Source organism: Arthrobacter ruber, assembly GCF_002954225.1.
Lineage (GTDB): Bacteria > Actinomycetota > Actinomycetes > Actinomycetales > Micrococcaceae > Arthrobacter_D > Arthrobacter_D ruber.
The window spans coordinates 456,509-514,179 of the sequence record NZ_PPTH01000017.1 but is presented as its reverse complement, the minus strand read 5'-3'; the positions used below and the strand labels follow the sequence as shown (position 1 = coordinate 514,179).

Annotated in this window: 44 protein-coding genes and 3 tRNA genes (2 of these 47 running past the window's edge); 20 read left to right on the top strand and 27 right to left on the bottom strand. The window is 70.2% G+C overall.

What is annotated here, in order from left to right; translation table 11 throughout:
- Positions 1-653, top strand: partial view of an ExeM/NucH family extracellular endonuclease gene (locus tag CI785_RS13465; RefSeq protein ID WP_105032570.1) — the final stretch only. 3,916 nt of this gene lie to the left of the window's left edge; 653 of the gene's 4,569 nt are visible here — the last part of the coding sequence; its start codon lies beyond the left edge, outside the window; its stop codon occupies positions 651-653.
- 221 nt (positions 654-874) lie between these two features.
- Here the strand turns inward: CI785_RS13465 and CI785_RS13460 are convergent, their stop codons facing one another.
- On the bottom strand, positions 875-2,827 hold the full coding sequence (locus CI785_RS13460) for an FAD/NAD(P)-binding protein (RefSeq protein WP_105032569.1): 1,953 nt from the start codon (positions 2,825-2,827) through the stop codon (positions 875-877).
- Between the two features lie 92 nt (positions 2,828-2,919).
- Between CI785_RS13460 and CI785_RS13455 the strand changes: the two genes are divergently transcribed.
- Together CI785_RS13455 and CI785_RS13450 are read left to right on the top strand one after the other, a co-directional pair.
- Positions 2,920-5,007, top strand: coding sequence for a prolyl oligopeptidase family serine peptidase (locus tag CI785_RS13455; RefSeq protein WP_105032568.1), 2,088 nt, complete (start codon positions 2,920-2,922; stop codon positions 5,005-5,007).
- Between the two features lie 107 nt (positions 5,008-5,114).
- A tRNA-Ser gene (locus CI785_RS13450) sits at positions 5,115-5,202 on the top strand.
- A gap of 126 nt (positions 5,203-5,328) precedes the next feature.
- Here CI785_RS13450 and CI785_RS13445 read toward each other — a convergent pair.
- On the bottom strand, positions 5,329-7,443 hold the full coding sequence (locus CI785_RS13445) for a RecQ family ATP-dependent DNA helicase (protein ID WP_105032567.1): 2,115 nt from the start codon (positions 7,441-7,443) through the stop codon (positions 5,329-5,331).
- Between the two features lie 93 nt (positions 7,444-7,536).
- Here CI785_RS13445 and CI785_RS13440 point away from each other — a divergent pair, with 93 nt between their 5' ends.
- Entirely contained in the window at positions 7,537-8,943 is a 1,407-nt protein-coding gene (locus tag CI785_RS13440; protein WP_105032700.1) for a phosphomannomutase/phosphoglucomutase, read from the top strand.
- Positions 8,944-9,007: 64 nt separating this feature from the next.
- Here the strand turns inward: CI785_RS13440 and CI785_RS13435 are convergent, their stop codons facing one another.
- Positions 9,008-10,888 carry a phosphoenolpyruvate carboxykinase (GTP) gene (locus CI785_RS13435; RefSeq protein WP_105032566.1) on the bottom strand — a complete coding sequence of 627 codons (1,881 nt, stop codon included), beginning with the start codon at positions 10,886-10,888 and terminating at the stop codon, positions 9,008-9,010.
- A gap of 290 nt (positions 10,889-11,178) precedes the next feature.
- Here CI785_RS13435 and CI785_RS13430 point away from each other — a divergent pair.
- From CI785_RS13430 to CI785_RS13420, 3 genes are all read left to right on the top strand, one after another.
- A tRNA-Arg gene (locus CI785_RS13430) sits at positions 11,179-11,254 on the top strand.
- Positions 11,255-11,345: 91 nt separating this feature from the next.
- Positions 11,346-12,764 (top strand): dihydrolipoyl dehydrogenase family protein, encoded by a 1,419-nt coding sequence (locus tag CI785_RS13425; RefSeq protein ID WP_105032565.1) that lies wholly within the window; start codon positions 11,346-11,348, stop codon positions 12,762-12,764.
- 48 nt (positions 12,765-12,812) lie between these two features.
- Positions 12,813-13,643, top strand: coding sequence for an MBL fold metallo-hydrolase (locus tag CI785_RS13420; RefSeq protein WP_105032564.1), 831 nt, complete (start codon positions 12,813-12,815; stop codon positions 13,641-13,643).
- Positions 13,644-13,682: 39 nt separating this feature from the next.
- Here the strand turns inward: CI785_RS13420 and CI785_RS13415 are convergent, their stop codons facing one another.
- The 4 genes from CI785_RS13415 to upp all read right to left on the bottom strand — a co-directional run bounded on the left by CI785_RS13415 (position 13,683) and on the right by upp (position 17,440).
- A complete protein-coding gene (locus CI785_RS13415; RefSeq protein ID WP_105032563.1) occupies positions 13,683-14,219 on the bottom strand; it encodes a SixA phosphatase family protein in 537 nt (178 codons plus the stop codon).
- Between the two features lie 38 nt (positions 14,220-14,257).
- A complete protein-coding gene (locus tag CI785_RS13410; RefSeq protein WP_105032699.1) occupies positions 14,258-15,067 on the bottom strand; it encodes a winged helix-turn-helix domain-containing protein in 810 nt (269 codons plus the stop codon).
- Positions 15,068-15,380: 313 nt separating this feature from the next.
- A complete protein-coding gene (locus CI785_RS13405) occupies positions 15,381-16,718 on the bottom strand; it encodes an APC family permease (RefSeq protein WP_105032562.1) in 1,338 nt (445 codons plus the stop codon).
- Positions 16,719-16,804: 86 nt separating this feature from the next.
- Complete coding sequence (upp, locus tag CI785_RS13400; RefSeq protein WP_104048935.1) at positions 16,805-17,440, bottom strand: uracil phosphoribosyltransferase; 636 nt, start codon at positions 17,438-17,440, stop codon at positions 16,805-16,807.
- A 23-nt stretch (positions 17,441-17,463) separates the two neighbouring features.
- Between upp and tadA the strand changes: the two genes are divergently transcribed.
- From tadA to CI785_RS13375, 5 genes are all read left to right on the top strand, one after another.
- Positions 17,464-17,958, top strand: coding sequence for a tRNA adenosine(34) deaminase TadA (gene tadA, locus CI785_RS13395; RefSeq protein WP_105032561.1), 495 nt, complete (start codon positions 17,464-17,466; stop codon positions 17,956-17,958).
- A 49-nt stretch (positions 17,959-18,007) separates the two neighbouring features.
- Positions 18,008-18,496, top strand: coding sequence for a pyridoxamine 5'-phosphate oxidase family protein (locus tag CI785_RS13390; RefSeq protein WP_105032560.1), 489 nt, complete (start codon positions 18,008-18,010; stop codon positions 18,494-18,496).
- A gap of 57 nt (positions 18,497-18,553) precedes the next feature.
- Positions 18,554-18,643, top strand: a tRNA-Ser gene (locus CI785_RS13385).
- 618 nt (positions 18,644-19,261) lie between these two features.
- Complete coding sequence (locus CI785_RS13380; protein WP_105032559.1) at positions 19,262-19,783, top strand: small multidrug efflux protein; 522 nt, start codon at positions 19,262-19,264, stop codon at positions 19,781-19,783.
- 124 nt (positions 19,784-19,907) lie between these two features.
- On the top strand, positions 19,908-20,663 hold the full coding sequence (locus tag CI785_RS13375) for a MerR family transcriptional regulator (protein ID WP_105032558.1): 756 nt from the start codon (positions 19,908-19,910) through the stop codon (positions 20,661-20,663).
- A gap of 140 nt (positions 20,664-20,803) precedes the next feature.
- On the opposite strand, the gene CI785_RS13370 is transcribed toward CI785_RS13375, so the two are convergent.
- The 10 genes from CI785_RS13370 to CI785_RS13325 form a co-directional block, all read right to left on the bottom strand.
- Positions 20,804-21,571: a type 1 glutamine amidotransferase domain-containing protein gene (locus CI785_RS13370; RefSeq protein WP_105032557.1), complete on the bottom strand. Its 768-nt coding sequence runs from the start codon at positions 21,569-21,571 to the stop codon at positions 20,804-20,806.
- A 74-nt stretch (positions 21,572-21,645) separates the two neighbouring features.
- A complete protein-coding gene (locus CI785_RS13365; protein ID WP_105032556.1) occupies positions 21,646-21,882 on the bottom strand; it encodes a hypothetical protein in 237 nt (78 codons plus the stop codon).
- Positions 21,883-22,531: 649 nt separating this feature from the next.
- Entirely contained in the window at positions 22,532-23,329 is a 798-nt protein-coding gene (locus CI785_RS13360; RefSeq protein WP_157940272.1) for a hypothetical protein, read from the bottom strand.
- 15 nt (positions 23,330-23,344) lie between these two features.
- Positions 23,345-25,105 carry an RHS repeat domain-containing protein gene (locus tag CI785_RS13355; RefSeq protein ID WP_105032554.1) on the bottom strand — a complete coding sequence of 587 codons (1,761 nt, stop codon included), beginning with the start codon at positions 25,103-25,105 and terminating at the stop codon, positions 23,345-23,347.
- Positions 25,106-25,264: 159 nt separating this feature from the next.
- On the bottom strand, positions 25,265-26,176 hold the full coding sequence (locus tag CI785_RS13350; protein WP_105032553.1) for a phosphodiesterase: 912 nt from the start codon (positions 26,174-26,176) through the stop codon (positions 25,265-25,267).
- 5 nt (positions 26,177-26,181) lie between these two features.
- The gene (locus tag CI785_RS13345) at positions 26,182-27,318 is read right to left on the bottom strand and encodes a glycosyltransferase (RefSeq protein WP_105032552.1); all 1,137 of its coding nucleotides are present in this window, start codon (positions 27,316-27,318) and stop codon (positions 26,182-26,184) included.
- Positions 27,308-28,645, bottom strand: a complete 1,338-nt coding sequence (locus CI785_RS13340) for a family 1 glycosylhydrolase (RefSeq protein WP_105032551.1) — start codon at positions 28,643-28,645, stop codon at positions 27,308-27,310. Before CI785_RS13340 ends, CI785_RS13345 begins: the two co-directional genes overlap by 11 nt.
- A complete protein-coding gene (locus CI785_RS13335) occupies positions 28,642-28,923 on the bottom strand; it encodes a DUF6752 domain-containing protein (protein ID WP_105032550.1) in 282 nt (93 codons plus the stop codon). The genes CI785_RS13340 and CI785_RS13335 overlap by 4 nt, the downstream gene beginning before the upstream one ends.
- Positions 28,920-30,413, bottom strand: coding sequence for a class I SAM-dependent methyltransferase (locus tag CI785_RS17575; protein WP_240615195.1), 1,494 nt, complete (start codon positions 30,411-30,413; stop codon positions 28,920-28,922). Before CI785_RS17575 ends, CI785_RS13335 begins: the two co-directional genes overlap by 4 nt.
- A 35-nt stretch (positions 30,414-30,448) precedes the next feature.
- Complete coding sequence (locus CI785_RS13325) at positions 30,449-31,912, bottom strand: bifunctional cytidylyltransferase/SDR family oxidoreductase (RefSeq protein ID WP_240615194.1); 1,464 nt, start codon at positions 31,910-31,912, stop codon at positions 30,449-30,451.
- Positions 31,913-32,144: 232 nt separating this feature from the next.
- On the opposite strand from CI785_RS13325, the gene CI785_RS13320 reads away from it, so the two are divergent.
- Together CI785_RS13320 and CI785_RS13315 are read left to right on the top strand one after the other, a co-directional pair.
- Positions 32,145-32,600, top strand: a complete 456-nt coding sequence (locus CI785_RS13320; protein ID WP_205753630.1) for a 23S rRNA (pseudouridine(1915)-N(3))-methyltransferase RlmH — start codon at positions 32,145-32,147, stop codon at positions 32,598-32,600.
- Positions 32,601-32,763: 163 nt separating this feature from the next.
- Positions 32,764-33,507, top strand: a complete 744-nt coding sequence (locus tag CI785_RS13315) for a DUF4232 domain-containing protein (protein WP_157940271.1) — start codon at positions 32,764-32,766, stop codon at positions 33,505-33,507.
- Between the two features lie 91 nt (positions 33,508-33,598).
- Here the strand turns inward: CI785_RS13315 and CI785_RS13310 are convergent, their stop codons facing one another.
- The 3 genes from CI785_RS13310 to CI785_RS13300 form a co-directional block, all read right to left on the bottom strand.
- The gene (locus CI785_RS13310) at positions 33,599-34,528 is read right to left on the bottom strand and encodes an SDR family oxidoreductase (RefSeq protein ID WP_105032548.1); all 930 of its coding nucleotides are present in this window, start codon (positions 34,526-34,528) and stop codon (positions 33,599-33,601) included.
- A gap of 123 nt (positions 34,529-34,651) precedes the next feature.
- Positions 34,652-35,491: a helix-turn-helix transcriptional regulator gene (locus tag CI785_RS13305; RefSeq protein WP_105032547.1), complete on the bottom strand. Its 840-nt coding sequence runs from the start codon at positions 35,489-35,491 to the stop codon at positions 34,652-34,654.
- Complete coding sequence (locus CI785_RS13300) at positions 35,488-36,123, bottom strand: hypothetical protein (RefSeq protein ID WP_157940270.1); 636 nt, start codon at positions 36,121-36,123, stop codon at positions 35,488-35,490. The genes CI785_RS13305 and CI785_RS13300 overlap by 4 nt, the downstream gene beginning before the upstream one ends.
- Here CI785_RS13300 and CI785_RS13295 point away from each other — a divergent pair.
- The 5 genes from CI785_RS13295 to CI785_RS13275 all read left to right on the top strand — a co-directional run bounded on the left by CI785_RS13295 (position 36,122) and on the right by CI785_RS13275 (position 44,930).
- Positions 36,122-41,242, top strand: coding sequence for an Lhr family helicase (locus tag CI785_RS13295; protein WP_105032545.1), 5,121 nt, complete (start codon positions 36,122-36,124; stop codon positions 41,240-41,242). The genes CI785_RS13300 and CI785_RS13295 overlap by 2 nt on opposite strands.
- Complete coding sequence (locus tag CI785_RS13290) at positions 41,235-42,053, top strand: DNA-formamidopyrimidine glycosylase family protein (protein WP_105032544.1); 819 nt, start codon at positions 41,235-41,237, stop codon at positions 42,051-42,053. Before CI785_RS13295 ends, CI785_RS13290 begins: the two co-directional genes overlap by 8 nt.
- Positions 42,054-42,092: 39 nt before the next feature.
- A complete protein-coding gene (locus CI785_RS13285) occupies positions 42,093-43,001 on the top strand; it encodes an RluA family pseudouridine synthase (RefSeq protein WP_105032695.1) in 909 nt (302 codons plus the stop codon).
- 62 nt (positions 43,002-43,063) lie between these two features.
- The gene (locus CI785_RS13280) at positions 43,064-43,699 is read left to right on the top strand and encodes a DedA family protein (RefSeq protein ID WP_240615192.1); all 636 of its coding nucleotides are present in this window, start codon (positions 43,064-43,066) and stop codon (positions 43,697-43,699) included.
- Positions 43,662-44,930, top strand: coding sequence for a TspO/MBR family protein (locus tag CI785_RS13275; RefSeq protein WP_105032543.1), 1,269 nt, complete (start codon positions 43,662-43,664; stop codon positions 44,928-44,930). The genes CI785_RS13280 and CI785_RS13275 overlap by 38 nt, the downstream gene beginning before the upstream one ends.
- A gap of 147 nt (positions 44,931-45,077) precedes the next feature.
- On the opposite strand, the gene CI785_RS13270 is transcribed toward CI785_RS13275, so the two are convergent.
- The 4 genes from CI785_RS13270 to CI785_RS13255 all read right to left on the bottom strand — a co-directional run bounded on the left by CI785_RS13270 (position 45,078) and on the right by CI785_RS13255 (position 51,138).
- Positions 45,078-46,010 (bottom strand): NADP-dependent oxidoreductase, encoded by a 933-nt coding sequence (locus tag CI785_RS13270; RefSeq protein ID WP_105032542.1) that lies wholly within the window; start codon positions 46,008-46,010, stop codon positions 45,078-45,080.
- Positions 46,011-46,152: 142 nt separating this feature from the next.
- The gene (gene ppc / locus CI785_RS13265) at positions 46,153-48,975 is read right to left on the bottom strand and encodes a phosphoenolpyruvate carboxylase (protein ID WP_240615191.1); all 2,823 of its coding nucleotides are present in this window, start codon (positions 48,973-48,975) and stop codon (positions 46,153-46,155) included.
- Between the two features lie 158 nt (positions 48,976-49,133).
- Positions 49,134-50,297: an acyl-CoA dehydrogenase family protein gene (locus tag CI785_RS13260; RefSeq protein WP_105032541.1), complete on the bottom strand. Its 1,164-nt coding sequence runs from the start codon at positions 50,295-50,297 to the stop codon at positions 49,134-49,136.
- Positions 50,298-50,352: 55 nt separating this feature from the next.
- A complete protein-coding gene (locus CI785_RS13255) occupies positions 50,353-51,138 on the bottom strand; it encodes an SDR family NAD(P)-dependent oxidoreductase (RefSeq protein ID WP_105032540.1) in 786 nt (261 codons plus the stop codon).
- A gap of 144 nt (positions 51,139-51,282) precedes the next feature.
- Between CI785_RS13255 and CI785_RS13250 the strand changes: the two genes are divergently transcribed.
- Positions 51,283-52,374 carry a glycoside hydrolase family 76 protein gene (locus CI785_RS13250; RefSeq protein WP_105032539.1) on the top strand — a complete coding sequence of 364 codons (1,092 nt, stop codon included), beginning with the start codon at positions 51,283-51,285 and terminating at the stop codon, positions 52,372-52,374.
- A 59-nt stretch (positions 52,375-52,433) separates the two neighbouring features.
- Here the strand turns inward: CI785_RS13250 and CI785_RS13245 are convergent, their stop codons facing one another.
- The 3 genes from CI785_RS13245 to CI785_RS13235 all read right to left on the bottom strand — a co-directional run.
- On the bottom strand, positions 52,434-53,336 hold the full coding sequence (locus tag CI785_RS13245; protein WP_105032538.1) for a class C sortase: 903 nt from the start codon (positions 53,334-53,336) through the stop codon (positions 52,434-52,436).
- A gap of 147 nt (positions 53,337-53,483) precedes the next feature.
- The gene (locus CI785_RS13240) at positions 53,484-54,977 is read right to left on the bottom strand and encodes a SpaH/EbpB family LPXTG-anchored major pilin (RefSeq protein WP_105032537.1); all 1,494 of its coding nucleotides are present in this window, start codon (positions 54,975-54,977) and stop codon (positions 53,484-53,486) included.
- 92 nt (positions 54,978-55,069) lie between these two features.
- Positions 55,070-57,671: the 3' portion of a DUF7933 domain-containing protein gene (locus CI785_RS13235; protein ID WP_105032536.1), read on the bottom strand. 1,232 nt of this gene lie beyond the right edge of the window; 2,602 of the gene's 3,834 nt are visible here — the last part of the coding sequence; its start codon lies beyond the right edge, outside the window — the gene reads right to left on this strand; it ends in the stop codon at positions 55,070-55,072.

Genomic DNA, 57,671 nt, shown 5'->3' with positions numbered 1-57,671 from the left:
ACTACCGGATCGGCACGTTCAGCTTCCTGGCCCAGGGTGGCGACAACTTCACGGCGTTCCGTGAGGGCTCCGACACCCGCGAGTCGGGTCTCGTGGACCGCGACGCGTGGATCGACTACATCCGGGCCAACAGCCCGCTGTCGCCGTCGTTCGACCGCCGCAGCGTCCAGGTGCAGGGTGCTCCGACCGCGGTGAAGGCCGGCGCAGCCGTCTCCTTCACGGTGTCGAAGCTGGACCTCACCTCGCTCGGCAGCCCGGCGAACACCTCGCTGGCCGTGAGCTTCGTGGCCGCGGACGGCACCGCCACGCAGCTCGGGTCCGTCCCGGTCTCGGGCGGCAGCGCGACGGTGGACCTCACCGTCCCGGCAACCGCGAGCGGACAGGGGCGGATCGTCCTGACGGCCGCTCCGAGCGGCACGACGGTGACCCTGCCGGTCACCGTGGAAGCGGCACCGGTACCGGAGACGCCCGTCGAGCCGGAGAAGCCCGTGAAGCCCGTGAAGCCCGAGAAGCCGGTCAAGCCCGTCAAGCCCGTCAAGCCGGGTAAGCCGGGCTGCACCGAGCCGACTCCTCCGGCCGAGGGCGCGAACAACGGCAGCTGGGTGAGCTACCGTGCTCACCTCGCGAACTACGAGCGCTGCATCAGCCGCTAGGTAGCCCGGTCCCGGGAGCGCCCGGGCGCGCCCGGAACCAACGACAGGAGGGACCTCCACCGAGCGGTGGGGGTCCCTCCTGTCGTTGGCGCACCCGGCCTCCGACGCCATCGCACGCGCTTCATCCCTGCTGCGGCCGTGCGTCCCGGTGCGTCCCGGTGCGTCCTGGTAGGTCCTGGTGCGTCCGGCCCTGTCCTGCCGGCCGACGCCGGCCCGTCGGGTCAGGAGCCGGACGGGCGCGCCGCGTGCTCGAGGATCGCGCCGGCGATGGCATCGGCGTCGAGCAGTGTCCTGCTGCCGGCATCCAGGGGCGCGCCGGCCTCGGCGGCGATGGCCGTCCCCCACTGCACCGACGCGAGCTGGAGGCCGATCACGAACAGGGCGTCGTGTGCCTTGCCCGTCCGGTCGACGGCGCGGTAGGGCGGCGCCGTGACATCCAGCCCTGCGGACGTCACGGGCACGCCGTCCTCGCCCATGAGGGTCCGGGGCCTGACGGTGCCGTCCTCCAGGAGGGTGCGCATCAGCGGGGACAGGTTCGTGGTCACCCGGTTCGCGGGAGTCATGGCCTCCACGAGGTAGCGCGCGGTGAAGGTCTCGCCCTGCACCCACGGCGAGGTGGCCCGGAAGATCTCCTCGTCCGGGTCGAAGCCGAAGCTCGGATTCGGTCCCACGAACCGGACGATCCCCGCCCGCACGAGCGCCGCGAGCTGGGCGATCCGCACCGGCGGCGGACCGCTGGCGAGGCCTTCGACGAGCGGCTCGAACCAGCCGCGGAGCTCGGTGTTCCAGGACGAGTCGGAGATCCCGCCGTCGGCCACGGCCTGCTTGATGACGGACCTCCCGGCGTTCATGGCGCCGATCGCCATCTTCAGCGGGTCGTCCTCACCCTCCGCGGAACCAGCGGCGTCGGCATCGAGATAGGCGAGGACGGCCGCTGCGAATTCCCCACCGTCGGCGAAACGTCGCCGGGCGAAAGGCTGGCCGAGGGCTTCGACGTCCAGCCGGAGGTCGGCGGGGATCGCACGTGCGACGGCGTCCCCCGCCGCGGCTTCCCAGGCGGGCCCCTCCGTCCCCAGCGCGGCGTCCAGTTCGGCGAGGAAGTCCGCAGGCGACGCAGCGAGGGCGTGGCCCGTAGTGCGGCAAAGGGTCGCGTAGTAGGCCCAGAGCACGTCACGGTGCAGCAGCGGCCAGAGGTCGTGGTCGAAGCCGGGCTGGACACCGGTCTGCCGGAAGGCAAGGACCCGGGCCGACGTGCAGAAGCGCAGGGTGACGCCGCGTGGGATGTACGCGTCGAGGGACGCCTTAGCGCGGTAGGGCACACCCCGCCGGGAGGCCGCGACGAGCCGGGGCTCCCGGCCGGAGGGCTCATACGCGAGCCGCCCGTCCTCGGCCGGGAGGAACCGCCCGCCGCGGCCCTCGGTCAGCTGGATCATGGCGTCGAAGAAGTTGAGGCCGAGTCCGCGGACCAGGACGGTCTTGCGCGCAGGGAGGCGGTCCCAGGCGACGTCGGCGGGGACGGAGGGCGGCCAGTACTGCAGTCCGTGGCGTGCCGCAGCGTCCTGCAGCCTCCCCTGCTCGGGGGTGAGGGTCGCCGCGAGATGTCCCAGTGCCAGGACGACGTCGTCGGCCGGGAGCTCCGTGCCGTCGTCGAGGAGGATGCTCCACCGGCGGTCGGGGTCGTCGACCCGTTCGAGCCCTACCGCCTCCTTGCGGTGGTGGACGACGGCGACGCCGGGCGGCGCCTGCCGCACGACCTCCGCGAAGGTCCAGGCGAGGTACCGGCCGTAGAGCGCCCTGCTCGGGAAGTCCCGTGAGGTGAGCCGCGCGCATTCGGTGACGTCGTCGTGGCCCAGCCCGCTGATCCGCCCGTCGTTCACGCGCGTCCGCCAGGCGTCGAAGGAGAGGCCCGCGGGCGAGGCTGCGACGCCCGCGGCGGTCTCCCCGACGGGGACGACCGTGGGGTAGAGGCAGGGCGTGTTCATGAGGAAGAGCCGCGACTGGCCCGTCTGCCAGACGTGGCCCGGGCCCGGTTCGAAGAGCTCGATCACGTGGATGGACAGGCCCGGCGCCCCGGCACCGAGGGTCCGGTAGCGGGCGATCAGCCGCTCGACCACGGAGGTGCCGCGGGGTCCGCCTCCGATGACGGCCACGCGCCTCGCCTCCTGGTTCTCCACGCGTCAAGCCTATCCAACCAGGCTCCGGGTCCCTGCCGCCCTCGGGCATCCCGTGATGGCTGTGCCTTCGGCGCCCTGCATAGGATGGGCGGATGACGCACCCCACGGAGACCACCGCGACCGCGGACGACCCCTTCCTCTGGCTCGAGGACATCTACGCGGAGAAGGGCCTCGAGTGGGTCCGCGCCGAGAACGCGCTGACCGAGGACGCCCTCCTGACGCCGGGTTTCGAAGCACGGGAGCGCGGCATCCTCGAGGTGCTCGACTCCACGGACCGCATCCCCATGGTGGGCAAGCACGGCGACTTCTACTACAACTTCTGGCGTGACGCCGAGCACCGTCAGGGCATCTGGCGCCGCACGACCTGGGACAGCTACGCCTCCGACGCCCCGGCCTGGGAACTGCTGCTCGACGTCGACGCGCTGAGCGCCGCCGAAGGCACGGAGTGGGTCTGGGGCGGGGCCCTCTTCCTCCGCCCGGCCGAGGGCGCACCGCACGAGCGGGTCCTCGTGGTCCTCTCCCCGGACGGCGGCGACGCGGCGCGCTACCGCGAGTTCAGCCTTGCCACCCTCGACTTCGTGGACGGCGGCTTCGACATACCTACGGCGAAGAGCCGCATCGGCTGGGCCGGCCCCGATGCCCTCCACGTCGGCACCGACTTCGGTCCCGGCTCGATGACGTCGAGCTCCTACCCACGCACCGTGCGGACCCTGCGGCGCGGGGGCGATCTCGCGTCCGCCGAGCAGTACTTCGAGGTGGACGTGGACCACATGATGGCGCTCGTGGCGCACGACTCCACGCCGGGGTTCGAGCGCGACATCGCCGTCGACACCATCGACTTCTACACGCGTCGCACCTACCTCCGACAGGACGGCGGGTGGCACCTGATCGAGGTGCCCGAGGACGCCAGTATCTCGCTGCACCGGGAGTGGCTGATCGTCCGGCCGCGCACGGACTGGACCACGGAGGGGACCACGTACCGGGCGGGATCCCTGCTGGTCATCGGCCTCGAATCCTTCCTCGCCGGCGGGCGCTCCTTCACCACCGTCTTCTCCCCCGATCCGTCGACGTCCCTCCAGTCCTGGAGCTGGACCCGCGACTACCTGCTGCTGAACCTGCTGCGCGACGTGTCCTCCGAGATCCGCATCCTCGATCCGGGCAAGGACTGGAGTGCGGAACTGCTCGACGCCTGCCCGCCGCTCCACTCCGTGGACGCCTACGCGGTCGACGACGAGGACGACGCCGCCGGCAACGACTACTGGCTCATCGCCACCGGTTTCCTGACGCCGTCGACGCTCCACCGCGGCACGATCGGTGGCGAGCACACGTCCGTCAAGTCCTCGCCGTCCTACTTCGACGAGGACCGTTTCACCGTGGAGCAGCACTTCGCGGTCTCGGACGACGGCACGCGCGTGCCCTACTTCCAGCTCGCACCGAAGGACCTGGTGCTCGACGGCGGCAACCCCACCCTGCTCTCCGGGTACGGCGGGTTCGAGCACTCCATGACGCCCGCCTACAGCGGCGTGATCGGGCGCGGATGGCTCGAGCGGACCACGGAGGACGGCCGGCAGGGGGTCTACGTGCTGGCCAACATCCGAGGCGGCGGCGAGTACGGGCCTCAGTGGCACCACGCGGCCCTCCACGCCAACCGCCACCGCGCCTACGAGGACTTCGCGGCCATCGCCGAGGACCTGATGCAGCGCGGCGTCACATCGCCGGCGCTCCTGGGCTGCACAGGCCGGAGCAACGGCGGCCTGCTCGTGGGCAACATGCTGACCACGTACCCGCACCTGTTCGGCGCCATCTCGTGCGGGGTGCCCCTGCTCGACATGCGCAGGTACACGAAGCTCTCGGCCGGGTACTCGTGGATCGCCGAGTACGGCGACCCGGACAAACCCGAGGAATGGGAGTACGTGCAGACCTTCTCGCCGTACCACCTGCTCCGTGACGACGTCGCCTACCCGAAGACGCTTCTCTGGACGGCGACCAGCGATGACCGGGTGGGCCCGGTGCAGGCCCGCAAGATGGCCGCGAAGATGAAGGACCTCGGCATCGGTGACGTCTGGTTCCACGAGGCGCTCGAGGGCGGGCATGCCGGTGCGGCGGACAACCGGCAGGCCGCCAGGATGCACGCGATGAGCTTCGAGTTCCTCTGGCGGGCGCTCACCGGGTCGCTCTGACCCCACGGCCTGCGAGCGGCCGCACGGCAACGCGGGGAGGCGGGCCGGTGCGGTTTTGCTCTTGCCGTCCCCTTCTGGGTAACCTTGGGAGGCTAGAGATAGCCGATGGAGACGTGCCAGAGCGGCCGAATGGGCTTCACTGCTAATGAAGTGTGGGCCTAAAGCCTACCGGGGGTTCAAATCCCCCCGTCTCCGCGCGAAGGCCCCCGTGAAAACGGGGGCCTTTCTGTTGGCCTTTCCAAGCGCCGGCGGAACCTTCCCATCCGCCCGGCAGCCGCTCAGGGGCCACGCTGTCCAGGCCGGCCGAAGAACCGGCCGCCGCTACGCCTTCAGCGCCAGCGCGAACGGCAGGACGCCCGAGGCGCCGGCCAGACGGAGCGCCCGTCCTGCCTCCGTGATGGTCCAGCGGCTGTCCGCGAAGTCGTCGACGAGCAGCACCGGCCCGGGGTTCGCCGCGAACCAGGCGGCCCCTCCCTCGGGAACGGCGAAGTGGTCCCACACGGATGCCAGCCGGAACGCACTGTTGCCTCCCGGCTGGCCCTGCGGGAAGCCGTGCGGGGTGGCCAGCTGCCCGAGATACGGGATGCGCCCCACCTGGGCGAGCGCCTGGGCGAGGGACCCGATGAGCTCCGGGCGCCGCCGGGAGGGAACGCTCACCACGGCGACCGGGCGCTCGTCCCAGCCCCACTGCGCCAGCACGCGGACCACGGCCTCGACGACGGCCGGATCCAGCGGGGCGTCCGGCGTCGAGTCCGCCATGAGCTCGCGCAGCCTGTTGCCCCACCCGAGGTCGGTGAGGCGTGCGAGCGCCCGGCCCGGCAGGCTGACCTCGCCCGGCTTCAGCTTCCCCTTCAAAGGCACGCCCAGCTTGTCCATGCCGGAGGGCCACTGGCCCCGCGGCTCGAGCTCCACCCCGACCCGGCTCAGGGCCTGGCTGGCGGAATCGGACGCCTCGTGCGCCACCTCGTCCGAGTACCAGGGGCCGGCGCAGTTGTCGCAGCGTCCGCAGGGAGTGGCCGCAGGGTCATCGAGGGACTTCGAGAGGAACTCCATGCGGCAGCCGGCAGTGTTCTCGTAGTCGAGCATGGCCTTCTGCTCCACCACGCGGGCCTCACTGATGCGCCGGTACCGCTCGGCGTCGTAGGTCCACGGCGTCCCCGTGCTCTCCCAGCCACCGGTCACCTTGCGGACGGCGCCGTCCACGTCGAGCACCTTCAGGAGCAGTTCCAGGGGTGAGCGCTTCAGATTGACCCGTGTCTCGAGGGCCGGCGTGGACAGGACGACGCCGGGCTCCAGGGCGTCCAGCACACGGAGGGCGGCGTCCTGCGAGGGCATGGACGCCGTGGCGAAGTACTCCCAGATGTCGCGGTCCTCGGCACCGGGCAGCAGCAGGACGTCGGCGTTCGGCGTCCCGCGACCGGCGCGCCCCACCTGCTGGTAGTACGCGACAGGCGAGGACGGAGCCCCGAGGTGCACCACGAAGCCGAGGTCGGGCTTGTCGAAGCCCATCCCGAGAGCACTCGTGGCGACGAGCGCCTTGACCTCGTTGTTCTTCAGGGCGGCCTCCGCGGCCTCACGGTCGGCCGGATCGGTGCGGCCCGTGTAGGCGCGGACGGCGTGCCCGTTCTCCCGCAGGAGGCGGGCGGTGTCCTCCGCCGCGGACACGGTCAGGGCGTAGATGATGCCGCTGCCCGGGAGGTCGGACAGGTGCGTGAGGAGCCAGGCGAGGCGCGAGCGGGGGCTCGGCAGGCGCAGTACCCCGAGCCGCAGGGACTTCCGCGCCAGCTCGCCGCGCAGGGTGAAGACGTCGGTGCCTCCTGCGCCGAGCTGCTCCTCGACGTCCTTCACCACGCGGGAGTTCGCCGTGGCCGTGGTGGCCAGCACGGGTACGCCCTGCGGGAGGCCCAGGATCAGTTCGCGCAGGCGCCGGTAGTCGGGCCGGAAGTCGTGGCCCCAGTCGGAGATGCAGTGGGCCTCGTCGATCACGAGCAGACCGGTCCTCCGCATAAGCTCCGGCAGGTACAGCTGCCGGAAGGACGGGTTGTTCAGGCGTTCAGGCGAGACGAGGAGGACGTCCACCTCGTTGGCCTTCAGCTTCGCCTCGATGTCCTGCCACTCGGTCTGGTTCGCCGAGTTGATGGCCTCGGCCCGCACGCCGGCGCGGGCGGCAGCGGCCACCTGGTCCCGCATGAGCGCGAGCAGGGGCGAGACGATCAGCGTGGGCCCGGCCCCGCGGGCGCGCAGGAGCAGGCTCGCCACGAAGTAGACGGCGGACTTCCCCCACCCGGTCCTCTGGACCACGAGCGCGCGCCGGCCGCCCTCGACGAGGGCCTCGATGGCCTCGAACTGCCCCTCGTGGAACTGCGCATCCTGTGACCCGACGAGGGTGTGCAGGATCTCGGTTGCTTGGTCGTTCAGCGTGGCGGTCGGCGACATCTCCCCAGTATCCCAGCCGCCTCCCCCAGTCGGAGCGGGAGGATCCGCCATGTGCGCAACCGGCACCAGGGTCCCACCGATACACTTCCAAGCGTGAATAGAACCTTCGATCTCTCAGCATCCTTCAAGGCCTACGACGTCCGCGGCATCGTCGGCGAGACGATCACGGTGGACTCGGTCCGCGCGGTAGGGGCGGCCTTCGTGGACTCCCTGGACCTCGCGGGCGAGACCATCCTCGTCGGCGGTGACATGCGTCCGTCGTCCCCCGAGTTCTCGAAGGCGTTCTCCGAGGGTGCCACGCTGCGTGGTGCGAACGTGACGTTCCTCGACCTCATCTCCACCGACGAGCTGTACTACGCGAGCGGCACCCTGGACGCGGCCGGCGTGACCTTCACCGCCAGCCACAACCCCGCCCAGTACAACGGCATGAAGATGACCCGTCCGGGAGCCGTCCCCGTGTCCTCCGAGACCGGCCTCAAGGACGTCCAGGAGCGGGCCGAGCGCTACCTCGCGGACGGCACCATCCCCGCCGCCGACGTCCAGGGCACCACCGGTGTCCGCGACATCCTCGACGAGTACTCGCGGTTCCTCCGCTCGCAGGTGGACCTCTCGTCGTCGCGCCCGCTGAAGATCGTCGTCGATGCCGGCAACGGCATGGCAGGCCTGACCACCCCCGCCGTCCTCGGCGACCGGATCCTCCCCGCCCTGCCGTTCGACATCGTGCCCCTCTACTTCGAGCTCGACGGCTCGTTCCCCAATCACCCGGCCAACCCGCTGGAGCCGGAGAACCTGCTCGACCTGCAGGCCGCCGTCGTCCAGCACGGCGCGGACATCGGGATAGCGTTCGACGGCGACGCCGACCGCTGCTTCATCATCGACGAGAAGGGCGAGCCCGTCTCGCCCAGCGCCATCACCGCGATGGTCGCCCGCCGCGAGATCGCCCGCGCCCAGGCCGCCGGTGAGGCCGAGCCGGTCATCATCCACAACCTCATCACCTCCCGCGCGGTACCCGAACTGATCCGTCACGACGGCGGCCGCCCGGTCCGCACCCGCGTGGGCCACTCCTTCATCAAGGCCGTCATGGCCGAGGAGGGTGCGGTGTTCGGTGGCGAGCACTCGGCGCACTACTACTTCCGCGACTTCTGGAACGCCGATACCGGCATGCTCGCGGCCATGCACGTCCTCGCCGCACTCGGTGAGCAGGACGGTCCGCTGTCGGATCTCGGGCGCGAGTACGAGCCCTACTTCTCCTCGGGCGAGGTCAACTCGAAGGTGGCGGACGTCCATGCGTCGATCGCCCGGGCACGCACCGAGTTCGAGCAGGAGGGTGTCGTGGTCGACGACCTGGACGGCCTCACGTTCACCCCGGAGCACGGCAACTGGTGGTTCAACCTCCGCCCCTCGAACACCGAGCCGTACCTGCGGCTCAACGCGGAGGCCGTGGACCCGCAGACGCTCGAGGACCTCGTGCAGCGCGTCCTCGCCGTCATCCGTGACTGACGCGGAGCACTGCGAGCACGACAGAGGCCCCTTCCCTGCCGGAAGGGGCCTCTGTCGTGTCCGGTCAGGCGAGGCTGAAGCGCTGCTTCAGTTCGTCGAGCTGTCCCTTCAGTTCCTCGGGCAGCGACTCCCCGAAGCGGCCGTACCACTGCTCGATCCCCTCGAGCTCCTCCGCCCACTCCACGGCGTCCACGTGCACCGCTGCCTCGACCTCCGCGGGTGTCATGTCCAGTCCGGTCAGGTCCAAGGCGTCGCCGGTGGGCACGAAACCGATGGGCGTCTCGACGGCATCGGCCGTGCCCTCGAGCCGCTCGACGACCCACTTGAGCACGCGCGAGTTGTCACCGAAGCCCGGCCAGGCGAACCCACCGGAAGCGGTACGGCGGAACCAGTTCACGAGAAAGATCTTCGGCAACCGTGACTGGTCCGCCCCGGCGCTGAGGGTGAGCCAGTGGCGGAGGTAGTCGCCGGCGTCGTACCCGATGAACGGCAGCATCGCCATCGGGTCGCGGCGCACCCGGCCCACCTGGCCGGCGGCGGCCGCCGTCGTCTCGGAGGAGAGCGTGGAGCCCATGAAGATGCCGTTGGCCCAGTTGCGGGATTGCGTGACCAAGGGCACGGTCGTCTTGCGGCGCCCCCCGAAGAGGATCGCGGAGAGTTCCACGCCGTCGGGCCGGTTGAACTCCTCGGCCAGCATGTCGATCTGGTCGATGGGCGTGCAGAACCGGGCATTGGGGTGCGCGGCCGGGTGGTCCATGTCCGGCGTCCAGTCCCGGCCCTGCCAATCGGTCAGGTGCGCCGGCGCCTCGTCGGTCATGCCCTCCCACCACACGCCGCCGTCGTCGGTGAGTGCCACATTGGTGAAGACCGAGTTGCCCTTGGCGATCGCGCGCATGGCGTTCGGGTTGGTCCCCCACCCGGTGCCCGGAGCGACCCCGAACAGGCCCGCTTCGGGATTGACGGCGCGGAGCTCGCCTTTTGTGCCGAAGCGCATCCACGTGATGTCATCGCCCAGGGTCTCCACCTTCCAGCCCTCGATCGTGGGATCGAGCAGGGCGAGGTTCGTCTTCCCGCACGCCGACGGGAACGCCGCGGACAGGTAGTAGGTCTTGTCCTGGGGGGAGGTGAGCTTCAGGATCAGCATGTGCTCGGCCAGCCAGCCCTCGTCGCGGGCCATGACCGAGGCGATCCTCAGGGCGTAGCACTTCTTGCCGAGCAGGGCGTTGCCGCCGTACCCGGAGCCGTAGGACCAGATGGAGCGCTCCTCGGGGAAGTGCACGATCCACTTGTCGTCGTTGCACGGCCACGGCACGTCGGCCTCACCGGGTTCCAGCGGGGCGCCGAGGGAGTGGAGCGCGGGCACGAACGGGGCGCCGAGCTCGGTCATCCGGTCCAACACGGCCGAGCCGATGGTCGCCATGATGCGCATAGACGTCACCACATAGGCGCTGTCCGTGATCTCGACGCCGAACTTGGGGTCTTCGGCGTCGAGATGGCCCATGACGAACGGGATGACGTACATGGTGCGCCCGCGCATGGCGCCGGCGAACAGACCCGTGAGCTTCGCCTTCATCTCCTCCGGGTCCATCCAGTTGTTGGTGAAACCGGCCTCGCGCTCGTCCTTCGAGCAGATGAAGGTCTGCTCCTCCACCCGGGCCACGTCCTTGGGGTCCGAGAACGCCGCGAAGGAGTTGGGGAAGGTGTCGGGGTTCAGTCGGACGAAGGTCCCGCTGTCCACGAGCATCTCGGTGAGGCGCGTGTTCTCCGCCTCCGAGCCGTCGATCCAGACGACGTCGGCCGGCTGCGTGAGCTCCTGCACGCTCCTGACCCAGTCCAGAAGCGCCGGGTGGGTGGTCGGCGCAGCGCCGGAGGCATCCGGCAGCGTACTGCCGGGATCTGTGGGGGTGGTGCCGGCCTCGTCCAGCTGATGCGCAGTATCGCCCATTACTCTTCCCTTCGGTTGGGTGCTCGGTGTATCGATGCTAGGGGCGGGATATTTCGCGCAAGGGTCCCGACCGCGGGACACGTCCAGGTGTCCTCCGGTGATCCGCGTCATAACAGCGATGTCATGCGCTTGCATAGCGCCGGACTGTGACAAAGGTCACGTAGACCGGTCTAGTCGCAGAGAGAGGGGGCACCTGATTAGGCGCCCCGCTGATTTCACGCTAAAGTTGTCTACGGCCAAACGGCCCGCTTGTAGGACGGATTCGCACTGCGGATCGACGGACTACGGATGCGTGCGTAGCTCAACGGATAGAGCATCTGACTACGGATCAGAAGGTTGGGGGTTCGAATCCCTTCGCGCGCACCACGGTTCTCTGGAACCATTGAAAGGCCCTGGCTTCGGCCGGGGCCTTTTGCGTGGGGTTGCCCCCGTGCAGCGTCGGTGGAAGGCTCAGCCCATGAGTGAACCCCGGAGCATCGACGTCATCGTGATCGGAGCCGGCGCAGTCGGCGAGAATGTCGCAGGGCGGGTGGTCCAAAAGGGCCTCTCGGCCGTCCTCGTCGAATCCGATCTCGTGGGCGGTGAATGCTCCTACTGGGCGTGCATGCCCTCCAAGGCTCTCCTCCGTCCCGGAACCGTCCTCAACGCGGCACGGGGCGTGGCCGGTGTCCGCGAAGCGGTCACCGGGTCGCTCGACACCCGGCAGGTGCTGGAGCGCCGCACGTCCTTCACCTCCGACTGGGACGACTCCTCGCAGGAGGAATGGGTGGCCTCGGCGGGGATCACCCTCGAACGCGGGTGGGCGACGCTGACCGGTGAGCGGGAGGTGTCCATCAGCCACGATGACGGATCCGAGTCGCACTACCGGGCCAGCCACGCCGTCGTCCTCGCCACGGGCTCGACGCCGACCGTGCCGCCCATCGACGGCCTCCAGGACCTCGACTACTGGACCACCCGCGAAGCCACCTCGGCCAGGGAGGTCCCGGCGAGCCTCGCGGTCCTCGGTGGCGGGGTGGCCGGCGTCGAACTGGCGCAGGCCTATGCGCGGCTCGGCGCGGAGGTCACCGTCGTCGCGCGCAGCGGTATCCTCGGCAACTACCCGAAGGAGGCGTCCGACCTCGTGCTCGAGGCGCTACGGGGAGAGGGAATCACGATCCTGACGGACACGGCCACGAACGCGATCCGCAAGGAGGACGGCCTGTTCGTGCTCGACGTCGGCGACGGCCGGCGCGTCACCGCGGAACGGCTGCTCCTTTCCACCGGCCGCCATCCGCACACCACCGGACTCGGCCTCGAGGACCTGGGACTCGACCCGAAGAACATCCACCCGGACGACACCGGGCGCGTGCCCGACGCCGGAGGCTGGCTGTACGCGGTCGGCGACGCCGGTGGCAGGGTGCAGCTCACGCACCAGGGGAAGTACGAGGCGCGCATGACCGGCGACGCCATCGCCGCCCGCGCCGCGGGCACTCTCGGGGACTCCGCGGTGGACTGGAGCCCCTACACGGCCACCGCGGACCGCGGGGCCGTACCCCAGGTGGTCTTCACCGACCCGGAGATCGCGATGGTGGGGCGCAGCCTCGACCAGGCTCGGGAGGACGGCATCAACGCGTCCGAGACATCGCTGCCGATCGCCGTGGCCGGCTCGTCGCTCCACTCGGACGACTACAAGGGCTGGGCGCAGATGGTGGTGGACGAGGACCGCAAGGTGCTCGTCGGCGTGACGTTCGCCGGACCGGAGGTGTCCGAGCTGCTGCACGCCGCCACCATCGCCGTCGTCGGGGAGGTGCCCCTGGACCGCCTGTGGCATGCGGTGCCCGCCTACCCCACCGTCAGCGAGGTCTGGCTGCGGCTGCTCGAGCAGTACGGGCTGTAGCGGGCGAGCGCCCATGTCTCCGGGGATGCCACGGACGCGAGGAATCACATGCTGACGCAGGTCGCGGAGGGCGTGCTCGTCCACCAGAGCGAACTGATCCGGAACAACGCCGTCGTCATCGACGGCTCCACCGGCGTGCTGCTCGTCGATCCCGGGATCCGGGACGCAGAGATGGCGTGCCTTGCGGGCGACCTCCGCGCCTCGGGTCGGAGCGTTGCGGCCGGCTTCTCGACGCACCCCGACTGGGACCACGTGCTCTGGCACACCGGACTCGGCACGGCTCCACGGTACGGTACGGCCCGCTGCGCGGAGTTCATGCACGACCTGCTGTCCGACGCTGACTGGAAGGCCCGCGTGGCGGAGGGGCTACCACCGGAGATCGCAGACGAGATCCCGCTGGACCTTTTCGGCCTCATCACCGGCCTGCCCGCCGGGACCGCGCGGATCCCCTGGGACGGCCCGGCAGTCCGGATCATCGAGCATCCCGCGCACGCACAGGGACACGCGGCACTGCTGGTCGAGGAGCCCGGCGTCCTCGTGGCCGGCGACATGCTCTCCGACATCCTGATGCCGTTCCCCGACCTGGACACCGCCCGTCCGCTCGAGGACTACCTCGAAGGTCTGCGGCTGCTCGAGGCCGTGGCGGGCGACGTCGCCGTCGTCATCCCGGGACATGGATCCGTCGGCGGAGCCGGTGAGGCACGCCGACGGATCGACCTAGACCGCACGTACGTCGAGGCCCTGCGCGACGGCCGCGCCCCTGCCGACCCGCGCATCGGCCCGTCGGCGACCTACGGCAGGGAGTGGTTGCCCGGCGTGTACGAATGGCAACGCCGGCAGCTCGCCGGACGACGGAAGCCCGGCGGGACACCGTTCTAGCGGTCGGCGGCGTCCCCGGGGAGACACACCGGCCCGGGGTCAGCGGAGGGTGGACGCCCGGCGCACCACGAAGTCGGTGACCTCGGCGTCGCGCCCGTCGAGCTCGGCCCAGTCGCCGTCGAAGGTCAGGACCGTGAGTCCCGCCGTCGGATAGTCGGTGGCGAGGTCCATGACGGCCCTCTCGTCCGACCGCACGGAAGCCAGGCGCATGGCCAGTTCCTGGACCCCTGGGTTGTGCGCGATCACGAGGAGGCTGGTCACAGTGGGCGGCACGCGGTTGATGAGCGAGAGCATCTCCGTGGGCCGTGCCGCGTAGAGGTCGTCCTCGAGCTTGGGGGTGGGCGCCTTGTCCCCGAGCTCCTTGCACACCCACGTGCACGTCTGCCGGGTGCGCAGGGCCGTTGAGACGAGGATGAAATCGGGGACGGCGTCGTGCTCCACCATCCACCGGCCCACGAGCGGGGCGTCCGCGTGACCCCGCGAACTGAGCGAGCGCTCGTGGTCGGAGACGCCCTCCTGGAACTCGGCCTTCGCATGCCGCAGCAGCATGAGCTTCTTCAGATGGTCGGAGGACATGCTCCGCAGTCTATGGCGTCCCGGCAATGGGCAGGAGCCTAGATGGAGTACTCCGGAGCGGCCCAGACCACCACTTCGGGGTGGTCGTAGAAGCGGTAGCCCTGGCCGCGCACGGTGCGCACCGTGTTGGCCAGCCGCCCGAGCTTCGACCGGAGGCGCCGGATGTGGACGTCGATGGTGCGCTCGTTCGGCACCTCGTCCGCGTTGCGCCAGAGTCCCCCGAGGAGCTCCTCGCGACCCACCGTGCGGGTCGCATTCTCCACGAGGTAGTTCAGCAGCTCGAACTCCTTGAACGTCAGATTCAGCGTCTCACCGTCGAGGTGCACCTCACGCCGCGACAGGTCGATGAGCACGCCGGTCGGGCGCACGGACTGGGCCTGCGACGGGGCCGGCGCTGCGGCCGGCCGCGGACGCCGGGCCACCGTGGGATCGCCGAGGGCCGCACGGACGACGTCGATATCGGATCCCGCGGCGTCGGCCGGTGCCAGCGCCACGGCCGCGTGGCTCTCGGCCGTCGGCACGAGCGAGCGCACGTAGGAGCGGACGTCCTGCGCGAGCTTCGATAGGGTGGTTCCGGCCGCTGCGGCGGTCGCCTCGTCGAGCGCGACGTACAGCACGAAGCCGCGTGCCGTGGTGTCGCCCGTGACGGCCTGCGGACCGGGCACGCCGTTGGGCGTGACGACGGGGACCGGGGCGCTCAGGTGCTGGGGGTCGCTCCCGGGGATCGCCTGGAGACGCGAGTGCGGGCGGGGCACCTGCTGCGTGTGGGCGGGTAACGACGGCGCGAACGACGCGCGGTTCTGCGGGGAGCGCTGGGAGATATGGACGTAGCCCGGATTGACTGACATGGAAACCACCTCGGAGAAATGTGCCGTCATCACGGCTCGAATGCGGGACGCGCCCGGTCGGGATGTTGAGAAATGCCCGCCGTTGGGCTCGGAGTGCGTAAGAAGAGGTTGGGTGTAACCGTTACGCGTGCATTCGAAGACAGCTGGAAGCCGCCACGGACACGGTGTCCGGGGAGGAAGCTGCGGATGCGGGTGAGTTGGTGATCACGCTGGAAATTATTGCACGTAACATTCGCCTACGCGCAAGTAACAAAGGAACTTGTCCGCGATGCGGACGGCGGGCGCCGATGGTCGGGCCCCGGTTGGGGCGGCATTATTGCGGGACGCGCGCCTCGCGCCTGCGCCCGGCGCGGGCGATGAGGAACAGCACCGACCCGACCACCATGTAGGCGAGGGCCCCGAGCCAGACGACGCCGGACTGCTGTGCCAGCAGCACGATGCTGGCGATGATGGCGAGGATGGGCACGATCCTGGGGGCCGAGAAGTGGGAGTGTTCTACCCTGTCCTTCTTGAGCGCGAGGACGCTGATGTTGGCCGAGATGAACACCAGCAGGAGCAGGAGCACGGTGGTCTCGGCGAGGGTGGCGAGGTCCCCGAAAAGGGTCAGGACGATGGTCAGCCCGGCGACGACGATGATGGAGACCCACGGCGTGCGCCGCCTGGGCAGCACGCGGGCGAACGCGCTCGGCAAGAGCTCGGCTTCCGCGAGCCCGTAGCCCACGCGGCTGGCCATCACCATGAACAGCAGCGCGCCGTTGGCGATCGCGATCAGCGCGATGATGCTGAACAGCCAGGGCGGGATCCCCGCACCGCTGGCATTCACGACGTCGAGCAGGGGCCCGGTGGACTGCGCGAGTTCCGTCGGGGGGAGGACGATGACCGCGCCGACGGCGATGAGGAGGTAGACGACCGCGGCGGTACCGATCGCGCCGAAGAGGGCCTTGGGGTAGGCCCTCGAGGGATCCCGGACCTCCTCTGCCATGTTCGCGGCCGCCTCGAACCCGAGGAACGAGAAGAACGCGACGACGGAGGCCGCGAAGGCTCCCTCCAGCGGGGGCACGTCGGGGGCGAACTCGAGGAGCCGCGCAGGCTCGCCGTTGCCGCTGCCGAGCACGAGGGCGGCAAGCACGATGACGAGCACGAGGCCGGTGACCTCGATGACGGACGCGACGAGGTTCGCGGTCAGGGATTCGCGGACGCCCCGGAGGTTGATCAGCGTCAGCAGGATGATGAAGACCACCGCGGCAGGGGCGGCGGGCACGTCGATGAGGGCGGACAGATAGTCACCCGCGAACGCGTTCGCGAGGGCGGCCGCCGTGGTGATGCCGGACGCCATCATCAGGAACCCGACGAGGAAGGACAGGTACGGGATGCCGAAGGCCCGGTCCACGTACCGTGCAGCGCCGCCGGCGTGCGGGTACTTGGTGATGAGCTCCGCGTAGGTGCCCGCGGTGAGGAGCGCCACCACCAGCGCGATGAGCAGCGGTAACCAGATGACGCCCCCGACGTCGTCGGCCATGGTACCGACGAGCGTGTAGATCCCGGCGCCGAGGGTGTCTCCGACGATGAACGCGAAGAGTAGCGGCGCACCGATCGCGCGCTTCAGTCCGCCATGCGTGCTCGCTTCGGTGGTGCCGCTGTCCGTCGCCATCGCACTATTGCAGTCCTTCGCGCGCGCCGACGCAACCCCCACCGAGCGGCAGGGTGCTGCCCGGTTCCCGGAGGGAAGTGTCCGACCTAGCCGACGACGCCGTAGAGGCGGTCTCCCGCGTCCCCGAGACCGGGGACGATGTACGACTTCTCGTTCAGCTTCTCGTCGATCGAGGCGAGGACGATCGTGACGTTACGGCCCTCGAGCTCCTCCTGCAGGGTGGCAAGTCCCTCGGGTGCTGCGAGGAGGCAGATGCAGGTGATGTCGGCGGCGCCGCGGGCGAAGAGGAACTTGATGGCCTCACGGAGGGTCCCGCCCGTGGCGAGCATGGGATCGAGCACGAAGACCTGCCGGCCCGTGAGGTCGTCCGGCAGCCGCTCGGCGTAGGTGATGGCCTCGAGCGTCTCCTCGTTGCGGGCCATGCCGAGGAAACCGACCTCCGCTGTCGGCACGAGGCGCGTCATGCCCTCGAGCATGCCGAGGCCTGCGCGGAGGATGGGGACCACGAGGGGGGTGGGCTTCACGAGCCCGGTGCCCTGGGTGGCGGTGACGGGTGTCTCGATGGACACGGTCTCCACGCGGACGTCGCGCGTGGCCTCGTAGGCCAGCAGGGTGACGAGCTCCTCGGTCAGGAGCCGGAACACCGGCGACGACGTGTCCTTGTCCCGGAGAACCGTGAGTTTGTGGGCTACCAGGGGGTGGTCGACTACCAGTACGCGCATGCCTCAAAAGTACCATTGAGCCCATGAGCCCTGCCCTGCAGCCCGTGGATCCCGAGCATCGGGCGTGGATGGGGTTGGCCCTGCACGCCGCCGAACGGACCCGCGCGAGTGTCGACGTGCCGATCGGTGCGGTCGTCATCGACCCGGAGGGCGACGTGCTGGGGACGGGCTGGAACCAGCGCGAGGAGCTCGGGGATCCGACCGCGCACGCCGAGGTGCAGGCCATCCGTGCTGCCGCTCTCCGGCTGGGCGCGTGGCGGCTCGAGGGGTGCACGCTGGTGGTGACGCTGGAGCCGTGCGCCATGTGTGCGGGGGCGTCGGTCCTGGCGCGCATCCCCCGCGTGGTGTTCGGGGCGTGGGACGAGAAGGCCGGGGCCTCCGGCTCGGTGTTCGACGTGTTGCGCGAGCGGCGGCTGAACCACTGGACCGAGGTGGTGGCCGGGGTCCGGGAGGACGAGTGCGCCGCGCTGCTCCGGGAGTTCTTCGCAGCCCAGCGGTCCGGTTCCGGCGCTCCCTGATACTGCGTAGGCTGATGAAATACGCAGCACCCTTCGACAAGGAGTAGACGTGGCAGACCAGCAGGACGGTTTGAAGGAAGTACAGGACATCCTCGGCAAGGCCGACATCGCGATCCTCACCACGGTGAGCCTCGACGGGCAGCTCGTGAGCCGGCCGCTCGCCCTGCAGGCGAAGGACTTCGACGGCGACCTCTGGTTCTTCACCGAGGACCCCTCCCCCAAGGCCGACGAGATCCGCGCGAACCCGCAGGTGAACGTCTCGGCGAGCACGGGCAAGGGCTACGTCTCGATCGCCGGGACCGCGACGCTCACGAAGGACCAGGCGAAGATCGACGAACTGTGGGGCCCTTCGGTGTCCGCGTGGTTCGAGGACGGGCGCGACGATCCCGCCGTCGCCCTCATCCACGTCGACGCCGACACGGCCGAGTACTGGTCCATGGACGCGCCGCGCGTGGTCTCGGCCGTGAAGATGGTCAAGGGCCTCGTGACGGGCACCAAGCCGGACTCCGGCAAGAACGAGGTCATCGACCTGCCGTAGGTCCGCACCGGACCCGTTTTGGGTTCGGGGTGGTGGAACCGGTAACGTAGTGGCGTTGGTGACGTGTCCGAGCGGCCGAAGGTGCAACACTCGAAATGTTGTTTGGTGTAAAAGCCAACGTGGGTTCAAATCCCACCGTCACCGCCATGGAGAAGGCCCCGCAGCCCTTGTGAAAACAGGGATGCGGGGCCTTTCGCTTTGCCTGGTGGACGGGGGGCGTCGGGCGACCGGGTCCGCTGGTGCCTCTTCGCCGCGGAGCCCCGGCGGCTCACCTCAGGACAGCCGTGGCTTCGATCTCGACGGGAAGAGCGGGAACCCACAGCGCCTGGACTCCGATGACGGTAATGGGCGGCAGGGGCGACCGGCGCGTAGTCGGTCTGCTGCAGCAGACCGTGGGGATGGCTGAGGTGCACGGTCACCGGGTGTCCTTCGCTGAGGGTTCGGTGGATGTGCCGGCGGGAGGCTGCAACGCTGGGCTCCCACGCCGCCGTGCCGGTGCACCACAGGAAACACCCTGTTCCCACCACAGGGTCAACACGGGTGGATGCCCCTGTCTGGGCGACGGTGAGGTCGGATCGCGGCTCAGCCGGGTATGTGTCCAACGTCTCGCTTCCTCGCCTTGACCCTGTGGCTGGAACAGGCCTTTCACTGGTTGACGTACACCCCACCACGCCACGACAGAGCGCAACCAGCGCCGTCGCGGAAGCGTGGTGGACGACGGCGGCGCGACCCGTGCCCGCCGTCGAGACCACGGAGGAAAACGCAATGTCCAACCCCTACGAAGGCATCCAGGAATGGGTGCAACAACTACCCGAATTCGTCCAGCCCATCGGTGTCGCCGTCGCCGGCATGATCCCCTACGTCGAGGGCGAGGGGGCGTCCGGCATCGGGATCATCCTCGGGATCAATCCGTTCGTGGCGGCGATCGCAGCCATGGTGGGCAACTTCCTGAGCGTGCTCGCCGTCGTCGTCGTCAGTTCCCGCGTCCGCGAGAGAGTCGTCGCCCACCGAGGAGGCGGTGCTGAGGCGGCAGATCCTGCGCCCGCCCCCTCGGCCAGGCGGGCGAAGGGGCAGCGGCGCCTGCAGGGCTGGCTCTCGCGGTTCGGGGTGCCGGGCGCGAGCCTGCTCGCCCCTCTCGCTCTTCCCACGCAGCTCACTGCCGCATTCTTCGCGGCGTCCGGCGTCGACAGGAAGCGGGTCCTGCTCTGGCAGGGGGTCGCGATCGCGCTGTGGACCGTCGTCGTCTCCCTCGTCGCGACCTGGCTCGTCGGCGTCCTGGGCTGGTGACGGACACCCCGTGACCCCCTGACCCTTCGGTGGGACCATGAGGTTCTCTTCCGGAAGGCCGATCGACCGACAGCAGGTACGTGACGAGCGGACCGGTGGAGCAGAACGAGGAAGGACTGCGGACATGGCGTGGAGCACCCAGGGAATCGCCGAACTGGCCGGGACGACGGTGAACACCGTGCGTCATTATCATCGGGTGGGGCTCCTCGAGCAGCCGGACAGGATGCCCAACGGCTACAAGCAGTACCAGGTCAGGCACCTCGTCCGTCTCCTGAAGATACGGCGCCTGCGGGATCTCGGCGTCCCGCTCGATCAGATCGACGAGGTGGCCCTCGAGGGCGATTCGTCGTTCGAGGCGTTGAGAGCCATCGACGCGGACCTCGCGGTGAGCATCGAGAGGTTGCAGCGCGCCAGGGCGGAGATCCAGGCGATCCTCCAGGGAGCCTCGGTGACCGGCGTCCCGGCAGGATTCGAGGACTTGGCACCCCAGTTGTCCAAGCCGGATCAGTCGCTGATGCTGATCTACTCCCAGCTGTACGACGACGACGCGATGCAGGATCTGCGGAACATGGTCCGGGCGGATCCCGAGTCGGCGAGCAAGGAGTTCGACGCGCTGCCCCCTGACGCCGACGAGACAGCACGCGCCGAACTCGCGGAACGCTATGCACCGGTCATCGCACGCGCCATCAGGGACTACCCGTGGGTCATGGATCCGGGGAAGCACCTGTCGAAGAGCCTCGAGACGACGCAGAACACGGTCGTCGAATCGATCATGGCCCTCTACAACCCGGCGCAGCGTGACGTCCTTGCACGCGCGAGCGTCATTGCCGGCGGCATCATCCGGGAGGAACAGACGACGGAGGACGACCCCACGCCCTGAGGCCGAACCTCCGGCGGCCCTGGTGGTGGCCAAGAAGCGGGACGTCTGACCACCCCTCCGGCCCGGCCGGAGCCTGAACCCTCGTCGGGGGAGGCGCGGAGCGGACGCCGCGCCTCCCCCGACGAGTCCATCAGTCCCTGTTACTCCTCGCCGCCGGCCGCAGCGGCCTTGAGAGCGTCCTTCTCGGCACGCAGCGCTTCCGTCTCCTGCTGCTCGTCGGCCTTCTCCTGGTGGATGACCACCGCGAAGAGCTTCTCCATCTCCTTGGCCACCCCGGCCGCCGACGCCGGGTTCTGACCGGTCACCAGCCGGTCGTCGACCACTACCTGTTCCTCGAAGACATCGGCAGGGACGTGGGTGGCGCCCTGCTCCTCGAGCCGATCCGCCAGGAAGAACGGGATGACCCCGTCCTTCCCCGCCGCGACCTCCTCGTCGTTGGTGAAGGCGGCCACCCTCCGGCCCTCCACGAGGCGGAACCCGTTCTCCAGTTCCACGTTCAGCAGCCCCGCCGGTCCGTGGCAGACCGCGCCCACCAGGCCGCCGGCATCGTAGACGCTCGCCACGAGTCTCTGCAGGCCCTCGCTGTCCGGGAAGTCCCACATGGTGCCATGGCCGCCCACGAGGTAGACGGCGTCGTACTGGGCGGGGTCGACGACATCCACCCGGGCCGTGTTGTAGAGCCCGGCACGCGTGGTCTCGTCCTCGGTGAAGGCGACCTGGACAGGGTCCGTGGTGTCCACCTCGTCGCGCGGGGGCTGCCCGCCCTGGATGGAGGCGAAGTCGACGAAATGCCCGGAATCCTTGAACACCTTCCAGGGGTGCGCGGCCTCGGCCACGTTGTAGCCGGTCCTCTCCCCTGTATCGCCGATCTCTGAAACGCTGGTCAGAACCATGAGGATCTTCTTCATGGAGTGCTCCTTTCGTCCGGCTTCCACCCTACGCTCGGCCCGGATCGCCGAGTGCGATCATGAAGGCTCCGGAGCTACGTGAGCTCGATGAGGAAGCGGTTGTGATCGGCGGAATTGAATCTCGCGGTGATCATGCTGGAAGTGTTCGCGTGCTCCACCCGAATCTGCATGATCACCTGTTCGGTGACAGTGAATCCCTTTCCCGCGGGAGGCACCGTCGTCTCGTTCTCCGTCATGGTGGAGACGTTGTTGAAGGTGCTGACGTACTCGTTGTCGAGATCGTCCACGTCCTTCCAGTCCTTGTTCACCATCGAGAACTGGGTACCTCCCTCCGCGGGCTCGGTGCCGTGGACGCCTGCGACTGCGGTGGCTGTTCGGCGGCAGCAGCACAGGAGGAAAGCGTGAACACAGCTCCCCGGGAAGCCTGAGCTCCCGGCCCAGAACAACTAGCGGGTTGTCAGGCGGGTACCTTCAGCCTGATTGCCTGTCTCCCAGTCCTGTCCGAACGAGGACGATCCCGGATCCGCGAAGAATTCGGCCAGTGCCTCTTCGACGGCCACGACGTCGTGAACCAGTCGCAGGGGCATGAAACCCTTCGGACCGCCCATCGGTATCTCCACCGAGTATTCGCCACCGGCCCGGTACGCACCAGGACCGCCCAAGATCCTTCATCGGCGGCGTCGGTGGTGCGATGGCAGATGAAGCCCGGGTGTACCGCACCGGCCACCTCGAACCGCGCGTCCCGCCGCTCGACGGACAGACGCCCACCCTTCGTGCCGTTCAGGGCAGCACCAGCCGCTTTCCGCGCCTCCGCGACGGTGCTCATGCCTCGACCGTCCACTGTCCAGGCAGCAAGCGCATCACTAGAGGGCCGGGGGCACTGGCTTCCGACTTCAGGCATCGACGGGACCACCGGTGCGAACGGGATCGCAATCGGTGCCGGCGTATACGGGCCGTCGCCTAGGAGAAACGAAGGTCCTGGGCTTGAGCGCCGCGCTCCCAAGCCCAGCCGGTGAGGTCCTTGGCTCCCTGGGTCTCGAAAAACCCGTTGAGGGCCTGCTCCGCCACGTCGGTGGGAACTTTCACTCCCTGCGGCACCCTGCCCGTCAGACCATGTGTGTCCAGGCGGATCGATACTTCGTCGTTCTGGTGAGGAACATGAGTGAGTACTGACAACGTCTCAAGGTCTCGACCGTCCGAAGCGATGTGTACAACAAATCCTTCCGCTGCAGCGCCCCAGGCCTCGAAGCGACGGTGACCGAGAACGACGACGAACCGACCATCCTCGAGACTCTCCCAGCGCCCCAGTCGGGACAGCGCCCGTTGTTTGGCTTCCGCGACACTGTCGATCGCTTCTCCGGCCACGACCCACGTAGACGGTGAAGCCTGGTGACGACGGTTGTATCCGAAGAAGGCGAGTTCCTTCCCGATGACGTATCCGATGGCAGACACCGGAACGGACAGGAGGGCAAACCCCCGCCAGGGGGCAGGCGCGAGGAGCAACAGAGCCAGTTCAGCAAGAATCACAGCGTAGATGAGCCAGGCCGGCCCGCGGATGCCCGTACGAACACCTACAGCGCCACTGATCAGTAGCCCCGCTCCCACTACTACGATCGCCGGCACGAGCGCCTCGCGCGGCACATAGCCGACCAGCAGAAACAACAACAGGACCAGAAGTATCGCGGGAATCAGCAGGCGAAACCAGACTTCGCGTGATTCACCTGAACCACGCAATCGAGCAGATTTACGGTCGTCCATCAATTTCTCCGCGTCTCAGTTTCCAGCAACGAAAAACTTGGCAACATCCAGTCCCGATCCCGTCGTCGTTCCATAGAGGGAGGAACGTACCAACGCAATCGAGTTCGGGCCGCCGCTCGCAAGCCCCGACAACGTACTGACGTTCGTTCGTGCCGCTTGCTGGAGTGTACTTGATGAGCTGGGTCCGCCAGGTAGGTGGGTGAGCGCACCACCGGTAATCCCCGACCACCCTACGTCGGCCCACGTGACTGCTTCCCCGGAGATGAACTTGTCGGTCACGGTACCCGCGATCGCACCACCACTTCCAAGCGCAGTGGTTGCTGCCGCAGCCTGAAGTGTAGGCCTGGCGCCTGCGGCAGTGAGCGTATATGCGCCATGACCGCCTGCACGGGCCAGGGTCCCGCCAGCAGGTCCCGCCAGCCCGCCCACAGCGCCGCTCAAAGTACCACCGGCTACGGATCCAGCGAAGGACCGCCAGTTGTCGACTCTGCCCCCGTTCTTGATCAGATGAGTCGCAGCGCCACCAACAGCGCCCGCTGCCCCGTTGACACCCGCATTCACGGCGACGTAGCTGCCGAGCCTCGAAGCCAATGACGCCATAGCAGCGGCGGCCCGCCCGGCAGTCAGCGCCCCACCTCCGAGCCACTCCAGGCCCGCAGTGTCCACCCCGCCGTGACGGGTCAGGCTGACACCCACCGGCAGTCCACCGACCATCCCGGCCGAGGTGCGTCCGGGTGAGGGGTCGGGGATCGCCGGGGCGCCCAGGACCGCCCAAGGGTCGGCCTCATCGGTGGGGCGGGCGGCCCGCCAGCCCGACGCCGTCCATGCCTCCCCGATTCCTGTCACACCGCCGGGCAGGGACAACACCTGCTCACCAGCGACACCTGCGAGGCCGCTGGTGGGAGTAGGGCCAGTGCCGCCGGAGGTCGTTGGGGTGATACCCGTGAGGGTGGGTATGTGGTTCGCGGTGTCCCACCACAGCCGGGCGCCGTCGATGCCGGCGAGTTCGCCGAGGGCGTCGACCCACAGCTCGTGTCGGGACGTGACCTCGCCGTCGGGGGTGCGGTCACACGTGCTCTTCAGGTGACCGGTGGGGCCCCATGCGTACTCGGTCCAGGACCCCCCTGGGTGGATGAGCCGGGTGCGCCGGCCGAGTCCGTCGTGGATGAATTCCGTCCGTGACCCGTCGGGGCCGATGATGGCCAGGAGTTGTCCTGCGGCGTCGTAGTCGAATACCCGCGACCCTGCCGGGGTGGCCTCGCGGACCAGTCGTCCACCGGCGTCGTACTCCCACTCCGACGTCGACTCCGCCTGCGGTGCCGGTGCCGGTGCTTCCGAGCCACCGATCGCGGAGGTGGTGGCGGTGATCAGCTGCCCGGCTCCGTCGTACCCGTACCGTGTGACCGCCCCGGCGCGGGTCAGCGCGGTGATGCGGCTGTCGTCGTCCCGACCGATCAGCGTCACGTCCGTGCCGTCTGTAGTGCTCGAGGCACTTTCTGGGCCGTCCATGTGGTCGGCCCACCCCGCGTGGGTGGAGGAGACGGTGCGGCTGTGCTCAGCAAGAGCCCCATGACGGTAGGCCCATTCCTGCACCAAATATCCCGCAGTCGCCGAGGTGAGGCGTCCGGAGGGGTTGTGTGTGAACACCGCGTGCCCGAGCAGCGGGTTGGTGACGGTGGTGAGCCGTCCGGCACTGTCGCGGGTGTAGGTGGTGGTCGTACCCCGGGTATCGGTGAAGGAAGTCCGGTTGCCGTCGGCGTCGTACGCCCACAACAAACCCTGCCCGCCGCGGGTGCGGGAGGTGAGCTGCCTGCACCGGTTGAAGGCGAGTGCGTCGTGCGCGCCAGCGTCGGGAACTTCACCGACCTGCAGTCCCCGGGCTTCGGCATCACGTCGCGGGAGAACGCGGATGGCTGAGGCCCCCTCACCGGAGACTCAGCGCCGCACCGGGCCCACCGCCCCGTGCACCGCCGCCAGGCGCCGTCGTACCTCCTCCGGGGGAATGTACTCCCCCACGGTCGGGTAGGACCCGATCGTGACCACCGACGAGACGATCGTGTGCGGATAGACGTGCACGAGGTTGAAGCCCTGCGCACCGTCCCTGCCCCTCACGCCGCCCACGGCCACGGTGAGGTCCTGCGTGTAGCAGGTGGACGACGCTACCGACACCGGGATCCCCGCGAACATCGCGGACGACGGGAAGTGCGCGTGGCCGGCGATGATCAGGCGGACGTCCGACCCCGCCACGACCTCCGCGAGCCGGTCCTGCCGGCGCAGCTCGGTGAGCACGGCGAGGTCCTGCACCGTCGGGATGGGCGGATGGTGGAGGGCGAGGATGCTGCCCTCGGGCGCGGGCCGGGCCAGCTCCGCCCCGAGCCAGGCCAGCTGCGCGTCGTCGAGCTCCCCGTGGTGGTAGCCGGGCACCGAGGTGTCGAGCGCGATGACGCGCAGCCCGCCCAATCGGTAGCTGCGGTACAGCGGCGTGTCCTCCGGCGGCTCGCCGAGTAGCGCCGCGCGCAGGGCGGGCCGCTTGTCGTGGTTGCCCATGAGCCAGATCACCGGAGTGCCCAACTCCTCGGCGACGGGCTCCACGACCTCCCGGAGGGACGCATAGGCGTCGGGGGCGCCCTTGTCCGTGAGGTCGCCCGTGAAGACGAGCGCATCGGGACGGACGCCTGAGCGCCCCACCTCCTCCAGCAGCTGGGCGAGCCGTTCGCGGGCGTCGACCCCGCCGTACAGCGGGCCGTCGGCCACGAAGTGGGTGTCGCTGAAGTGGAGGAGGAGATGGTCGGCGGGAGGGTGCTCCCCCGAGAGGGCTGCACCCTCGGGTCTACTGGGAGTCGGCATGGGCGCTAGGCGGTGGCCTCGGCCGTGGCGCGCTCCGGCGCCGACCGCTCCTGGTCGAACACCAGTTTGTCCATCAGCTCCGCGATCCTGTCCCAGTCGTGGCGCCTCAGCAGCTTGCGCAGCTCGGCGGACGGCGGTTCACCGGCCCGACCCCGCAGGGCCTCGCAGGCCGCGGCGAAGCCCTCGGCGTCGTCCTGCAGCTCGACGACGCCCGGGAAGTCCGCGACGACGTCGGGCACCCGGGTGGAGACCACCGGCAGCCGGGACGCCAGGTACTCCAGCGTCTTGGTGGGGCTGATGGACTTCGTGGCCTCGTTGAGGGCGAACGGCATCAGGGCGACGTCGAAGTCGGCCATGTGCCCCGGCAGGTCCTTGTAGTCCTGCTGTCCGTAGTAGGTGATGTTCGGCGCCTGCGGCAGGTCCGATTCCTCGATCTTGCAGATGGGACCGATCATCCGGATCTCCCACTCGGGCAGGCGCTCGGCGAGGCCCGCGACGAGGTCGAGGTCGAGCCGTTCGTCGAGCACGCCGACGTAGCCGGCCACCGGCTTGCTGCGGTCCGGGTCCGCCGCCCGCGCGGCGGCCGCGTAGTGCGCCACGGAGACGCCACTCGGTACCAGGTGCGCGTCCTCCCTGCCCTGCTTGACCACCGACCGGTGCAGCGAGCGCCCGCCCGCGAACACGACGTCGGCCCGCTTCAGCGCCTGGCGTTGCCGCACGAGCAGCTCGGGAGCCGCGTTCCGGAAGGCCGCGAGGTCGTCCATGACGTCGAACACGAGCGTGGTCGGCTCCAGGGCGAGGGCGGCTTCCAGCACCAGGGGCGTGTAGATCCACACGACGCGCTCGCCCGTGGGCGGGCCGAGGAGCTGGGGCAGCTGCGCGACGTAGTCGGGCATGACCTCGTCGAAGAAGCCCACGTGCCGGCCCTGCTCCGGGATCTCCAGGTAGACGCGCGTCAGGCCGTCGATGTCCGTGGTGCCCAGCCGGTTCTCCGTCAGCTCGACGTCGGGCGGCGTGAGGGGTTCCTCGACGAAGTAGGTCGTGCGCCCCGGGGCACGGTTCAGGCGCGACACGAGCTGCTGAGGCCGCTGCCAGACCCATTCCCACCGCAGGTGGGACAAGACAATGAGTTCACTGTGCATCGACGATCCTCAATTCCATTCGAGTGGTTGTACGGGGGAGGCGGGAACCGAGATCGGTCCCGGGAGGCTGCTGCCAGTCCCAGTGGGCCATCTGCTGCCGGTAGCCCTGCAGCCAGGTGGCCACGGGTTCACCGAGCACGTAGGCGGGGAGGTCCGCGGCGCGGGCTCCCCCGGCCGCGAGCGCGTACGACGTCGACATCACGGACGTCCGCCGCTCGAGGTCCTCGTCGAGCCAGTAGGCACCCACGGGGTCCACGTGGCCCTCGCAGCGGAAGAGCAGGGAGTTCCAGTCGGTGGAGTCGATGACGGGGAACCAGCAGACACCCTCCAGTGCCACGCCGCGCGTCTGGGCGTCCTCGCATTGCTCGAGCACGTACTTGAGCCAGGTGGCGCGGTCCGAGGTGCGACCGCGGACATTGGTCTCGGTGAGCATGCACGGCACCGCGTACCGCTCCCAGTACTGCTGGATCTGGTCGGCCAGTGGCAGCGGGGTGGGCGTGGGCGCCGTGCCGCCCTGCTCGGAGAAGTTCCACTGGCAGTGCGCGTAGTAGTCCAGGCCGAGCACGTCGATGGTCCCCGTGGGGAGACCGAGCAGGCGCTCGCCACCCACGGGGGCGAGATCGCGGCCGAGCTGGCTGTCGACGTCGTACCCGCGGCCCAGGAAGGCGTCGAGGGCGAGGAAACGGCGGTCGTTGGCCATGTCTGCGTACCGCTGCCCGGATTCGTCGGAGCCGGTGTGGAACTCGCAGGTGTCCACCCAGACGTGCCGGGCGGCCGGCAGCAGCTCCCGGTACAGGGTGCTCGCCTCCGCGACCGCCGGGAGCACGTTGACCAGGAGGTCCACGAATCCCTGCAACCCCGAGTGGTAGGGCGGCCAGATGGCCTCGTGTCCGCACAGGAACAGGGTGGAGAAGGGCTCGTTGAAGAGGGTGTACTCCTCCACCCACGGGTAGCGGCGGGCGAAGGCCTCCGCGTAGCGCAGGTAGGCCGGGCCGAACCGCGTGTCGGCGAAGCCCTCGGCGAGCCATGCCGGGTAGCTCGTGTGGTGCACGAGGTCCACGATGGGCCGGAAGCCGTGCTCGTGCAGGTAGCCCAGCACCTCGTCCGTGGAGGACCAGTCGAAGACGCCCTCGACCTCCTCGATGCGGTGCCAGCGGACGGGGTAGCGCAGCCGGGTGATGCCCGACTTCGAGAGCAGGGCGAGGTCCTCGCGCCAGCGGATGTCGTGCTCCGTGGTCTCGACGATGTCGCGGTCGTGCGCGGGCATGAAGGTGCTCTCGAAACCACCGATGATCTCCAGCGGAGGTCCGACCTCCCGGGGGCTCACGGTGCCTCCTCCGACGGGGTGCGGCGCGTGCCGAGTTCCTCGTAGACGACGTCGAGCAGTTCGGCGGCCCGCAGGTTGAGCCGGCGCGACTCGTCGAGGTCGGCGTCGAGCCGGACGACCTCCGCGCGCAGCTGCTCCACCTCGCCGCGGAGTGCCAGCAATTCCTGCATCTCCCCCCGGAGCGCCAGGACCTGCTCCGCGAGGTCCTCCGGTCCGGTGAACTGCAGCTTCATGTCCTGGGTCGTCGCCCGGGGTGTGGCCTGGGTCGTGTCGGTCATGCCCTCTCCCTCCTCACGAGCACGCGGCGGCTTGTCGCCTCGCCTGCTCCGTCGTCGTCCTGCTCCTCGGCACTCAGCGAGTACCGGTGCAACTGCTCCTGGAATCTCGTCCAGTCCACGGGCTGGTACTCCATCCAGCTCGCCGACCCTTCCGCGCCGGCCACCCCCACCTCGAGGAACGCGGTGCTCCCCGGCGCCGCCAGCAGGTGCTTGACGAGCATCAGCGTGGTGTCCCACCCCAGCGGGTTGAGCGCGTTGAAGAGGTGGTTCGCGTGGACGTGCACGGTGGTGTCGAGCTCGGCGCACCGCTTCCGCAGGTGCAGCGCGTGGCGGGCCATGGTCAGGTTCGCGCGTTCGAAGCGGACGCCGTCGTCGTGCGCGAGGTGCTCCTTCGCCCACGCGAGCGCGGGCCGGCTGTAGTCGACCGCCAGGACGCGGTGGCCGCGGTCGGCCAGGTACCGGGCGTCGGCTCCGAGACCGCACCCGAGGTCCAGGACGGTCGACGACGGCGGCAGCTGCTGCGCGGCGGAGACGGCGAGGTCCGAGGGCGTGATGCCCGGCCCGGCCTCGATCTCGGCGCGATGGTGGTCCTCCCAGTTCTCACGGTCCACGTCGAAGTGGTTGAGCCACCAGTAGTAGCGGCGGAACGCGGCGGGCGGCGTGGCGAACGTGAACGTGGGATCCGGCACCGCCCAGGACGGCCCGTAGATGGCGGTGAGGAGCTGCGCGGGTTCGGCGGGGCCCGGCAGCATCCTGCCGTTCACGGACAGCGGCTTCAGCGGGTGGAGGGTGACCGTGTCCGCGCGCTCGCGGGCGTGGAAGGTTCCGTAGAACCAGCCGTCGCACTCGAAGTAGGTGAAGATGTCGAGGTAGAAGCTGTCCGTCACCGTGCCGCCGGGGAACAGCAGCTGCAGGTGCCCGCTCGAGTGCCGGACCGTCTCGTACCCCTGCTCCGCAAGCGTCCGCTCGATGCGGAAGCTCTCGAGGGCGATGTCGGACGGGTTGGTGTGCCCGCTGAAGTAGGCGAGGTCGGCGTCGTCGTCGTGGGCCAGGATCCGACCGTCCCGGACCGGGCCGAGGAGCGTGCCGCCCGTGACGAACAGGTCGATCCCGAGCGTACGGTGCAGCACCTCGATGAGGCGCTCGGCCTCGTCGAGTACCTGCTCGAGGAGGGAGGCGTCACGGCCCTCGAAGGACCGGGCGATGCGCCCCCACTTGTTGACGACCAGCGGGATCCCCGTGCCCGGCTCGTTCAGGCCGAAGTCGGTCGGGTGGTCGTCGAACGCCACGGTGGCTGCTGCCACCTCTCGGCCCGCGTGCTCGACGGCGAGCCGTGCCCGGCCCGTGAGCCGCTCGGCCAGCGAGGCCGGCCAGGGCAGGGTGAGGGCGCCGTCGTCGTCCGCCCCCGGGGCGCGGACCGTCCAGATGCGGCGCCCGCCGAGCAGGACGGACAGGGCGTCACCGGAGGGGATGCGGGCGTCGGGAATCACCAGCCGCTGTGCGTCGGCTGTGAGGGACCCCGCCCTCACCGGACACTTTCCAGCTGGGTCGGCAGTGGATCGACCTGCGCCAGGCGGACATCGAAGACCTGCCCCGTGGTGTCGGAGGCGAGGACCTGCGCACACACCCGGGCGACGTCGGCGGCCTGCACGAGCGTGGCCTCGTCCTCGTGACCGAACGCCTTCTCCCGCATGGGCGTGGCGGTGCGGCTCGGGCTGATGCAGTTGACCCGGATCGAGTCGCAGCTCCACTCGTCCGCGAGCGCCTGCGTGAGGTTCACGAGCGCCGCCTTCGTGGCCGAGTACACCGTGTACTTGGCGCGGCCGCGCGTGTAGGAGCTCGAGGAGAACAGCAGCAGGGACCCGCGGGAGGCCGCCAGGTGGGAGTGGGACTCCTGCGCGACGACGAACGCGGCCATGAGGTTCACGCCGACGTCGTGCTGGAGCTGCTCGTCGGAGAGACCCACGAGGTCGCCGATCGTCAGGACCCCGGCGGTGAGCACCACGTGGTCGATCCGCCCGAACCGGTCGGCGGCGTCGGCCAGGGCGCGCGCGACGGAGGCGCGGTCCTCCACGAAGGTGCCGCTGCCGGTCCTGCTGTGGCACAGCACGTGTGCGCCCTCGTCAGAGAGCTGCCGGCCGAGCTCACTGCCGATGCCCGAGCTGCCACCGAACACGACGACGACGGCGCCACGGAGCGAGGCGGCCCGGAACGGCAGGGCGGGGGCGTTCTGGTGCTTGAGCTGGAACAGCTTGTCGGCCAGGTGGATGTCGATGGGGTGCGTGATCTTGATGTTGGCCTCGTGGCCCGGCACCACGATGATCGGGACGTCCGGGCAGTACTTCAGCACCACCGAGCAGTCGTCCGTGGCAGCGAAGTCCGGGTCCTGGTGCGCGGACCCGTAGGCCTCCATCAGCGTGTCCCACCGGAAGGCCTGGGGCGTCTGCCCGCGGCGGAGGGATGCCCGCGGCGGCACCGCGCGGATGATGTCGTGCTCGTCCACCTCGATGATGGTGTCGGCCGAGGGGATGCCGGTGTCGACGGCGTCGTAGGTGTCCAGCGCATCGACGCACGCGCGGATGATCGCGGGGTCCAGGAGCGGACGGACGGCGTCGTGGAAGACCACCTTGGAGCCCGGCGTCGCGATCTCCCGCAGCGCCAGGTAGGAGGTCTCGTTGCGGTCGCGGCCGCCGGGCAGCAGCCCTGCCAGCTTCGGGAAGCGCTCCCGCGTCACGAGCTTCTCCGCGCGGTCCATGGAGCCCGGATCCATCATCACGATGATCTCGTCGATGACGGGGCACTGCTGGAAGATCTCGACGGTGTGCTCGAGGCTCGTGCGGCCCGCCACGGGTACCAGCTGCTTGGGGATCTCGAGGCCCATCCGCGTGCCGATACCACCGGCGAGGATCACGCCGACCGTTCGTCGTCGGGAGCGCGCCTCATCGTCCGCTGCGCGTGGTGCGTCCATTCCATCGGTGATGGTCGACATTGCCGCCTCCTTCGTACGATTCGTTCCCTGCCCGGGATTCCGTCAGCGTACTGACGGTCCACGGGATCGGACAGGAGAAGTTCGGCGGGTGAAGCCCTTGTGCGGACGCCTGTTCTTTGCCTCGTGTTCGCCGGGCGTTCACTTCCAGGGGTCCTCCGGGGGCAGTTCCCGTGCCTCCCGGGACCCCTCCGGCGCCACGCGGGCCCCTGGTCCGGGGCGATAACCTGAGGCCATGGCAATCCGGGTGCTCGCAGTGGGCCGCAAGCACGAGAGCTGGGTCTCCGAGGGCATCGAGCGCTACGCGAAGCGCCTGAAGAAGCCGTTCGACCTGTCCTGGCAGCTCATCAACCACTCCGCCCGCGAGCACGACGCCGCCCGCAGGGAGGAGTCCGAGCGGCTCCTCGCCCGGCTCGGTACCGACTACGTGGTGCTCCTGGACGAGCGCGGCAAGGCCATCGACTCGCCGACGCTCTCCCGCACCCTCCTGCGGCCGCTCGAGGCGTCCCGCAGCGTCACGGTGATCATCGGCGGCGCCTACGGCGTGGACCCGCAGGTGCACCAGCGCGCCGACTTCGTGTGGTCCCTCTCCCCGCTGGTCTTCCCTCACCAGCTCGTGCGCCTCATCCTCGCCGAGCAGGTGTACCGCGCGCAGGAGATCGCCGGAGGGCGCTCCTACCACCACGAATAGGCGCCACCCGGCTCCCACCGGCATCCTGCAGCCCGGCATGAGCCCGGCGTGAGCCCTGCGCGGGCCTGCGCGGGCAGGGGCCCGGATGGTGGCGCAGATAACGATCACGGCACGGCGTTCTCCGCCCACTGGCGCTCCGGGATCCCGCACGTAGGGTGAGGGCATGACTAGTCTGCTGGGGAGCAAGCGTTGGATCATGGCCGCTGCGGCCGCCGGAACCCTGATGGTGGCGAGCGGTTGCGCGTCGTCCGGGACGGACGGCGGCGGGGCTGCGGCACCGCCGGTGTCGTCGTCGGTATCGTCGTCGGCTTCGGCATCGCCGTCGGCATCGCCGTCGGCATCGGGCTCGGCCACCGGCACCACGGAGCCGTCGGCATCGCCGTCGTCGGGCCCGTCCGGGGCCGCCGAGCCGTCTGCCTCGGCTTCTACCTCCGCCTCCTCTTCCGCGGATCCGACGCCGAGCGCGGCGCCGACGCCCGCGGCGGGTGGGACCTGCACGGCGGCGCAGCTGACCGGGAGCGTCGAGGACCAGCTCGGCGGCGCCGGGGCGGGCAGCGTGTCCCGCACCATCGTGCTGACCAACGCCTCGGACCAGGAATGCACCGTGGACGGCTTCCCGGGGGTCTCCTTCGTGGACGCATCCGGTGCCCAGATCGGCGCTCCCGCGGACCGCGACGGGTCGGCGTCGGTCCCGGTCACCCTCGCGCCGGGGGCGTCGTCCACCACCACGGTGCGGCAGACGAACGCCCAGAACTACGGTGCCGACTGCGGGCTCACCCCCGCCGTCGGGCTCCGCGTGTACCCGCCCGGCGCCACCGACTCGCTCGTGCTGCCGCAGCAGCTGCCCGCGTGCTCCGCGACCTCCGTGGTGCTGATGACGGTCGGGACGCTGCAGCCCGCCTCCTAGCCGGCTCGGGCCGTCGGGTGATCCTCGATCGGTGGATACCCTCCCGGACGGTGCTGCTGCGTCCGGCGTCGCGATCGAGGGACCGTTCGCATCACCTCGCGAAGTGTGCCCCTACGAGGCGTTCGGAGTGCTCCCAGATCCTGTCGGCGTCGTCCGTGCTCGTGAGCGGAGCCCAGAGGTCCCGTCGGGCGGGTGGGCCACCGAGCACGCGTCGGGGGCCGTAGAACTCATCGCCTCGTGCCGTCGGGTCGGTCGCCGCCATCAGTGCAGGGCCCGCTGCGCTGTCGACCGTTCCCGTGATTCCCACGCGGGACAGGAGGCGGATCAATCGGCGGCTGCCGGTCTCCTTCGGGCGGCCCATGGCCGGCTGCGCGGCGAGCAGATTGGTGGGCGAGATCCCGGGGTGTGACAGATTGCTGGTCAGTCCCCAGCCCTCGGCTCGGCTTCGGGCGTCGAGGGCGCGGGCGAAGAGTCCCACGGCGATCTTCGACTGGGAGTACGCCTTCATGCCGTCGTAGTCCTTCTCCCAGTTCAGGTCGTCCCAGTTGATTCCGCCCTGTCGAGCGGCGACACTCGTCTGGTGGGTCACACGGGCGCCGCCGTCCCGGAGTAGCGGGAGGAGGCCGAGCGTGAGTGCGAAGTGCCCGAGGTGGTTGGTACCGAACTGCAGCTCGACCCCGTCCTTCGTGGTCAGGCGGTTCGGTGGGGTCATGACACCGGCGTTGTTGATCAGGATGTTGATGGGGCGACCCTCGGCGGTGAGTGTCCCTACCAGTGACGCCACCGAATCCAGGGAGGAGAGGTCCAGCGCCCGCGTGGTGACGTCGGCCCCCGGCACCCGGGTGCGGATCCGTTCGGCCGCCGCCTGCCCCTTGGCCGCGTTCCGTACGGGCAGGACGACGTCGGCACCCGCCCGTGCAAGGCGAGTTGCGATGACGTAGCCGATGCCGTCGCTGGCTCCGGTGACGAGGGCGTACGTGCCGTGGAGGTCGGGGACCTGGAAGTCGGAAGTGCGAGTCATGAGCGTGACACCTTCGGGTGGGGGATGATCTTTTCTGCTACCAGCTCATGGTCACGGTCCGCCATGGGCGCATCCAGTGCGCGCCCATCCACTGATCGGGAATCCACCCCTCGGACGGGAGGATCACGGAGGAGTGGATGCACCGATCGCCGCAAGGACCTGCAGCTTGTCGTAGCTGTCACTTCCGGGGGCGGCCGTATAGACCAGGAGGCGATGGGACTGCTCCGGATCGAGCAGTGTCTGGCATGCCAGTTCGAGCGGCCCGACTCCCGGATGGTGGAAGCGCTTCACCTCCGGGGGCCGTACGCCCACCTCCTGGGCGGCCCAGACATCGTGGAAGGTCCCGCTCTGCTCGAGAAGCAGGGTGGCGAGCTGCGCTGCCCGCGACCGGGGGCCGCGCAGCGCGGTCAGTTCCCGCAGCCCGGCGGCATACACGCGGGACAACACCTCCTGCTCCTCGGGCGGGTAGTGCGCCCGAACCGATGGATCGGTGTACCACCGGTAACCGATACACCGGTCCACGCCCCTGCGATGAGACGCGTCGCCCATGATCGCCGCCGCCAGCGGGGTCTGGCGAAGAGTCTCGCCGAGTTCGGTGACGATCTCCGCAGGAGTGTCCTGCAGGCGATCGAAGACACGGAGCAGACCAGGGCTGATGTGCTCGCTCGAGGTCCCGCGAGGAGGTGGCTGGTGCCCGGCGAGACGGAAGACATGGTCACGCTCGTCCAGCGACAGACGGAAGCCCTGCGTGATGGCACCGACCATCTGCTCCGACGGTGCCGGTCCCGTGGCGCGCTCCAACCGGGCGTAGTAGTCGGTGGACATGCTGCACAGCGCTGCCACTTCCTCCCGGCGCAGGCCCTCCGTCCGCCGGCGGGAACCCCGGACCAGTCCGACGTCCTCCGGCTGCAGCGCCTCGCGCCGGTGGCGCAGGAACGCAGCCAGTCCCTCCCGATCGATCATCGCCGTCGTCCTCCCGTCCCGTACCACCATCGAGCCTCTGATTCACTCCCTGCATCCCCGACGGCACGTCCAACGCCCGGGACGCCGGGCAACCCGGGCGCCCCGGCCGTCTGCAGCCCGAGCAGCCGCAGCCGCCAGGCCGCGAACACGAGCAGCGCGGCGGTGGCCAGTGCGAGCACCAGGGTCAGCCAGGGCAGCGCCGCGACGATGGCGACGACGCCCAGGAGCGCGGCGCCCGCTCCGGCCGTGACCATCACGCGGCCCCGCTCCAAGTGCCCGTACACCGCGAGGCCGATCCCGAGCACCACCCACGCACCGAGTCCGCGGAACGCCTCCACGGCCCCGCCGAGGAGTGCACCGAGTTCCACGACGACGGCGAGGACCAGGTAGGCACCGGGGCCGGCGCGCATCGCGGGCGGGTGGCGGACGAGCCACGGCGCGGTCAGGAGGATGAGCACCAGCGTGCCGACCACGAAGTAGACGGCCGTGCGGCCCGTGTCGCCGTCGAAGACCAGCGCCGCCACGGCCCCGCCGACGAAGAGGGACCCGATCCCCGCCACCGGCAGCCAGTTGTGGGACACGTGCCCGCGGGGGACGCGAGGCTGAGCGGCCCCTGCTTCTCGTGCCGCCATGACCGCTCCTCCCCCGGCCGCGCGGCGCGGCTCTCCCCTGAAACCTACTCCCCCCGCCCCTGTGGCGGGAGTAGGACGGAGGTGCGCCGCACCTCCGTCGAGTGTCGGTGCGCTGGGGCATGATGAAGTGGTGACGACGCAGGTACTGACGAGGTTCACCCCGGCCACGCACGAGTGGTTCGCCGGGGCCTTCTCCGAGCCCACGCCCGCCCAGGAGGGCGCGTGGTCCGCCATCTCGGCCGGGTCCAACGCCCTCGTCGTCGCACCCACCGGCTCCGGCAAGACCCTCGCTGCGTTCCTCTGGGCGCTGGACCGCCTGATCGCCTCGGGCGAGGGGAACGGCGATCTCGAACCGGAGGCCCCCGCTCCGGCGAAGGGCCGGAAGACTCCCCCGAAACCGAAGCGCAGCACCCGCGTGCTCTACATCTCGCCGCTGAAGGCGCTCGGTGTGGACGTGGAGCGGAACCTGCGCGCACCGCTGATCGGGATCACCCAGACGGCCAAGCGCCTGGGACTGCCGGCGCCCGGCATCACGGTGGGCGTCCGCTCCGGTGACACCCCGCAGGCCGAGCGGCGTGCCATGCTCACGCGGCCGCCGGACATCCTCATCACCACGCCCGAGTCGCTGTTCCTCATGCTCACCTCCAAGGCGCGGGAGACCCTGATGGAGGTGGACACCGTCATCATCGACGAGGTCCACGCCGTCGCGGGCACCAAGCGCGGGGCGCACCTCGCGGTGTCCCTGGCCCGCCTCGACGCCCTGCTCGACAAGCCCGTGCAGCGCATCGGCCTCTCGGCCACGGTGGAGCCCAAGGAGACCGTGGCCCGCTTCCTCGCGGGCAACGCCCCGGTGGAGATCGTCGCCCCGCCGTCCGAGAAGAAGTGGGACCTGACCGTCACCGTGCCCGTGGAGGACATGACGGAACTCGGAGGGGCCGCGGCGAACACCGACGACGACGGCGACGCCGTGCCGCAGGCGAGCATCTGGCCGCATGTCGAGGAGAAGATCGTCGACCTGATCGAGCAGAACCGGTCGACGATCGTGTTCGCGAACTCCCGCCGGCTCGCCGAACGCCTGACCGCACGCCTCAACGAGATCCACGCCGAGCGCCTCGAGCGCGACGCCGTGTGGGCCGCGGGCGGCAACCCTGCCGCCGTCGAGCCCGCGGCGCCGTCCTTCGCGCACACCACGGCCACGCCGGCCGAGATGATGGCCCAGGCGGGGCAGAGCAACGGCGCGGAGCCGCTGCTGGCCCGCGCCCACCACGGCTCGGTGTCCAAGGACCAGCGCGCGCTCATCGAGGACGACCTCAAGTCCGGGCGGCTGCGCTGCGTCGTCGCCACCAGCTCCCTCGAGCTGGGCATCGACATGGGCGCGGTGGACCTCGTGGTGCAGGTGGAGTCCCCCCACTCGGTGGCCAGCGGGCTGCAGCGCGTGGGCCGCGCCGGCCACCAGGTGGGCGAGGTCTCCCAGGGCGTCCTGTTCCCCAAGCACCGCGGGGATCTCGTCAACACCACGGTCACCGTGGAGCGCATGCTCGCCGGGCAGATCGAACCCCTCTACATCCCCACCAATCCGCTGGACATCCTGGCGCAGCAGACCGTCGCCGCCGCGGCGCTTGGCACCATCGACGTCGAGGAGTGGTTCGACGTCGTCCGTGCCTCCGCGCCGTTCGCCACCCTGCCGCGGTCCGCCTTCGACGCGACCCTCGACCTCCTCGCCGGCCTGTACCCGTCCGACGAGTTCGCCGAACTGCGCCCGCGCATCATTTGGGACCGCGTGGAGGGCACCATCACGGGCCGGCCCGGGGCCCAGCGCCTCGCCGTCACCTCCGGCGGCACCATCCCCGACCGCGGCTTGTTCGGGGTGTTCCTCGTCGGATCCGAGGGCGAGGGGCCCCGTGCGGGAGGCCGCCGCGTGGGGGAGCTCGACGAGGAGATGGTGTACGAGTCGCGTGTGGGCGACGTCTTCGCGCTCGGGGCCACCAGCTGGCGCATCGAGGAGATCACGCACGACCGCGTGCTGGTCTCCCCCGCCTTCGGGCAGCCCGGCAAGCTCCCCTTCTGGAAGGGCGACTCCCTCGGCCGGCCCGTGGAGCTCGGCCGCGCCCTGGGCGCCTTCAACCGGGAGATGTCCGGCTCCACGCCGGACAAGGCCCAGGAGCGGTGCGCGAGGATCGGCCTCGACGCGTGGGCGTCAGGGAACCTCATCACCTACCTGACGGAGCAGCGTGAGGCCACCGAGGTGGTTCCCAGCGACCGGACGCTCGTCGTCGAGCGGTTCCACGACGAGCTCGGCGACTGGCGCGTGGTGCTCCACAGCCCCTTCGGGATGCCCGTCCACGCGCCCTGGGCGCTCGCCGTCGGCGCGCGACTGGAACAGCGGTACGGCATGGACGGTGCGGCGATGGCATCCGACGACGGCATCGTGCTGCGCGTGCCGCTCATGGACGACGAACCGCCCGGTGCGGACCTCTTCCTGTTCGATCCCGAGGAGCTCGACGGCATCGTCACCGCCGAGGTGGGCGGTTCCGCGCTCTTCGCCTCCCGGTTCCGGGAGTGCGCCGCCCGCGCCCTGCTGCTGCCGCGGCAGAACCCCAGCAAGCGCACGCCCCTGTGGCAGCAGCGGCAGCGCTCGGCGCAGCTGCTCGACGTCGCCAAGAAGTACCCCACCTTCCCGATCGTCCTCGAGACGGTGCGCGAATGCCTGCAGGACGTCTACGACCTGCCCGCCCTCAAGGACCTCGCCGCATCGATCGAGCGCCGGGAGCTGCGCATCGTCGAGGTCACCACGCAGCAGCCCTCGCCCTTCGCGCGGTCCATGCTGTTCGGTTACGTGGCGTCCTTCCTCTACGAGGGTGACTCGCCCCTGGCCGAACGCCGGGCCGCTGCGCTCTCCCTCGATCCCACGCTCCTCAACGAGCTGCTCGGGCGGGCGGAGCTGCGGGAACTGCTCGACGCGCGGGTCATCGCCGAGACGGAACTCGAGTTGCAGCGTCTCCGGCCGGACCGTCTGGCGCGCGGACTCGAGGGCGTCGCGGACCTGCTGCGCCTGCTGGGGCCGCTCACCGTCGGGGAGATCGCCGAGCGGCTCGAGGCTCCGGCGGATGCGCAGCCCGCCCTCCCTGCCGCCGGGTCGGGTGGCGCCCAGGCGCCCGGCGTCCTCCACGGGATCGACCTTCGGGCCGGGGACGAGGACCCGGACGAGGACCTGTCGGACGAGGCGCTCGCCGCTGCCGCAGCCTCCCCTGCCCCGACGCCCGGCCGTGCCTCACCCGACCTGGTCCGGGAGCACGTCGCGGCCCTGGTGAAGGCCAACCGGGCGCTGACCGTGCACATCGCCGGCGTCGAGCGCATCGCGGCCGTGGAGGACGCGGCCCGGCTGCGTGATGCCATCGGCGTGCCGCTGCCCATGGGCATCCCGCTGGCGTTCATCGAGCCCGTCGCCGATCCGCTCGGGGACCTCATCGGGCGCTACGCGCGCACACACGGTCCGTTCACCGCCGCCGAGGCCGCCGCCCGCCTGGGGCTCGGCGTCGCCGTGGTCACGGGATCCCTCCAGCGCCTCGCCGGCGCCGGCCGGGTGGTGGAGGGTGAGTTCCGACCCGCCGAGTCGGTGCCCGTCCTCGACATCTCGGCGGCCTCGGGCGCTGCTCCGGGCACCATCACCGTGCACACCCCGGCGGCCAGCGAGTGGTGCGACGCCGAGGTGCTCCGCCGCCTGCGCCGCCGCTCGCTGGCCGCGCTGCGCCAGGAGGTCGAGCCGGTGGACCCGGCGGCCTACGCACGGTTCCTGCCGGCATGGCAGCACGTGGGCTCCAGCCTGCGCGGGCTCGACGGCGTGGTGACCGTGATCGACCAGCTCTCCGGCGTGCCCATCCCGGCGTCCGCCTGGGAGCCGCTCATCCTGGCGCAGCGCGTCGCCAACTACGCGCCGGCCATGCTCGATGAGCTGACCGCCACCGGCGAGGTGCTGTGGTCCGGCGCGGGATCCCTCGCCGGCAACGACGGCTGGATCGCCCTGCACCTGGCCGAGAACGCCCCCCTGACGCTCCGCCCCGACCCCGCCTTCGAGCCCTCCTCTCTGCACACCGCACTGCTGGACCTGCTGGCCGGCGGCGGCGGCTTCTTCCTGCGGCAGCTCACCAATCTGCTCGACGTGCAGGAGGCGACGACGGACACCGCCGTCGTCACGGCCCTGTGGGACCTGGTGTGGGCGGGCCGGATCAGCAACGACACGTTCACGCCGGTACGCGCGCTCCTCGCCCACGGCAAGACGGCACACAAGCAGAAGCCCGTCCCGGCCCGGGCACGGACCTCCCGGGCGGGACGCCTCGGCCGGGCGCCGGGCAAGTCCCTCACCGGCGCTTCGATGCGCCTGACCGTGGGAGCGGACGACGGCGGCGCCTACCAGCGGCCCACACCGCCCCTGGCCGGCGGGCGGTGGAACATGCTGCCCGGGGTGGAGGCGGAGACGACGCTGCACGCCCACGCCACGGCGGAGCTGCTGCTGGACCGGTACGGCGTGGTCACCCGCGGAGCCGTGGGCAACGAGGGCATCCCGGGCGGGTTCGGCCTCATGTACAAGGTGCTGGCGCGTCTGGAGGAGATGGGCCGGTGCCGGCGCGGCTACTTCATCGAACACCTCGGCGCGGCCCAGTTCGCGGTGCCCGCCACGGTGGACCGCCTGCGCTCCTTCAGCGCGGACAACCAGCTGCCCACCGCGCAGGACGTGCTCGGCGGGGAAGCGGCCCCCCTGAAGGCCGTCGCGCTCGCCGCCACCGATCCCGCCAACCCCTACGGCGCGGCGCTGAGCTGGCCGCAGGCCGACGGCGGACACCGTGCCGGACGGAAGGCGGGCGCCCTCGTGGTCCTCGTGGACGGAGCGCTCGCCCTCTACGTGGAGCGCGGCGGGAAGACCCTGCTGACCTTCACCGAGGACCCGGACGTGCTGCGCGCGGCCGCCCTGTCGCTGGTGACCATCATCCGCCGCGGCGCCGCGGACAAGATGGCCCTCGAGAAGGTGAACGGCGGCGAGATCCTGGACACGGACATCGGCCGCGCTCTGGCCGACGCCGGCTTCCACTCCACGCCGAAGGGGCTGAGGATCCGTGCCTGAGGGCGATACCGTCTGGCGGGCAGCCCGCGAGCTGCATCGCGCCCTCGCGGGGAAGGTGCTCACGCGCTGCGACATCCGCGTGCCCCGCTTCGCCACCGTGGACTTCACCGGGGACACCGTGCAGGAGGCCGTGGCCCGCGGCAAGCACCTGCTGATCCGCGGCGGGGGCGAGGACGGCTGGGACATCCACTCGCACCTCAAGATGGAGGGCCTCTGGCACGTCTACGCCCGCGGGGAGAAGTGGCGCCGGCCCGCCTTCAAGGCCCGGTGCATCCTGGAGACGGACGGCGCCGTCGTCGTCGGGTTCGAACTCGGATTCCTCCGCGTGATCGCGCGTGCCGAGGAGGAGGAGGCGGTGGGGTACCTGGGACCGGACCTGCTCGGGCCGGACTGGGATCCGGACGAGGCGCTCCGCCGCCTGCTCGAGCAGCCCGAACGTCCCATCGGCCTGGCCCTGCTCGACCAGCGCAACCTCGCCGGGATCGGCAACGTGTACCGGTGCGAGCTCTGTTTCCTGGCCGGTGTCCACCCGCTCACGCCGACCGGCGAGGTGCCCAACCTGCCGCGCATGGTGGAGCTGTCGAAGAAGCTCCTCGAGGCGAACAAGGCGCGCAGTACCCGGGCCACCACCGGGCAGCTGCGCGGCAACACCCTCTGGGTCTACGGGCGGTCGCGGCGAGGGTGCCTGCGCTGCGGGACGCCCGTTGCGCTCGAGCAGCTCGGGGACAAGGAGACCGAGCTGCGCGAGCTCTACTACTGCCCGCACTGCCAGCCGCGATTGGAAGCCGCAGCAGGGACGGCACTACCCTGACGGGATGGACGGCGACGGGCGGGTGATGCGGTGATGGCGATGCGTTCCCCCCTGCCCGTACGCAACGGCGTGAACGCGACCCGGCTCCGGCTGCCCGCCGAGGGGCCCTGGGAGACGGCGCTGGAGTACATCCTCGACCGCTTCGACCACGTCGACCCCGACGGCATCGGCCGGCGATTCGACCGCGGGGAGGTGGTGGCGCTGGGCGGCGAGGTCCTCACACGGACCACGCCGCTGGGCGAGCACACCTTCGTCTGGTACTACCGGGAGCTGCCGGTCGAGGAGCGGCTGCCGGTGGAGCTGTCGGTGCTGCATCGCGACGAGCACCTGCTCGTCGTCGACAAGCCGCACTTCCTGCCCACCACCCCTGGCGGGATGTACGTGGCGGAGTCGGCCCTGGTCCGGCTGCGCGTGGAGCTCGATCTCCCGGACCTCATCCCCATGCACCGACTGGACCGCATGACCGCGGGCATCCTGATGTTCTCCACCGACCCGCAGACCCGCGGCGCGTACCAGCTGCTCTTCGAGAACCGGCGCATCAGCAAGGAGTACCGCGCGGTCGCGCCGGTGCGGCCCGAACTGCACCTGGACACCGAGCCGCGGGACGTCAGGAGCCGGATCGTGAAGTCGCGGACGTACCTGCTCGCCCAGGAGGTCGAGGGACCGCCGAACACGCACACCACGGTCAGCCTGCTCGAGCAGCGCGGGGACCGGGGCCTGTACCGGCTGCAGCCGCACACCGGCAAGACGCACCAGCTCAGGCTGCACATGGCGTCGCTGGGACTCGGGATCGTCAACGACCCGTTCTACCCGGTGCTGCACCCCCGGGCACCCGATGACTACGCCCGGCCACTGCAGCTTCTGGCCCACAGCATCGCCTTCACGGATCCCGTGAACGGCGAGGAACGTCGGTTCGAGTCCGGCCTCGTGCTGGGCGAGTCCGCCTGAGGCGTCGGAGATCCGGTGACGGCCGTGGACCTCTGCCGCCCGGCGGACGGTAGATTTGCAGGGTGGACCTGCCCGGCACGGACATCCCAGCACCGCTCTACCTCCTCGTCATGCTCGCCGTCGTGGTCGTGGACGTCGTCCTTCCCGTGGTGCCCTCCGAGCTCCTCGTGATCGGTGCCGGCACCATGTCGGCACACAGCACGCTGCTGCTCCCTTTCGCGATCGTCACGGCCTTCGCCGGCAGCTGGCTCGGCGACGTCGCGCTCTTCCTGCTGTTCCGGCGCCGCCTCACGCATTTCCTGGACCGCTTCCGGTGGGGACGCTCCATCCACCGCGGACTGCGCAACGCGATCGACAAGGCGGGCACCTCGCCCACCTACGCCGCCGTCGTCGCCGTCCGCTTCCTTCCCGGCGGCCGGACCGCGAGCGTGGCCGCCGCGGGTATCGCCGAACTCCCGCTGCGCCCGTTCATGCTCGCGGCCGCGGGCGGTGGCGTGCTGTGGACCGCCTGGCTGCTGGGCCTCGGTTTCGTGGCGGGGGCGTCCACGGGCCTCCCTGCCGGCGTCAGCGCCCTGCTCGGAATGGCGGTCGGTACGCTGGTGGGAGCCATCACGGCGGCAGTCCTCGCCGTGAGGAAACACCGGAAGGCTACGAACGCGCATGAGCACCCCGAAGACCCCGGGACCCAGGGTTCCTGACAAGCCCGTCCGGCCGCCGACGATCGCGCCGTCGACGCCCGCGGCCGAGCCGCCCTCCGACACGGCGAGCGTCCTCGAACGCCTGCGGGCCGCGCAGCCACGCGCGGTGTCCACGCACGACGACGACCAGGACCGCCGGACGGACGAGTCGCAGGGCACCGGGACCCTCCCGAGTGCCACCGCGTCAGCCGGCGCGCAGGGAGCCGGCGGCGGATCCGGCACCTCGGACCGGCACCGCACCGCCTCAGAAAAGGCGAGGATCGCCTCCGACCGGGCGAGGGTCGCGGCCGGGAGGACGAGGGTCGCTGCGGACGCGACGTACAGGGCCGCCCGTCGGGGCAGCACTGCTGCAGTCCGCACCATGGGTTCCTGGGATCGGGACCTCGTGCGGCAGACCGCCGTCACCGTGTGCGCCATCGCGTGCATCCTCGGTTCGGCCGCGGGAGTCGGCGCCTTCGGCGGTCCGTCGATCAGGGACGCCGCCGGCGGACTGTTCGCTCCTGACGCGACCCTGCTCGCGCCGTCGTCGTCGGCGTTCGCCATCTGGAGTGTCATCTATGCGGGTCTCATCGCGTACACGGTGTTCCAGTGGCTGCCGTCGCAGCGCCGGTCGGAGCGCCAGCGGCACCTGGGCTGGACCGTCGCGGCCTCGATGCTCCTGAACCTCGCCTGGATCCTGAGCGCGCAGGCGGACCTGCTGGTGCTGAGCCTCGTAGTGATCATGCTGCTCTTCTTCACGCTGCTCGCGGCCGTCCGGGCCCTGAACGACCATCCCAGCGAGACCCGGCTCGAGGGGGCGCTCGTCGACACGCCGATCGGACTGTACCTCGGGTGGGTGCTGGTCGCTGCTGCGGCGAATGCGGCGGCGCTCCTCACCGCAGGGGGCGTGGACCTGTTCGGCTGGGGCGGCGCCCTGTGGGCGGGTATCGGCGTCATCGCCGTCATGATGACCGCCGCCGTGATCTGCTCCACCGACCGCGGACGCCTCGCCGTCGCGGCCGCCACCTCGTGGGGCCTGCTGTGGATCGCCGTCGAGCGCGTGCTGGGGCAGCCGGTCGCCTTGAGCGTCGCGTTCGTCGCGGCCCTCGCCATCTTCCTGCTGCTCATCACGGCCGGATCGCGCCGTCACCGCGTGGACCACGCCTACCGCCGCTGGCTCCGCGCGCAGGAGGACGCGCAGCGCGAGCCGCTCGATCTCCTCGGCGACGACTACGAGGACTCGCGCTCCTGAGCACCCCGGCCCGGGTGGGTCGGGAGCCTCTACCCGCGGCTGCATCCCGGTTCTCAGGACCGTGAAGTGCGAAGGGGTGAACATTCCCGCTTCACCGCGTCGAGGGCTGGCACCGAGTGGGTGGACGCATCGTGGCTGGTGCCAGGATCAGTCCTGCTCGCCCACCGTGACGGCGATCTTGCCCCGCACGTGGCCCTCGATGCTGCTGCGGAAGGCGTCGGCGGCGCGCTCCAGCGGGAAGGTCTCCGCGAGGACCGGCTTCACGCGCCCCGCCTCCACGAGTTCCGTGAGCGCGAGCAGGTCTGCGGGCTCGGCCCGCACGAAGATGTAACGCCCGCCCGTGTCCTTCGCCGCGACGTCGGCCACCGATGCCGCGCGCTTCTGGTCCTTGAGGTGCTCGAGGGATGCGACCCTGTCATCGCCGCCCACGAAGTCGACGACGGCGTCGAGCCCGTCCGGTGCCGCCTTGCGTAGGCGCTCCGTCAGGCCCTCCCCGTAGGTCAGCGGTTCGGCGCCGAGCGAGCGCAGGAACTCATGGTTCTTCTCCGACGCGGTGGCCAGCACCCGGGCTCCCCAGGCCTTCGCGATCTGGATGGCATAGGTACCAACGCCGCCCGCGCCGTTGTGCACGAGGACGGTGTCGCCCTCCCCCGCGCCGACCGCCTGCAGGGACTGGTACGCGGTGAGCCCCGCCAGCGGCATCGTGGCCGCTTCGGCCCAGGACACGTTCCGTGGCTTCCGGGCGAGCGTCCGGACGGGGGCGGCCACCTGCTCGGCGAACGTCCCGAGCCCCACGGTGTCCATGCGGAGATAGCCGATGACCTCGTCGCCGGCCTCGAACTCCGTCACGGAGGGGCCGGGCTGCACGACGACGCCGGCGACGTCCCATCCCGGGATCACCGGGAAGTAGGTGGGCAGCGCGCCGTCGAGGTAGCCCGCGGTGATCTTCCAGTCCACGGGATTGACCGACGCTGCGCGCACGTCGACCAGCACGGAGTCCGGTCCCACCTTCGGGTCGGGCTGCTCCCCGTACTGCAGGACGTCGGGGCTGCCGTACTGCTCGTAGAACACTGCCTTCATGCGGTTCTCCTTTTGGGATGCCGGTGCGGCAGCTGCCGTTCTGCTGCCAGAGGCGAAACCGGCACCGCCCTGCACGTATTCCGGCCGTGCGGGACGGCAGCCTCGGGCACGACGACAGGTGCGACGCCGGCCGACTCCCCGATCAGCCCGTGTTGCGCATGCCCGCGGCGACGCCGTTGATGGTGATGAGCATGGCGCGCTGGAGCTGTCCGTCGGGCTGCCCGCCGTCGGCCTCCGCGCGCACACGGCGCAGCAGCTCGACCTGCAGGTAGGAGATCGGGTCGAGGTACTGGTCGCGGACCGCCAGCGAGCGCTTGAGGACGGGCTGGTTGTCGAGCAGTTCGAGCTCGCCGGTGAGGTGCCTGATCTCGGCCAGGGTCAACTCGTACTCCTCGCGGATCACGGCGAAGAGGTGCTGCAGCTCACCCGGCACCAGGGCGTCGACGTAGTGTGCAGCGATCTCGAGGTCGGTCTTGGCGAGCGTCATCTCGACGTTGGAGACGACGGACCGGAAGAAGTGCCAGCGGTCGAGCATCTCGGCGAGCACCCCCTCGTGCCCCGCCTCGCGGGCGGCCCGCAGTCCGGAGCCGACACCGAACCAGCCGGGGACGATCTGCCGTGACTGCGTCCAGCCGAAGACCCACGGGATGGCCCGGAGCCCGCCGAGTCCGCTGCCGGAGTCGGGACGCTTGGACGGGCGCGAACCGATGTTGAGCGAACCGAGCTGCTCCACCGGCGTCGAGGCGAGGAAGTACGCCGGCAGGTCCTCGTGATCGATCAGTGAGCGGTACCGGGCGAAGGCGGCGTCGGACACGGTCTCCATGACCTCGGCCCAGCGTCCGCGGTCGTCGTCGGACGTACGGGGTGTGCGGTGCAGGGCCGACCCCTGCATGACGGCGGCGAGGGAGAGTTCCAGGTTCTCGCGGGCCAGCGCCGGCAGGGAGTACTTGTCGCTGATGACCTCGCCCTGCTCGGTGAACTTGATCTCGCCCTCGAGCACGCCGTTGGGCTGTGCGAGGATGGCGTCGTACGTCGGGCCGCCGCCGCGGCCCACCGACCCGCCGCGTCCGTGGAACAGGCGGAGCCGGACGCCGTGCTTGGCGGCGACGTCGCGCAGGCGGCGCTGGGTCTTGTGGATCTCCCACAGGCTCGTGAGCACGCCCGACTCCTTGTTGGAGTCCGAGTACCCGAGCATGACCTCCTGCAGGTCACCGCGCAGGCGCACCACCTCGCGGTAGGTCGGGTCGGAGAGCAGGGTGTCCACGATCTCGGCGGAGACGCGGAGCTCGTCGACCGTCTCGAGGAGGGGCGCGAAGCCGATCTTCGCGAAGGCCCCCGAGTCCGGGCCGCCGGAGCCGTCACCGACGACGTCGACGAGTCCCGCCTCACGCGCCAGGACCACGGGCGCGAGGACGTCGTCCGCCCCTCGGGTCATGGACACGATGTAGGTCTCGATGACATCGGGGCCGTAGGTTCCCAGCGCCGAGGCGATCTCACGGAAGACGTCGAAGGTGCGCCGTGCGCCGTCGTCGAGCGGTGGGTTGACCGTGGCGAGCGGGCGCCGGGACGCGAGTTCGCGGGACAGCGCCCGCAGGCGGTCCTCGCGGGTCAGCTCGAGGTAGGGCACGTCCAGCTCCCCGAGGCGGTCGGTCAGCTGCGCGATGACGTCGTGGTGCATGTCCGCGTGCTCACGGACATCGAGGGTCGCCAGGTGCAGGCCGAAGGAGGAGATGACCCGCGACGCCATGGCGAGGGCGCCGTCGGCCGCGAGACCCGCCGAGTGCTGCCGGAGCGAGTCGCCGACGAGCTGCAGGTCCGCGAGCACCTGCGCGGTGGTGTTGTAGTCGCGGCCGGGCTCGTGCGCGGTCTGGTTCTGCACGCGGGACGCAGTGTTGAGCAGCTTCGCCTTCACGCACGTGAGCTTGAGCCGGTAGGGCTCCTGGGCGTTGAGCTCGAGGACGCGCCTGTCGAGGCGGGGCAGGTTCGCCAGGTCGCGCTCGATCGAGGCGGACAGTTCCTCGGATGCCCCGACGATCGCCGTCGACGACGACAGCGAGGAGATGAGCCGGTCGACGAAGTGGAGGGCGATCCGGACGGCCTGCTGGTTCTGGATCTGCAGGATCTCGCGCGTCACCGCGGCGGTGACGTTCGGGTTGCCGTCGCGGTCACCGCCGATCCAGGAGCCGAACTTCAGCGGGGCGCCCTCCGACGGCAGGGCGGCTCCGTGCTCGGCCAACAGGTCCGAGAGGTCCTCGAGCAGTTCGGGCATGGTGGTGGTGAGGATGTCGCCGAGGTAGTAGATGGCGTTGCGGGCCTCGTCGATCGGCGTGGGGCGCACCTGCCGCAGTTCGTCGGTCTGCCAGATCAGGTCGATCACCTCGGCGAGCCGGCGGTCCTGCCGGCGTCGTTGCCGGGAGCCCTCCGGCGTCGTGTCGGCGAGGATGTCGGAGAGCCGGCGGAGCTTGTCCAGCACCGAGCGGCGCGAGGCCTCCGTGGGGTGCGCGGTGAACACCGGGCGGACGTCGAGCGCCCGCACGACGTCGGCGAGCGCCTCGGGACCGGCGTCGGCTGCGATCCGGGTGACGGTCTGGGCGAGCCAGCCGTCCTCCTCGGAGCGGGTCCTCAGCCCGCGCACCCGGTGCACCTGCTCCGCGGCGTTCGCGAGGTGGAAGTAGGCCGCGAAGGCGCGCACGAGCTCGGTGGCCCGGTCGATGGGCAGGGCGGCGAGCAGTTCGCGCACCTGCTCCGCGAGGGCGGCCCGCTCGGCGTCCGTGCCGCTGCCGGACTCCTTGGACTGCTTGGTGAGCAGACGGACGCGCTCCACGAGGTCGAGCAGCTCCGGGCCGTGCTGCCGTACGAGCGATTCACCGAGCAGCGTGCTCACGCGCCGCACGTCGGCGCGGAGGTCGGAGCTGATGTCGTCGGGAGCACTGGCGAACGGGTCGGCGGCCTGCAGAGGAGACACTTCGAGGGGCACTGTCACAACGGCCTGCTTTCAGGGCATGGAAAACGGGGCGTATGCGGCACTGGATACGACGGATTGCTGTTGGGATACTACCCAGTAATGTGTCGGGCGCCTCACCCCGTCCGTCATGTGACCGGGCGCCCGCCCCGACCGGCCGATCAGGCGAAGGCCGAGATGCCTGTCAGCGCCCTGCCGACGATGAGGCTGTTGATCTCGTAGGAGCCCTCGTAGGTGTAGACCGCCTCGGCGTCCGCGAAGATCTTCGCCATCCCGAAGTCCGTCACGATCCCGTTCCCGCCGAGGATGGACCGGCCGAGGGCGACGGTCTCCCGCATCCGCGCGGTGGTGAAGGACTTCGCGAAAGCGGCCTGTGGCATGTCGGACGCGCCCTGTCCCTGGAGCTGGGCCACCCGCACCATGACGCCCAGGCTCGCCGTCGTGTTGCCCATCATCGTGACGAGCTGGTCCTGGACGAGCTGGAAGCCTGCGATCGGCCGCCCGAACTGGTGGCGCTCCACGGCGTACTGCCGGGCGACGTCGAACGCGGCCAGCTGCTGTCCGACGGCCTGCCAGCCGACCAGGATGCGGGAGCCGAGCAGGAGTTGCCGGGTGTCGTCGAAGGACTCGATGCCGGCGAAGCGGTCGGCTTCCGGGATCCGGACGTCGGTCAGGGTGATGTCGGCATTCTGGACCGTGCGGAGCGCCGTCTTGTTCCCGATGACGGTGCGGGTCACGCCGGGCAGGGTGGCGTCGAGGATGAAGCCGCGCACGCCTCCTGTGCCGGTGTCCCGTGCCCACAGGAGCATGTAGTCGCAGAAGGTCCCGTTGCCGATCCACCGCTTGACGCCGTTGATGATCCAGGTGTCGCCGTCGCGCGTGGCGGTGGTGGCCATGCCGCCGGCGACATCGGACCCGTGCAGCGGCTCCGTGAGCGCGAAGGCACCGGTGATCCTCAGGTCCATGGCGTCCTGCAGGAGGCGGGCCTTCTGGTCCTCGCTGCCGAAGGTGTGGAGGGCTTCGACGAAGAGGTCGTGGTGGACCATGAAGAACGTGGCGATCGAGGTGTCGGCACGGGTCAACTCGGCGATCACGAGCCCGCTGAACAGGTGGCTGTAGCCCTGCTGCACGGGCGTGCTGAGGTTCAACCCGGCGAGCTTGGGAAGGATCTCGTGGGGGAACTCGGCGCGGTTCCACCATTCGACGGCGCGCGGTGAGACCTCCTTGGCGAGGAAGTCACGCACGTCCTGCAGTTTCTCCCGCTCATGGGCGGCGAGGAGCGATTCGAAGCCGAGGAAGTCGGCGCTTGGCAAGTGGCTCTCCATCGAGCCGTCCTTTCGATCGAGCTGAGACCGGGCGGTGAAGCCGGAGTGGCGCGTCCTACTTCGGTGCCATGCGGATGGCGCCGTCGAGGCGGATCGTCTCGCCGTTGAGCATCTGGTTCTCGACGATGTGGGCGGCGAGCGCCGCGTACTCGACGGGTCTGCCGAGGCGGGACGGGTGCGGCACCTGGGCGCCGAGGGAGTCCTGGGCCTCCTGCGGCAGTCCCGCCATCATGGGCGTCTCGAAGATGCCCGGGGCGATCGTGACGACGCGGATCAGGGATCGTGCGAGCTCACGGGCGATGGGTAGCGTCATGGCCGCGACGCCGCCCTTCGACGCCGAGTACGCGGGTTGCCCGATCTGGCCGTCGAAGGCCGCGACGGATGCCGTGGTGATGATGACGCCGCGTTCGTCGGAGCCGCCGAGGCCGGTCACGGTGGGGGTGGCGGCCATGGCCTCTGCGGCGAGCCGGATGACGTTGAATGTGCCCACCAGGTTGACGTTGATGACACGGGCGAACTGCTCGAGCGGCAGGACACCCTCGCGCCCGAGGACCTTGCCCGGCGTGGCGATACCGGCGCAGTTGACCACGATGCGCAGCGGCCCGAGCTCGGAGGCAGCGGCGACCGCCGCCTGCACCTGCACGGGATCGGCGACGTCGGCTGCGACGAACCGCACGCGGGTACCGGACGGGTCGAGCTCCGTCGCGGCCCCGGTGCCGGCGGACTGCGGGAGATCGACGAGCACCACCGAGGCGCCGTCGTCGACCAGTCTGCGGGCAGTGGCGAATCCGAGTCCGGACGCACCTCCGGTGACGAGCGCCACCGATCCCCTGATGTCCATGCTGATCCTTCCGCGCCGGGAGGACCGCCGTTGGTCCGTCCCCACGCCCAGCATACTGTGACGTGGCCCACTGCGCACCCGGACGGGGTTCGACTGCGCATCGTGCGCAATCTCCGGTCGGGCCGGCGTGGCTAGGGTGGTCATATGCCCATCCCCGACGACGCCGCCGCCATGGCGGCGAGCACTGTCCGCCGCCTCTTCGCACGGCGCAGCCTGCGCCTCCCGGGAACGAGGCTGGGCGCCGTCGCCTATCCGTCACCGACCAGTCCCCGCAGCCACTGGCACTACTGGTGGCAGGCGCACTACCTCGACTGCCTCCTGGACGAGCACCTGCGGAATCCCGACGGTGATGCGCTGGCGGACGCCCGCAGGCTCGCCCGCGGCATCTGGGTGCGCAACGGCGGCCGCTGGCGCAACGCCTACTACGACGACATGGCCTGGCTGGCACTCGCCCTGCAGCGCCTCGACGGCGTGGAGGGACGACGGCGGCCGCGACGCCGGGTGCGGGTCCTCGGGCTCGCCCTGGAGTCCGCGCAGACACCGGACCTCGGCGGCGGCGTCTACTGGAACACCACACGGGACTACAAGAACACCCCGAGCACGGCGCCCGCAGCGCTCTTCTTCGCGCGCGCCGGGGACACCCTCCGCGCCCAGGAGCTCCTCGACTGGCTCCGGGCCCGCCTGTTCGACACGGAGACCGGGCTGTACCTCGACGGGGTGAAGGCCGGCGGACAGGTGGAGCGCACCATCCACACCTACAACCAGGGCACCGTGCTCGGGGCGCTCGTCGCGACCGGCGGGAAGGAGAACCTGGCGCGGGCGGACGCACTGATCCGTGCCGTCGCGGACCACGTGGCCCACGACGACGGCGCACTGCCGCTGTCTGCGGAGGGCGACGGCGGTCTCTTCACCGGGATCCTGGGGCGCTATCTGGCGCTCGCCGCGGTGACCCCGGGCATCGACGCAGACGCTGCGGTGACCGCCCGGACGCTCCTGGATGCCACGGCCGGGCGGCTCTGGGCCGACCGCACGGAGGTTGACGTCCCCGGTGCCATCGGTACCCGCGTGGACCGCCCCGGCCCGGCCGGTACGCGCGCCGCCCGTGCCGGGTCGGACACGACGGCTTTCCTGTTCCCCCCACGGCAGGACGGACCTGTGAGCCTGTCCTCGCAGCTCCAGGCGTGGACGGTCCTGGAAGCGGCACGGGCGTGCCGGCACCGGTTGCCCCGGTACTGACACGCCCTCCGTCGATCAGCGGACAGGTCGTCCGCCGCACCGGAGCGAGGGATGACCTCTCACTGCGCTCGTTCCATCAGCTGATCCAGCGTGAGCGCCTGGCGCTCCCGGGCGAGCTCCCGCCGGACAGCCCGCGGCGGCCGTCCCGAAAGCCACACGTACGTGCCGGCGCCCGCGATCACGCCGCCGGCGATGACCATCCACCACGGGTAGCCAGGCACGTCGGGGGCATCACCGGCTGCGTCGATGTCGGCCTGGGGGGTGGGGATCACGCGCTCGCCCGTGACGAGGATGCGGTGACTGTTGATGCCGAGGGGCGTGCAGGTGACGAGGGTGATGAGATCCTTGCCGGGTTGGATGAGCAGGGTCTCGGTGTCCTCGGGCTCGACGACGAGCGTCTCGGTGACACGGTAGGCGAGAGTCTCGCCGAAGACCTCGATGGTGAAGGCGTCCCCGACCGTGACCTTGTCGAGGTTGGTGAAGAGCTCGGACGTCGCGAGGCCTCGATGGCCGGTGACCACGGAGTGGGTCGACGGCCCGCCGACGGGGAGCGCGGTGCCCTCGAGATGGCCGATGCCGCGTTCGAGGACCGCTTCGCTCGTGCCGTGGTAGATCGGCAGGTCGAGTCCGATCGAGGCGATCCTGATCCGCGCCATCAGGCCCTCGGAATCACCCCGGAGCATCGAGAGGTACTGCTGCTCGTCATCGGAGCCGGGTTCGTCCGCGAGGGGAAGCCGTTCGTTCGCTGCGACGGCCGCTCCACCGCCGCTCAAGGACTCGTTGTACTCGCGCGCCTCCCCGAGCTTCTCGCGTAAGGTCTCGGCGCCGAGGTCGTTGATGCCCTCGGTGAGTTTGTCGATCTCGCGCGACTGCTCCACCGAGCTGAACCACGCGGCCGCGGCCGGGTAGAGCAGGAGTGCTGCCCCGGTGACCACTGCGAGCGCGACCAGCAGTGGCAGCACCGGGAGCCGCCATCGAAGGTGTTGGTCCCGCCCGCGCCGGGCCGGCCCCGAGGGCGGAGCGGCGGCGGATGATCCGGGCGTTTCCCCCGGAACGCGCGGAGGCGGGGCGCCTTCCTGACGCCCCGCCTCCGCATTCACAGTGCTACGTTACGCGTCGGCGAGCGCCGACGTGGCACGACGACGCGCCGCGACGACCCCGGTCCCGAGGGCGATCGCGATGAGCCCGGTACCACCGACGGTGAACCACAGGGCCCCGTCACCACCGGTGAGGGGGAGAGCGAAGGCGGGAACCTGGTCATGCAGGAACTCGACGTAGTTCTGCACCGGCGCGACGGTCGAGCTAGCACCGGGCACAACCCGGACCTGCGCCTGGCTCGGCCGCGGCAGCTGGAATCCGGCCGGAGGGGTGATCTCGCGCACGTAGTAGGTGCCCGGCGTGATGATCGGAATCGCGACGCGGCCGTCCGCGCCGGTCGTCCAGTTCTGGACGCCGTCGATGAAGACGGCGTTCTGGCCGAGGTTGGCGTCGTTCTCGTTGAGGAACACCTGGTACACGGCGCCGGCGAGGGGGTTCCGTCCGCCGTTCTGGAAGGCGGCTACGGTGAGCTGGCCGATCGGGGTCCTGCCTTCGACCGTCGTGGTGCTGCCGTTGACGACGCCCGTCGCCGTGTTGGTGATGAAGCCATTGGCGGGGATCGTCAGTGCACGACTCAGCACGGTGAGCGTCACCTTGCCTCCGGGCAGGGCTGACAGTCGGGTGAGACCAGCAGGGGTGAAGGTGGCGGTGAGGTTACTCGTGGCGGCGGCGTACACGAGGGTGTAGTCCGTACCTTCGACGAAGTTCTGGGTGACGCCGGCGGCGTTCGTGACCCGCACACTCGTCGGGGCGACGCCGTCCGGGCCGTTCGCGAGGTACTCGAGCTCCGCGGGCAGCGAGTCGGTGAGCGCGAACGTGTCGAGGGTGGTGCCACCGGCGAGCGTCGGCACGCTCTGGGTGATCGCCCAGCGGATCAGGTCGGGATTGCGGGCCTCGACCGAGTTGGCCGGCGCCGGGACGCGGGTCTTCGTCAGATCGGTGACCGCGTTCTTGGGGTAGGCATGCACGTCGTAGATCCACTGGTTGGACGGGGCACCGTCCGAACCCGTCGGGAACGGCAGCGTGACGAGGAACGGCGCGGCCGGGTTGGTCGCCCCGGCCGGCAGTGCGGTCTCGGTCACGAGATACAGACCGAGCGGGAGGGTGTCACCGGCATTGAACCGTGCCACACCGTCGGTGCCGGTGGTCGCCGTGTAGGTGTCGGCCGCAGTGACACGCGATGCCGCCGTCGCAGGAGTCAGGGTGGAGACCGCGGTCCAGCCTGCCGGCGTGGTGAGGTCGACACCCTGGACCAGGGCGGCGGTGAAGGTCGCGCCTGCCAGCGGCGTGCCGGGGACGTTGACTTCCTGGCCGGTACCGACCTGCTGACCGTTCTCGGGGCCCAGCGCGAACTTGTGGATGGTCAGGGTGCGGGGGATCGACGGATCGATGTTGCCCGGTTGGGTGACGGCTGTCGCCGGTGCGACGGCGACGAACGTCGCCGCTGCGCTCAGCGCCAGCACGCCGGCAGCGGCGGACAGCCGCCGGAGGATGGAGGTGGACACGTGTTATCTCCTAGTGAGTGAGAGTTGCAAGGGTGAGACCGAAGGGAACGAGTGGAAAGAGCAGGAACGTGGGACGGAAGGGTGGATGCACCTCACCGGAAGGCGCCTCGCCCTCGTTGACGCCCGTGCCACACGGAGAAGGCGAGCGCCAGAACGAGCAGCGATCCCCCTCCGATGTAGTACGCGTCGGCGCTCGTGCCGCCGGTGAGCGGCAGTGTGGTGGGCTCCACGGGGGCGTTGACGAAGCGGTAGACCGCCGTCTGACCCGCCGCCGGAGCGGAGATGGTTCGTGACGACACAGGGGTCCACGTCGACCCGGTCAGCTGTTCGAGACGAAGTTCCTGGTACGCGAGGGGGCGTGCAGGATCGGTGGCCGCTTCCGACAGCGTGTAGCTGTGGCCCGGTCTCACGAAGAAGGTGTTCGCCGGGTTGCCCGAGGCGACGTACTCGGCACCGAGCCGGCTCTCCGTCGGCAGGACCCCGCCTGCGATCGCTGCCGGTGTCGCGGTGACCCGCCAGTCCGGGGCCTGGAAGCCCGTCCGGGGGTTCAGCACCTGCTTGAGCAGCGTGATGGACGCTGTCGAGTTCGTCACCGTGCAGGTGATCCGGGCGCCGGCGGTCGGGGTGACATCTCCCGCGGCAGTGACGGCGACAGGCTCGTCGGTTGCCGTGCGGCACTGCCATGCGCCGGTCTGCACGTAGGTGAGCGGACCGCCGGCTTCCGCCAGGCGGTAGGCGACACCGGGGGTGACGGGAACGCCCGAAGCCGCTGCCGAACCCGAACGGCCGGAGGGCCCGGGTAGGGCCCCGCTGGGGCCGGTGGCGCTCAGGGTCCAGTCCGTGGGCAGTGCAGACCCGGAGGTCACTTCCTTCACGAGTGTGAGGGATGCCGTAGGCCGGTTGATCAGAGTGCAGTCGATGGCGGAAGCGGGGGGTATGTCCGTCAGACTGGCACTGATGATCGCCCCGGCCTGCGTGAAGGTGACCGGACGCGCCGCGCCGTTCGCCGTGCACGAGCCGCTGACGAACTCGAACCCTGCCTGCTGGACCTCCGAGACGACGACCGTTGCCCGCGACGCCCCCGAACCGAACAGCACCTGCCAGCTGGCCTGGCCCACCGCATCGGTCTGCTGCCTGGGAGCCTCGCTCGGCAGGGCCGTCGCGGTTCCCGTGGTCGCCGTCGCCGTCACCCCCACGGTCCAGTCGACGCCGGGGCGAGTGAGACCCGAGGCCTCTCGGATGGTCTTCGTGATCCGCACGCTCGAATCAGCAACAGGGCCCGGAGAATTGACGAACGTGCAGTTCACATTGACACCGAGACCATTGGGCATGGTGACGGTACCTGTTGTGGTGTTACCCGCGCTCAATCGCACTCCGTTTGCCCAGCAGTCGTAGGAGGTCCTGTAGCTACTGAGTGCGGAGGCGGAGCTGGCGGCCATGGTCTCCGAGATGGTGATCGTGCTGCCTGCCGCGGCGGGGAAGGGACCCAACTGCTCAGCCTGGCGCCCGGTAGCAGCTCCGGAGGTCGTTGCCGTGGCGATTGTTGCCGGTGGCGATCCTGTCGCTGCCGTCAGGGTGAACTGGTCGCTCGGGGCCTGCCGTGCCACCACGTTCTTCTGCACGGTGATGGTCGAGGGCGTCGTGCAACTCGCGAGGTCGGTGGAGTTGACGGACACGCGGGGCGTACCCGGCACACGGCGCCCGGTGTTGGCATCGAACTCGTAGGCGCTTCCCACATTGCCGAGGTAGAGGGTACCGCGTGGCGAGAACGCGACGCCGTTCGGATTGGCGAAGGCAGCATCGGTGCCGGTCAACGGCTTCGCCGTGGACGTGCTCACCGCCAACGAGCCGCCGTTCGCTGCGGTGAGCGTCGCCCTGGCGATCGTGTAGATCGTGATGGTGCTCGTGGTGCTCGTGGAGTCGCCCGAAGGCGCACCGACCACATACAGGTTCCCGTTGGCGTCGAGTGCCATGTCCCCGTTCGCGGATACGGTGCCTGCGGCGAACGAACCCACGTAAGCGAACCGGGACGCGAGTGGGTTCGTCTCGGTGAAGCTCCAGATGTGGAACTGCCCACCGTTGAACTTGCCGAAGAGATAGCGACCGTTCGAAAGGTCCACGGCGCCGGCAACGATGGTGCCCGCGACCTCGACACCGTTATTGGTCGTGGTCGTGTAGGCCGAGCTGGGCAGCTTCACGAAACCGCCGCCCGGGGTCCACTTGAGAATCGACAGCACGTCGCTTCCGTCGCTCGACCGGTCGAGCGCGTACGCGACGTTCCCGCCCGATCCGATGCCGAGGGCGTTCGCTGATGACACGCTCGTCCAGCTTCCGACTGCAGCGGGAAGGCCTCCCGCGACGATGTCCGCCTGCTCCAGCGCACCGGTGGCCTGGATCGAGTAGAAGTGGTTGGTGTCGCAGAACAGGCGCGGCGTCTGCGCGGTGTTCGTGAAGGTGCAGGTGATCTCCGCCCCCGCCTCGTCGGGGATGGTGATGGTACCCGACGCTCCAGATCCGGAGGCGATCACCGTGCCGGCCCGGGCACACTCGTAGCCGTTCGAGTAACCGAGACCGGCGTTGTTCGTCGGTGCCTCGGAGATCGTGTAGGTGGCGCCTGGTCGCACCGTGGAGCCGGTGATCTGCGCGGCCTGGATGCCGGTGGCGGTGCCGGAGGTCGTGGCCGACGCCAGCACG

Bases quoted from the DNA above. Each gene is read 5' to 3' on its own strand.
- CI785_RS13305 (WP_105032547.1), bottom strand. From the start codon at position 35,491: ATGATCGATCGGGAGGGACTGGCTGCGTTCCTGCGCCACCGGCGCGAG.
- CI785_RS13295 (WP_105032545.1), top strand. From the start codon at position 36,122: ATGACCGCTCCTCCCCCGGCCGCGCGGCGCGGCTCTCCCCTGAAACCT.
- CI785_RS13345 (WP_105032552.1), bottom strand. From the start codon at position 27,318: ATGCACAGTGAACTCATTGTCTTGTCCCACCTGCGGTGGGAATGGGTC.
- CI785_RS13425 (WP_105032565.1), top strand. From the start codon at position 11,346: ATGAGTGAACCCCGGAGCATCGACGTCATCGTGATCGGAGCCGGCGCA.
- CI785_RS13375 (WP_105032558.1), top strand. From the start codon at position 19,908: ATGGCGTGGAGCACCCAGGGAATCGCCGAACTGGCCGGGACGACGGTG.
- CI785_RS13455 (WP_105032568.1), top strand. From the start codon at position 2,920: ATGACGCACCCCACGGAGACCACCGCGACCGCGGACGACCCCTTCCTC.
- CI785_RS13270 (WP_105032542.1), bottom strand. From the start codon at position 46,010: ATGAAGGCAGTGTTCTACGAGCAGTACGGCAGCCCCGACGTCCTGCAG.
- CI785_RS13370 (WP_105032557.1), bottom strand. From the start codon at position 21,571: ATGAAGAAGATCCTCATGGTTCTGACCAGCGTTTCAGAGATCGGCGAT.
- CI785_RS13435 (WP_105032566.1), bottom strand. From the start codon at position 10,888: ATGGGCGATACTGCGCATCAGCTGGACGAGGCCGGCACCACCCCCACA.
- CI785_RS13360 (WP_157940272.1), bottom strand. From the start codon at position 23,329: ATGGACGACCGTAAATCTGCTCGATTGCGTGGTTCAGGTGAATCACGC.
- upp (WP_104048935.1), bottom strand. From the start codon at position 17,440: ATGCGCGTACTGGTAGTCGACCACCCCCTGGTAGCCCACAAACTCACG.
- CI785_RS13260 (WP_105032541.1), bottom strand. From the start codon at position 50,297: ATGGAGAGCCACTTGCCAAGCGCCGACTTCCTCGGCTTCGAATCGCTC.
- CI785_RS13300 (WP_157940270.1), bottom strand. From the start codon at position 36,123: ATGGCGGCACGAGAAGCAGGGGCCGCTCAGCCTCGCGTCCCCCGCGGG.
- CI785_RS13410 (WP_105032699.1), bottom strand. From the start codon at position 15,067: ATGTCAGTCAATCCGGGCTACGTCCATATCTCCCAGCGCTCCCCGCAG.
- CI785_RS13365 (WP_105032556.1), bottom strand. From the start codon at position 21,882: ATGGTGAACAAGGACTGGAAGGACGTGGACGATCTCGACAACGAGTAC.
- tadA (WP_105032561.1), top strand. From the start codon at position 17,464: ATGAGCCCTGCCCTGCAGCCCGTGGATCCCGAGCATCGGGCGTGGATG.
- CI785_RS13250 (WP_105032539.1), top strand. From the start codon at position 51,283: ATGCCCATCCCCGACGACGCCGCCGCCATGGCGGCGAGCACTGTCCGC.
- CI785_RS13350 (WP_105032553.1), bottom strand. From the start codon at position 26,176: ATGCCGACTCCCAGTAGACCCGAGGGTGCAGCCCTCTCGGGGGAGCAC.
- CI785_RS13310 (WP_105032548.1), bottom strand. From the start codon at position 34,528: ATGACTCGCACTTCCGACTTCCAGGTCCCCGACCTCCACGGCACGTAC.
- CI785_RS13380 (WP_105032559.1), top strand. From the start codon at position 19,262: ATGTCCAACCCCTACGAAGGCATCCAGGAATGGGTGCAACAACTACCC.
- CI785_RS13275 (WP_105032543.1), top strand. From the start codon at position 43,662: ATGAGCACCCCGAAGACCCCGGGACCCAGGGTTCCTGACAAGCCCGTC.
- CI785_RS13315 (WP_157940271.1), top strand. From the start codon at position 32,764: ATGACTAGTCTGCTGGGGAGCAAGCGTTGGATCATGGCCGCTGCGGCC.
- CI785_RS13415 (WP_105032563.1), bottom strand. From the start codon at position 14,219: ATGTCCTCCGACCATCTGAAGAAGCTCATGCTGCTGCGGCATGCGAAG.
- CI785_RS13255 (WP_105032540.1), bottom strand. From the start codon at position 51,138: ATGGACATCAGGGGATCGGTGGCGCTCGTCACCGGAGGTGCGTCCGGA.
- CI785_RS13335 (WP_105032550.1), bottom strand. From the start codon at position 28,923: ATGACCGACACGACCCAGGCCACACCCCGGGCGACGACCCAGGACATG.
- CI785_RS13320 (WP_205753630.1), top strand. From the start codon at position 32,145: ATGGCAATCCGGGTGCTCGCAGTGGGCCGCAAGCACGAGAGCTGGGTC.
- CI785_RS13405 (WP_105032562.1), bottom strand. From the start codon at position 16,718: ATGGCGACGGACAGCGGCACCACCGAAGCGAGCACGCATGGCGGACTG.
- CI785_RS13445 (WP_105032567.1), bottom strand. From the start codon at position 7,443: ATGTCGCCGACCGCCACGCTGAACGACCAAGCAACCGAGATCCTGCAC.
- CI785_RS13285 (WP_105032695.1), top strand. From the start codon at position 42,093: ATGCGTTCCCCCCTGCCCGTACGCAACGGCGTGAACGCGACCCGGCTC.
- CI785_RS13420 (WP_105032564.1), top strand. From the start codon at position 12,813: ATGCTGACGCAGGTCGCGGAGGGCGTGCTCGTCCACCAGAGCGAACTG.
- CI785_RS13325 (WP_240615194.1), bottom strand. From the start codon at position 31,912: ATGTCGACCATCACCGATGGAATGGACGCACCACGCGCAGCGGACGAT.